Source organism: Alteromonas sp. S005 (assembly GCF_036864475.1).
Lineage (GTDB): Bacteria > Pseudomonadota > Gammaproteobacteria > Enterobacterales > Alteromonadaceae > Alteromonas.
Genome location: NZ_JAZETN010000013.1, coordinates 57672 through 115342, shown reverse-complemented (window position 1 = coordinate 115342; position 57671 = coordinate 57672). Strand labels below are relative to the sequence as shown.

Genomic DNA, 57671 nt, shown 5'->3' with positions numbered 1-57671 from the left:
CGAGTTTGCCACAACACAATTAAGAGGATACAAAAAATGAGAAGGACCAAAGCGCTCCTTGCATGTTCAATACTACCACTATTTTTAATCGGTTGCTCTGATGATGACGATGATGAAGTCGTTGAAGTTCCCGCCCCCGTTATCGAGTATTCAAACGTTCGTGTTGTTCACGCGGCATCTGACGCTCCCATGGTCAATGTCACCGCTAATGACGCGATTCTAAATGGTTTGGAAAATGTAGATTATCAGGTCGCTTCATCGCGTTTTGAAGTTGAAACGGGTACGTATGACATTGGGGTAACTGGTATTCTCCCTGGTGAAAACGCTGAAGTACTGCAGGCCGACGTCACGTTAGAAGCAGATGTAAATTACGATATTTTCGCTGTTGGAAATGTTGCTGACGAAACCTTATCGTTACTCACTGTCACCAGCATGGAAACCGCAGTTGAAGCTGGCAATGCCCAGGTACAGATTGTTCATGCAGCATCGATGGCGCCAATGGTTGATATCTATGTTACTGCGCCAGAAGCAGATATCACCGCTGAACAGCCACTCGTCACCGCGGAATTCACTGACGCAACTGATTTAATTCAAGTACCTGCAGGCGATTACCAAATTCGTATTACACCTGCCGGTGAGACAACGGTTGTATACGACTCTGGTACAGTAAACCTAGCAGACGGCGCTGATTTGCTTATTGCCGCTACCAATAATGTGGGTACCGGTGATTCACCAGTAACACTTTTAGCCGCAGACGGTGACAGCAGTTTTAAAATTTGGGATGCAGAAGCGGGGGCCGAAATACGCGTAGTACATGGCATCAGCGACGCACCAGCTGTGGACGTTATTGCTAACAACGAAATTGTGCTGGTAGACGGAATACAGTTCCCGCGCACCACAGACTATTTGTCTGTCGCAGCCGGTGACTATCTCATTGACGTTGTAGCCGATAGCGACAACAGTGTTGTGGCAATTGACGATGCTGAGTTGACGCTAGAAGTAGGTATGTCTTATACCGCTATCGCAAACAATGTGTTAACTGCGCCAGAGCTTGATGTGCTTGTTGATATGCCCCGCTCCGTAGCGACAGAAGCGAAAGTGCGTATTGTACATGCTTCACCTTCAGCGGGTAACGTCGATATTTACGTAACCGCAGATGGCGAAATTGATGCGGTTGACCCGGCATTTGCCGATATTGCATATGAGACTGGCGAGCTTGTTGAAACAGGTTACGTAAGCCTTGCGGAAGGTGACTATGTGGTAACGGTTACACCAACAGGCACCAAAACAGCAGCAATTGAAACGGGCGTACTTTCACTAGAAAACGGTGAGATATACACAGCAATTGCCCTCGATGGCGCGATGGAAGGTGATTTACCTCAATTAGCGTTGCTTGATGGCCTTGCGCCACCTCCACCAGCTTTTAATGCTGATATGACTTACAACGTAAGTTTAAGTGGCTCACAAGAGGTACCCGCTGTTAATACTATGTCTACTGCAACGGCAGTGGTTGAAATTGATGAAGATTTGCCTGCATTTAGCGTAAGTGTAGATGTTTCTGGCCTAAGTGACGTTACTGGTGTACACGTGCATGATGGCGGCATTGGTATGAACGGCCCAGTTGCTTTCCCACTGACTGATGCTGGCAATGGTACCTATGTTTTAGCTGAAACTAACATTTCGCCGAGTAACCTAGATGCACTGACTAGTGGCGAATGGTATCTAAATGTTCACACCACAGCTAACCCTAGTGGTGAGGTCCGTGGCCAAATAGTTCCTGACACAACTGCGGTAGTAACATTCTCACTAAGCGGCAGCCAAGAGGTACCAGCAGTTGACACCATGGCAATGGGGTCTGGCTATGCGCTCTTCGACACCACAAACAACAATGTTTCTCTTGTGGCGGTAACCACTATCGATAACGCGACTATGGCGCACATTCACACTGGATTTGCTGGTGTAAATGGCCCTGTGCTAGAGGCGTTAGTCGAAAGCGAAGAGACAGCTGGCGTTTGGATGACAAATGGTACCGTAACGCTAGATGAAGCCACTGCTACGCAATTACTTTCAGGCGGTCACTATGTCAATGTACACACTGCGGCGTTTGCTGGTGGCGAAATTCGCGGTCAGATCACGCCTGACAACATTGAGGTATACGGCATCATTGCGAATGGCTTACAGGAAGTTCCGGCAGTAACTACAACGGCTTCTGGCGCTGGTGCATTCACGTTAAATACGTCAACAGGTGCATTGACAGGTAGCGTAACCATTACTGGTATGACAGCAACTATGGCGCATATCCACGAAGGTGAAGCGGGCGTAAACGGCGCTGTTATACTGGGTCTCAGCGCAGGCACTGACGGTATGTGGTCTGTACCTGCTAATACGACGTTAACTGCTGAACAAATGGATATTATGGCAGACAGTGGTCTTTACACAAACTTCCACTCAGACGCATTCCCAAGTGGTGAAATTCGTGGCCAAATCACGCTTGGTTTTGACTAACAGATGCCAGTCAAACATATTGCTTTAATTATATTGAACGCAATTAAAACAAAATAAAAAAGGGGCGAAAGCCCCTTTTTTTTGTACTTTAACTCAGCAAAACATCGTCTAAATCGTGTTTAGCGCTGCTTCAAAATCTGCAATCAGATCCTGAGTATCTTCAATACCTACCGAAATACGTAACATGGTATCGGAAATACCCATAAGCTCACGTTCTTCTGCCGAGTTCTCAAAATAGATAGTAGGCGCAACAGGTAATGCAAGGGTGCGATTATCGCCTAAGTGGGTGGCGCAAATTACCAATTCCATTTCGTTTAAAAACGAAACCGGATCAGCACCTTCGACGAGATCAAAGCTTAAAATTGCTCCGTAGCCACCGTTTAGGTATTCACGTGCCATGAAATGCTGAGGATGATCGGCAAGACCTGGATAAAACACTCTAGATACTTTTGGGTGATTGTCTAAAAACGTTGCTAGCTGCATAGCATTGTGTTGACTTCGAGATAGACGCAGATCTAAGGTTTCCATGCCCAATGCAATAGCGGTAGCTGACTGCGGTGCCAATGTAGCACCCAAGTCGCGAAGACCTTTCTTTTTAATTTGGGTAATGCCCCACTGCGCAATATCTGCTACCTGATAGGCTGGCTTGAGGTTATCAAACTTTGTCCAGTCGAAATTGCCAGTATCGACCACTGCTCCGCCTAACACATTACCGTGACCTGCAATGTATTTGGTTAATGAGCAAAACACCAGTGAAGCTTTAACATCTTTAGCGTAGAAAACTGGCGGCGGTGTCATGGTATTATCAACCATAAACAGCATGTGCTTTTCTTCACAGAATTGACCAATGGCGTGAAGATCAGCAACCTGTGTTACAGGGTTTGCCACGGTTTCCGTGTAAACACCTTTTGTGTTCGGCTGATACGCTTCTTGAACTTGCTGAATGTCGGTCACATCAGTGTACGTAACCTGCACACCAAAATCTTTAATGGTTTCGAAAAAGCTTCTTGTGTTGCCGAAAAGGTATTGGCTTACAATTAAATGATCGCCCGACTTTAACAAAGCGAATAAAGAACTGCTTATGGCCGCCATACCCGTTGAGTAGCACAGCGTACCCACTCCGCCTTCTAATTCGTTGAGCATATTTTGCAATGCAGCCACAGAAGGCGAAGAAGAACGAGAATAGACGTGAGCAGCGCGCTTGCCTTGAAACGCATCTATTATGCCTTGCGCATCTTTAAACTCAAAAAGAACCGAATTAGATGTGCTGCTGTGTACACCACCATGTTCCGGGGTGTTTAGCATGCGATCAGAATGTACCTGACGGGTTGTGAATCCCAATTTTGTCACGGGTGAAGCTCCGAAAATAGATGTTTGCGACCTAACCAAATACGCACTGTATTAGTCTATTTAAGACTGATGCGTACATACCACTTAAACAAATGGTTATGGCTTTATAATGCAGTTTTTAGGATATTTTGCGCAAACATTATCATAAAACGTATAAATAGTTTGCATTTGTTCATCTATATTAGTCACTTTCTGAATAATTGGCCCCAGTACAATTCTTTTTCTAGCGTAGTCCAATCCTATGACTTGGATAGGAATTTCAGCTTGTTGTGCTATATGCATAAACCCCATTTTCCATGGGTAAATGGGGCTACGAGTACCTTCTGGCGCTAAAGCAAGAATAAGCTGATCAGCCTCTTTGATTTTATTTGAAATGGAGGTGACCACGCCGTGGGCCTTACTTCTTTCAATGGGAATGCCCCCTAGCCTCCTTACAATGGCACCTAGTGGTGGCTTAAATATGGTGTGTTTGCCAAAAAAGTTAATGTTGAGCTTGAAAGAAAAAACCACGAATAAGCCAATGAAAAAGTCCCAGTTTGATGTATGGGGTGCTACTGCCAATATGGCTTTTTTCTGATTAATCAGTTCACCTTCTACTTGCCAGCCTCTTTTCGTGAGCACCCATGCCGCAAACGACGAGAGCCAATTTGGCCATTTTCGAGGGATACTGCTCCCTACAATGACTTTATTGGCTAGTATAGAATGGTTATGCGGGCGCGAGGGTTTTGTCATTATTATGCTCTGCTTTTTGTTCTATATTGGGTTTTATTTATGGTTTGGTTTAGGACTTTATATACTGGTTAGCTGCATCGGCAGGAATTTATCAATAGGTTGCTTTTAATACTTCATCGGCCTTCGTACTTTCTTTTTCTGTTTTGTCCCCCAATATTGTCTTATGAAGTAACACATTAGACTACGTTTACATTGACTAAGAGTAATCAAAATAAAAATGTAACACAATTGTTAACCGCAGCAATTAAACGATGTGTGGTGAACAAGTTAAGACAAGGACACTAGGTAAGCTATGTGTATTTTATTTATCGCAAACAAGATGCGAGATGACTACCCACTAATAATTGCAGCGAATCGAGACGAGTTCTACGTAAGACCAACCGCACCTTCAACATTTTGGGAAAGCCACCCGCACTTGCTTGCTGGGCAGGATTTAGAAGCTAATGGAACCTGGATGGGTGTTACGCGTAACGGAAAAATTGCAGCGCTTACCAATGTGAGAGACCCACGCAGCATCAGTAAAAATGCAGTATCCCGTGGGGAATTGGTTGCTAATTGGCTTAAACAAGCCCCGACCCCAAAAGGGTATTCCGAACAGTCAGCATATTTAGCTAGGCTTGAAAAAACGCGACACCAGTACAACGGTTATAACTTACTATTTGGGGATGTGAATGCGCTTCACGTTTACAACAACGTAAACAATTCGACCCACTCAATTGATACAGGTGTGTATGGGTTGTCTAACGCTGACATCATTACTCCGTGGCCAAAAGTCACCCAAGGGGTTACCGCGCTCAATGATTATGTGCAGCAACGAAGTACAATCAATGATGACGATTTATTTGATATTTTGCGCCATGAAAATAAAGCAGATGACGCCCTGCTACCCGACACGGGCATAGGTTATGAGTGGGAAAAGGCATTATCTTCTATTTTCATTCAAACTGATAAATACGGAACGCGTACATCTACTTTGCTATTGGTTGATAAAAACAATACGCTCACTTGGAAAGAACGCTGCTTTTCGGACAAAGGGGAAGCAATTGAAACCCGTGCTTTTTCTTTTTCCATTTAGTGTATTTTTGAAATGAAACTTTCGTTTACGCTTTATAAAGCAGATTAATTGAAATATTTTCAACCTTTAGGGGTCGTTTTTTCCACCATCGATGGCATAATGCCTGCCTGCTAATTATTGCACACCAACGTAACGTGAGGACATATCGTGTTTGAAGTATTACCCCATCTCGCCCCTGATCCAATTCTTGGTCTGTCAGCTGCTTTTCGTGAAGACACCAACCCAAATAAAATCGATTTAGGTGTTGGCGTATATAAAGATGAGCAAGGTAATACCCCTATTCTTTCAAGTGTCGCAAAAGCGCAAAAAGTGCTTTTAGACAAAGAGACCAGTAAAACCTACATTACGCCTCAGGGTAACCAAGGTTTTATCGACGGTATGTTGTCTTTGCTTCTAGGTAAGAATAGCCCTGTTCTTTTAGCAGACCGTGTTGCTGCTGTTCAAGCACCAGGTGGATGTGGCGCGCTGCGTATTTTGTCAGAACTACTTGCCCGTTGTAACGACAACGCGAAAGTATGGGTAAGCGACCCAACCTGGGCTAACCACATTCCACTTATCGGCTCTGCGGGCCTAAAAATTGAAACCTACCCGTATTTCGATAAAGCGTCAGCGAGCATTCGTTTCGACGCTATGATGGAAACCCTTCGCAAAACTGAAAAAGGCGATATCGTTCTTCTTCACGGGTGCTGTCATAACCCTACAGGTGCAGACCTTACCAATGCACAATGGGATGAAGTATTAGAAGTAGCTAAAGAGCGTGAATTTTTGCCTTTCATCGACGTGGCTTACCTTGGCTTCGGTGAAGGCTTAGAGGAAGATGCGTACGGCATGCGTTTGTTGGTTGAGAATCTTCCAGAAGTAATTGTAGCGGCGTCTTGCTCTAAAAACTTCGGCCTTTATCGCGAGCGCGTTGGTCTTGCAGCTATCATCACTGAAGATTCAGCAACCCGTAAAATTGCGCAGGGTCAAATTCAGTCAATCGCACGTGGCATCTACTCGATGCCGCCAAGCTACGGTGGTGCACTAGTAGACATCATTCTTTCTGACGAAGCACTTAATAACGAGTGGGTATCTGAAGTGAACGAAATGCGCGACCGCATGAAGTCTCTACGTGCCATGCTTGTTCAAAACCTTCACGATAATGGCTCACCAAAAGACTTCAGCTTCGTGAACGACCAAAAAGGTATGTTCTCATTCTTGTGTATCACACCTGAGCAAGTGCGCGAAGTACGTGAAAAGCACAGTGTCTATTTTGTTGATTCTAGCCGCGTAAACATTGCAGGCATCAACCAAGAAAACGTAGAAACACTAGCAAAAGCATTGGTGTCAGTACTTTAACCGCAACCTGGCGGCTTAAAAAGTTTAAAAGGCAGAGTTGATACTCTGCCTTTTTGTTTTATTTTAAATTATCTACCTTCTCTATTTGTGCGATAAATGCGCCCTTCTCTGCTGTCAGTGGCAGTTTGTCACACTTCCTAACAAATTTACGCCGTGCTTTATGTGCTTTCTCATAGGGTACACGGCATATTGTCGTTACACTGTAACAATGTTGACGTAGACGTTAACTTCGTATTTATTAGTACTGACGTATAACAATTAGATTAACGACAAGAACAAGGATCACCAATGTCTAAAGTAAGTGTATTTTGTATTTCTGCCGCGTTGCTTGGCAGTGCTATGCAGGTAGATGCTAAGGAAGGCATGTTCACGCCAGAACAGCTCCCTTCAATTGCTGGCGATTTAAAAGAAACCGGTTTGGCAATTCCTGCAAGTAGCATTAACGATTTAACCGCGTTTCCAATGGGCGCTATTGTTTCTCTTGGTGGTTGTTCAGCATCTTTTGTATCTGACAAAGGCTTAGCGGTAACCAATCATCACTGCGCACGCGGTTCAGTACAATACAACAGCACACCAGAAAACAACTACTTAAAAGACGGTTTTCTTGCAAAAGAAATTGGTGATGAACTACCCGCGGCACCGGGTACTCGCATGTTTGTTACCGTAGATTTTTCTGACGTAACCGATAAAGTTATTGGCGGTATCGGTGACGATGTTCAAGGGCGTGAGCGCTACGACCTTATCGAGGCCAATCGCAAAGCACTCATTGCAGAATGTGAATCTGAAGCAGGCTTCCGCTGCTCTGTACCTTCATTTTTCCAAGGTCTTGAATATAAACTGATTAAGCAAATGGAAATTCGTGACGTGCGCATAGCCTATGCGCCTGCTGACTCTATCGGGAAATACGGCGGCGACGTAGATAACTGGATGTGGCCTCGTCACACCGGTGACTTCTCTTTCTATCGCGCTTACGTGGGTAAAGACGGTAAACCAGCTGATTACAGTGAAAACAACGTGCCGTTTAAACCTGATCACTTCCTAAAAGTATCTGCTGCGGGTCTTGAAGACGGTGATTTTGTTATGGCAGCGGGATACCCTGGTTCTACAAACCGCTATGCCCGTTTGTCGCAAGTTTCGTACATGTTTGACTGGCTATACCCTACCTATCTTGAACTGGTAGATGAATGGATCAAAACTATTGAAAGCTCGTCTGAAGAAGGCAGCGATGCCCGTATTAAATATGAAGCAACGCTTGCTGGCTTGAACAACTTTCACAAAAATACCTTAGGCCAGCTCTCTGGTGCAAAGCGTGTTGGACTTGTTCCTCGCCGCGCCGAGCGTGAAGAACAGTTAGCAGCATGGCTAGATAAAAACGGCAAAAGTGAATTGAAGCAAGCTTTGGCCGCTCTTGATGCAGTTAGCGCTGAACAAATGCAGATGAACAAGCAAAACTTCTGGTACAACAACCTTAATCGTGCACAGCTTTTATCTTCTGCTCAAACCCTCTATCGCAATGCTATTGAGAGAGAAAAGCCAGATGCCGAGCGTGAGCGTGGATACCAAGAGCGCGACCAAATACGCATTAAAGAAGGCGTAGAACGCATTGAGCGCCGTTTTGATGCGGTAGTAGATCAAGCTGTGTGGCAAAAGATGATCAGCATGTACCTAGAGCAGCCTGAAGAAAACCGAGTTGCAGCTTTCGATAAAGCAGTAGGCATCAATGGTGATACTGACGGAAAAACGCTTCAGAAGAAGTTAAAAGCGTTTTACGACAATACTTCACTTACCAGCACTGAAGAGCGTTTAAAATGGTTAACCGCAAGCCGCGCTGATTTCGAAAACAGCAACGACCCATTCATTAAACTTGCCGTTGCGTTATTTGATACCGAAATGGCGATTGAAGATAAAAGCAAAACACTTAGCGGAAAGGCTGCTGCACTTCGCCCTAAATACATGAGTGCCATTATCGAATGGCAAAAATCTTTGGGTAGCCTTGCTTACCCGGATGCGAACAGTACACTGCGCGTCACTTACGGTAACGTGATGGGCGGTTCGCCAAAAGATGGCCTCATTTACGAACCCTTTACCCGTCTTGAAGGCATTACTGAAAAGGATACCGGCGAAACACCATTTGATTCACCGAAAAAGCAGCTTGAGCTTATTGAAGACAAACAGTACGGTCCGTACAAGCTTGAAGACATCAATAGCGTACCGGTTAACTTCCTTACGGACTTAGACTCAACGGGCGGAAACTCAGGTTCTGCAACGCTTAACGCAAAAGCAGAACTAATCGGTTTGTTATTTGACGGTACATTCGAAAGTGTTAATTCAGATTGGGACTTTGATCCGAAAACAACCCGTACCATTCATGTAGACACGCGCTACATGCTATGGGTAATGCAATACGTTGACGGTGCAACAAACCTTATCGAAGAAATGACCATCGTTAAATAGTCCCCAATAATGGGGGCAGAGTACATTTCTGCCCCCATAAAAAGGCCTAAATGGGTTCAAAGTACTTTTTTTCACCCCTAATGCCTTTCGGTAAAAAGGAGATCGTTATGAGGTTACTAATAAGGCTTGTAAGCTTAGCGGTGGCTGCATACGCATGCTACGCGGGCACTACAACAGGTGAGTGGAAAGCATCTATCGCTATTATTGCTCTGTGTACATTGGTGTTCTTAGTATCGTTTGCCACAAAGACTGGCGGCAGTAAGTCTGGTTCCCACGGAGACAGTAGCGCAGCCATTTACACGCCAACCAGTAGCTCAAGCTCGTCTTGTGGCAGTGATGCCGGCGGCGGTGGCGACTGCTAAAGTTAATGGGGTCAGAGTACTTTTTCCAGTATATAAAGTACTCTGACCCCATACTTTATTTTAGGGCGCGGAGGCCTTGGGTTAATAGGCGGTCTAGCGCATTGGCAAAGTTTTGTTTGTCACGCTGGGAGAACGCCTTTGGGCCGCCCGTGTGTTCGCCACTTGAACGCATGGTGTCCATGAAGTCCCGCATACCCAGTATCTGCTTGATAGACGACTTGTCGTATTCTTCACCACGGTTATTTAACGCAAGCGCGTTCTTTGCCAGTACATCAGCGGCTAATGGAATATCGTTAGTAATAACCAGATCGCCCGCTTCGCACTTCTCTACTATATAGTCGTCAGCAGCATCGAAGCCTGAGGGCACTTGCGTTAAGGTGATGTGTTTGTCTGGTGGAACAGACATAAAATGGTTAGCCACCAAAGACAAAGGCAGCTTTGTACGTCTGGCTGCCTTAAAAAGTATGTCTTTGATCACTGCAGGGCACGCATCGGCGTCAACCCATATATGCATGGTCGTATCTCGTAATTATAACTAATTAGGCTAGCATACCACCATCTACCACTACTGTCGTGCCTGTGGTGTAGCTTGAGGCATCTGACACTAAATACAATACTGTCCCTGCCATTTCATCTGGATCTGCTACGCGGCCCAGCGGAATCACTTTCAGTGCGTGTTTCAAAATTTGCTCGTTGGTCGTTAATGCTGACGCAAATTTAGTGTCGGTCAAACCTGGCAGTAATGCGTTTACGCGAATGTTTAAGCTACCACATTCTTTTGCGAACGATTTAGTCATGCTGATAACTGCCGCTTTAGTAATAGAGTAGATACCTTGCATATCGCCCGGCGTTACGCCATTTACTGAAGCGGTATTGAGTATGACGCCACCGCCCTGCTCTTTCATCATTTTGCCTGCTTCAATTGACATGAAGAAGTAGCCACGAATGTTCACGTCTACAGTTTTGTTATAAGCGCCTAAGTCAGTATCCAAAATATGACCAAAATAAGGGTTCGCTGCCGCGTTATTTACAAGAATATCCAGCTTACCGAAATCACGTTTGATGACATTAAAGGCTTCTGTAATTTGCTCCATTTCGCCTACGTGACAGGCCAACGCCGTTGCTTTACCGCCCGCGTCGCGAATTGAAGAGGCAACCGCTTCACAGCCGTCAATTTTGCGGCTCGATACAATAACGTGGGCGCCGTACTGGGCAAGCAGACGGGCAATAGATTCGCCGATACCGCGGCTAGCACCTGTAACCAGTGCTACTTTTCCTGTTAAATCAAATAGGTTGTTCATTAAACATTCCTTCTCTTGCTGTTTATACGCAAGCTACGTATCTCAGTGTCCTATCTACGATAGCTGCATTTGTCTTATACTCGTCTTTTAAAGGGTATAAAAATGCGCTCCCTTAAAAGCTCATCGTTTTAACGTCAACACTTTTGTTGTTTATGCCAACATGCCGCCGTCTAACACTACAGACTGCCCCGTCATAAATGACGATTCATCACTACAAAGCCATGCAATAGCATTTGCAATTTCTTCAGGCTTACCCAAGCGTTTCATTGGGTTGGCTGCAATTAATCCTTTCTGACCGCGTTCATCTAGTTTAGATAACACACCTTGAACCATAGGCGTATCAACAAAACTCGGACATACGGCATTGATACGAATGTTCGCTCGCGCGTATTCCACCGCCGCCGACTTAGTCAGCCCTATTACCCCGTGTTTTGACGCACTATAAGCACTTATCATTGGCGCTGAACGTAATCCTGCTACAGACGCTATATTGATGATGTGACCACCACCTGTCGTGGTCATGTGCTTCAGCGCGTTTTTCATGCAGTACCATACGCCAGCTAAGTTGACCTGAATATTTTTCATGAACATAGCGTCGTCGACTTCGGTAAGTGGCGCAGGGAAATGATCAATGCCCGCGTTGTTTATGATCACATCTATCTTTTCAACATGAGAAAGCGCTGTTTCAAACATTGTTTTGACTTGAGTAGGTTCGGTAACATCAACAGTCACTGCATAGGCTTTGCCGCCAGCAGCAATGATCTCTTCAGCCAATGCATTTGCGTTATCTTGATTTAAATCGGCAATACCAACGACTGCTCCACGCTCAGCTAAAACGCGGGCCGATGCGGCACCAATACCTGATCCGCCACCAGTAATAAGAATATGTTTACCTTCAACATTTGCAGCTACATTCATTAGCTGTACTCCAGTTCAATTTATGCGCGCTGCTTGGTCTTCTGCAATGCCTTTCGCGCACAAATTAGTGTTATATATTTAGAAATAGCTTGCCTTTACATTGTTGCAAGATGCTTCACGTGACGTCAGTACTTCTATGTCGCGACTGACTAGCGGTAGTTCCCAATTTAAGAAATACTCTGCTGCAGCAAGTTTTCCTTCGTAGAAGTCAACATCCTGTTCGCCAGCACCATTACTTAATGCTTGTTCGGCAACGTTAGCTTGGCGCAGCCAAACCCAACTCACTACACAGCTTGAAAATATGTTTAAGAAACAACTTGCATTGGTTAGCAACACAGACTGTTTATCAGAACGAAGGTCTGCAGCAGCTTGTTGTATAAGTGCGCCAAGCTGGTCCAAATAAGGTTTTAGTTTTGCCGCCAGCGCCTGTGCTCTTGGCGTTTCTGCGCGCTTCATGTCGCTTGTTACTCGTGCGAGTAAAACTTGCAAACCTTTGCCGTCGTGCTGCCACAACTTTCTTCCAAGCAGGTCTAACGCCTGAATGCCGTTAGTACCCTCGTGAATTGGGTTTAGACGGTTATCGCGCCAGCATTGTTCAACTGGATATTCGCGGGTGTAGCCCGCACCGCCTAAAATTTGAATTGCTAAATCGTTCGCTTTCGGGCCAAACTCAGAGGGCCACGCCTTAAATACGGGGGTTAATAGATCAAGAAGCTGAGAAAGCTCGGTACGCTTTTCACTGTCTGCTTCGGTTTCCATCTCATCGATGAGCATGCTGCCGTACAAGCAAAGAGACATACCGCCTTCACAATATGCTTTCTGCGCTAGCAGCATACGGCGAACATCACCATGATTGATAATTGGCGTTGGGTCGTCTTCTGGAGCAAGATTTGGCGCGGCGCGGCCTTGGGTACGATCTTTTGCGTACTCTAACGAATATCGATAGCCGCGATACCCTATCATTGCCGCACCATAGCCAACACCAATACGCGCTTCGTTCATCATCATGAACATGTAGCGCAAACCTTGATGAGGTTCACCAATTAGGTAGCCGTGGCAATCGCCATTTTCACCAAAGGTCAATGCAGTTGAAGTGGTACCTCGATAGCCCATTTTATGAATTAGGCCAGCAAGAGTAATATCGTTGCGTACATCTGGGTTTCCTTCTGCATCCAGACGGTATTTAGGTACAGCAAATAGTGAAATGCCTTTCACACCGGCCGGACCACCAGGAATTTTTGCAAGTACCAAATGAACAATATTATCGGATAGCTCATGCTCACCACCTGAGATATAAATTTTGCTACCCTTAACGCGATACGTACCATCGTCTTGCAGCTTCGCAGAGGTGCGAATATCAGCAAGGGATGAACCCGCATGAGGCTCGGTAAGCGCCATCGTTCCGGTAAAGTCGCCCGCTAGCATTTTAGGTAAAAATGCGCTTTTGATATCGTCTGAGGCAAAGTGCTTGATTACGTTGGCAGCCGCCGCTGTTAAAAACGGATAAGCGGTAGACGATGGGTTTGCTGCTAAGAAATACCCAGCGCAGGCATTCATCACGGTTACTGGGAGCTGCATACCGCCATCTTCAAAATCGAAGTGACCCGCAATAAATCCGGATTCCCTGTACGTATCGAAGGCGACTTTCACTTCGTCGATCATTGATACTTTTGTTCCATCAAAGGTAGGCTCATTTTTGTCCGCTACTGCGTTATGAGGAAGAAACAATTCTTCTGCCATTTTTTCTGCCATGTCTATGACGGCGTTAAAGGTTTCAACATTGTGTTCTTCAAAGCGTGTCTTTTCGCACAGTGCTGCTGTATTCAATACCTCGTACAGCTGAAACTGCATTTCGCGACGTGGAATGAGTTGGTCGGCCATAGTGTCCTGTCCTCTACGAATATTTGTTAATGCATTGTGTCATATTCGTTACCATGCCATTATTGTCATTTATGACACAATAATGGCTAATACCGCCAACAATCATTATCTTTTATGTCTCCTTATAAATTTAATTACTTTTATGAATAGCGCGAAATTGACTGTTACTGTTCTTGGTTTCGATCAAGCCCTGGCATCTGCCATTACAGGTGCACTTGATGTGTTCGCTTTTGCCGGTATTAGTTGGCAGCGAATTCATAATCTGCCCACCACCCCCCAATTTAAAGTTCAACTTGCTAGTCATCATGGGCAATCTATTCTCTGCTCTAATCAGGTTGTGCTCCAGCCGAATATTGCTATTGAAGATGTATCTCACACCGATATTTTGCTTATTCCAACTATCGGTGGCGATATTGATGAGGTACTGAATGATACACAGCCGCTACTGGTTCATATCAAGCGCCTTCAAAAAATGGGAGCGGATATAGCAGCTAACTGCACGGGTAATTTTTTATTAGCGCAGACAGGTTTACTCAATAATAAAACCGCAACGACTCACTGGGGTTATGCTGAAAAATTCGAGGCCATGTTTCCAAATGTAAACCTGCAGCCAGAGAAAATGGTGACAGAGGACGACACTGTTTATTGCGCGGGCGGCGGTATGGCATGGATTGACCTGTCGATACTTTTGATAGAGCGCTACTGTGGTCACCAAATTGCCAGCAATACTGCAAAGTCTCATGTGTTAGATGTGTCGAGAACGAGCCAAACAGTGTATGCAAGCAGTCGTCAACGGCGCTTTCACACCGACAAAGATATCAAAGCGGTCCAGTCGTTTTTGGAAAAGAATTTACAGCGCAAGTGCAAGCTAAGTGAATTAGCACATCACCACAATATGACTGAACGCACGCTTATTCGCCGCTTTAAGAACGCGTGCGACACCACGCCCGGCCAATACTTACAGTCACTGCGAATTGAACACGCAAGGAAACTCCTCGAAACGTCCAGTATGGCCCTTGAGAGTGTGATTAGTGCGGTAGGATACGAAGACCTGAGTTCTTTCACTCGCCTTTTTAAAAAAACGACAGGATTATCACCTTCTCAGTATCGCGCAAAGTTCAAACGAAGTTAGCGAGATTTTATACGCTTATATACAACTTGCACCATAAAGTTATCTTCAACAGCATTGGCATGCTCCATACCTGAGCAGAGGTGCTCTTTGAACACATGCACTTGATCTTATATGGTGCACTTTCAGGGGAGATATGCGTTCTTTTGCACAAATTTGAAGTTTTTGTGTCAAAGTTTGTGTAAAATACAACGCCAAGCATGAATCGTTAATTTTTATGCTAAAAACACTACAAAAGTATAATTTTACAAACATCTTGGTGGAAACATGAGAACACACAAAATCGCCACGCTAGCGTTAGCCGTTAGTGCTGCGTTTAGCTCTTCAGTTCTTGCTCAAGAGGCCGCATCGACAGAAAAAAAAGAAGCCTCACTTGAACAGATTACCGTTACGGCGCAAAAACGCACTCAGTCAATTCAGGAAGTACCTATTTCTGTTGCGACACTAAGCGGTGAAAAATTCGAAAGCCTATTTTCTGGCGGTGAAGATATCCTTGCTCTAGCTGTTCGCGTACCGGGTCTTTATGCAGAATCTTCAAACGGTCGTGTTGCGCCGCGTTTTTATATTCGTGGCCTAGGTAACACCGACTTCGACCTTGCTGCATCACAACCTGTTTCTATTATCATGGACGAAGTGGTAATGGAAAACGTGGTACTTAAAAGCTTCCCCCTTTTCGACGTTCAGCAAGTAGAAGTACTTCGTGGCCCACAAGGTACACTATTTGGTCGTAACACCACTGCTGGTATCATCAAATTTGATACCGTTAAGCCAACACAAGATGTTGAGGGTTATGCCAAAGCTGGTTTCGGTTCTTACGGTACAATGAACTTTGAAGGCGCTATTAGCGGCGGTCTTACTGACGAGCTTTCTGCGCGTTTATCATTACTATCGCAAGAACGTGATGATTACATCGATAATGCTTTCACGGGCGAAAACGACGCGATCGGTGGCTACGACGAAAAAGCCTATCGTCTACAGCTTCTTTGGGAACCGTCAGCTGACTTCTCTGCACTACTAAACGTACATGGCCGAGAGCTTGAAGGTACTGCATCTATTTTCCGCGCTAATGTTTTCGACAAAGGCAGCAATGAACTTAACGCAAACTACGATCGTGAAACCGTATTTTACGATGGCGATCTAGAGGGCGACGGTATTGATAACAACCCACAAGAGTACGACGGTTTTGGTGCTTCACTAAAACTAGAATACGATATGGATAAGGTTACATTCACGTCAATCTCAGCTATTGAAACTGCTGATGGCTCAAGCCTAGGTGACGTTGATGGTGGCTTTAATCGAGCCGACGGCACATCAGGCCCTGGATTCATTCCTTTTTCAGCGGTTACGCAAGATAACCTTGATGACTTAGAGCAATATACCCAAGAGTTTAGATTCTCCAGCAACACTCGCGACGCTTTAAACTGGCAATTAGGTGCGTTCTACTACGATGCATCGTTCAATGTTACCAGCATTGACGGCTTTTTTGGTGCAACCACGGTATTTCATGAAAACCAAACATGGGCACTATTTGGCCAAACTTCTTATCAAGTAAATGATAAGCTAAATGTGACGGGCGGTATTCGCTACACGCACGACTCTAAGAGTCTAGTAGTTGGCGATCAAAACGTTGACGGCTTCGCGTTGGTAATTGGCGCTGCTGAAGTACAAGACTATGAAGACATCGATGTAGACGATGGTCAAACAAGCTTTGAACTTAGCGCAAACTATCGCGTAACTGATGATGTGTCTGTTTTTGCTCGCTATGCCAACGGTTTCCGTGCTCAAACAATTCAAGGTCGTGACGTTGCATTTGAAGGCGCGCCTTCCGTTGCCGACGCTGAAACCATCAACTCATTTGAACTTGGTATCAAGTCTGACTTATTCGACGACACGCTTCGTCTAAACGCTGCCGCGTTCTACTATACCGTTGATGACATGCAGTTCTCGGCCATTGGTGGTGGCAACAACTTCACTGCGCTTGTAAACGCAGACAAAGGTGAAGCGTATGGTCTTGAAGTAGATGCGCAGTGGCTAGCTACTGATGAACTTACGTTTACAGCGGGTTACAGCTATAACCACACTGAGATTAAAGATGATTCATTGACTGTTTCTCCGTGTGGTACAAGCGCTGCTGATGGTTTTACCGGTAACTGTACTGTAACTGACCCTCGTCCAGACGGGTTTGTTGCTTCTATCGACGGCAACCCATTCCCACAGGCGCCAGAGTCTATCTTCAACTTCACAGCACGCTACACCATCCCTATGGGTGATGACGGTGAATTCTTTGTATTTACTGATTGGGCGTTCCAGGGTGAAACCAACATCTTCCTTTACGAAGCAGTTGAGTTCACTACTGACGACAACTTTGAAGGCGGTCTACGCATCGGTTACGAAAACTTCGCGCACAACTACACTGTAGCGTTATTTGGTCGTAACATTACTGACGAAGACAACGTTAAAGGTGCCATCGACTTCAACAACCTTACAGGTATCGTGAATGAGCCGCGCGTTTGGGGTGTTGAGTTCAAGTACACTTACTATTAATCAAAGATAAGTAGCTACTTTCATTTATTGTAGCTATTTAGATTGTCAGAGCGGTGACGTTGAAAAACGGCACCGCTTTTTTATTTCTTTTAGGCCGCCATGTGAACGTCTGAGGTTGGCACCTGCACCAGCTGCTGTAACTTTCTGCACACCTGTACCCAGCGGGCGACTTTTTGATAGTAGACCTGTTCTATTAATTGCCCTTTTTCATCAAACAAAAAGCTCGCTAACTTTCCTTTATTACCCGGCATATAAAAATGGTGCACGGTAAATTGCTTTGATAAAGGGGCGTGCGCCACTTTTTGATACATACAAAAAGGCAGTGCGTTTGCACGCTCATCGCCACCGATGAGACGAGTGCGGCGTTGAAACGTATCTGAACCTAAATCAGCCATAATACCGTGTTTTGAAATAAGTTGATCAACCGCTTTAATGCCTGTTTGCATAATATTCTCCTAAAAGCTGTGCAAAGTAGCCCAACCACATGAGACTTAAAATAAACCATACTGATATTTATACAGTATATGGTCATTTGTTTAAAATGCAAACAAAAAAGCCGCTTTTTATAGCGGCTTGTTTTTATTAAAGACAATGGAAAGCTAATTAAGCGCGGACTCTAAAAAGGCCCACTGGTCTGCATACCCCTCAATTCGCATCCACGTAGGCGTGCCAGCGCCGTGACCCGCGCGGGTTTCTACACGAAGCAGCACTGGGTTATCACACCCTTGATCTGCCTGTAACTGCGCAGCGAACTTATAGCTATGCCACGGTACAACGCGGTCATCGTGATCGCCTGTTGTTACTAATGTAGCCGGATAACAAGTGCCAGGTTTAGTGTTGTGAAGTGGCGAATAAGCATAAAGCGCATCAAACTCGTCTTTGTTTTCACTTAAACCATAATCGGAAGACCAAGCGCGGGCATTAGCACTCGGCGTGTGGTAGCGAAGCATGTCTAACACGCCCACTGCGGGTAGTGCTGCAGAGAAAAGATCAGGTCGCTGGGTAAGTGTTGCACCCACAAGTAAGCCGCCATTTGAGCCACCTTGTATACCCATTTTGTTTGGATTGGTATACCCACTTTCCACTAAGTACTCGCCGGCCGCAATAAAGTCATCAAAAACGTTTCGCTTGTTAAGCTTAGTGCCAGCCTTATGCCACTGCTGCCCATATTCGCCACCACCTCGTAAGTTTGCGATAGCCAACACGTTGCCCTGCTCTACCCATACCATGCGCGACACTGAATATCGTGGTAGTAATGAGATATTAAAGCCGCCATAACCGTACAATAGGGTTTTATTGTTTCCGTCTAACTTTAAGCCTTTCTTGTGCACAATAAACATGGGAACTTTGGTGCCATCTTTACTGTTGTAAAACACCTGTTTGGTTTCATAGTTATCGTAGTTAATTCCCGTATCGATAGTTTTAAATAGTGATGACTCACCACTTTCAACATTGTAGGCATACACCTGACCTGGGTTAGTAAACCCAGTAAGCTTGTAAAAGGTCGTATCTGCATTTTTACCGCCGTAGAAACCGCTCACGCTACCGATATCAGAAAACGCTATTTCATCGATTTTTTTGCCGCTTAAATCAAAGACACTTACTTGCCCTTTTACGTCTTTGAGATACTGAGCAAAAAGCTTTTCACCCAAAAGTGAAACGCTAGACAAGGTAGCAGCAGTACTTTCAACTACGGTTTCCGTTGCTTTAACAACACCATCGAAATTGATTTTAACGACCTTACCAGTTGGCGCGCCTGCAGTAGATTTAAAAAATAACGCATCTTTGTGTTCGCCAATTAAATCGTAACGCCCATCCCATTTATCGAAAACGGGAACAAGATGACTGTTTTCTTTTGTAAGAGATTTAGCATAAACCCCATTAGCCTGATACCCCTCAAATACGGATATAAGCAACGTGTTTCCATCTTGCACTACTGATGGATATGGGTTCCAAGTGGGTTTATTATCAAATGCAAAGACCTTTTTATCTGCACCTTGCTCTGTACCTATAGCGTGAAAATAGATAGATACGGTTTGGCTATCATCATATTTATCCGCCTCATCTTTTGGGTAACGAGAATAGAAAAAACCACTTTCATCCGGAAGCCAAGCAATATTTGAGAACTTAATGCCTTCAATGGTATCGGTTAAGTCTTCTTTACTGCTGGTGTTACGAACGTGGATAGTTTTCCAGTCGGTTCCGCCATCAGACAGCATGTAGGCAAGATAAGACGCTTTAGGGCTGAGCTCAGTCGACGCCATTGACACGGTGCCGTCATCACTCAAGGTATTCGGATCGATAAGTACTTCAGGTTCACCGTTTACGCCATCGGCCATATAAAGTACGTACTGATTTTGCAAGCCGTCGTTATAAGAATAAAACAACTTGCCGTTCACCATGTAGGGTGTCGAATACTTTTCATAATCCCACAAAGCGGTCAAGCGCTCTTTATAAAGCTCTCTCGAGGGTAAATTTGCTAGATAAGGGCGAGCCAACGTATTTTGCGAATCGACCCAAGCTCTAACTTCTTCGCTCTTTTCGTCTTCTAACCAACGATATGGATCGCTTACCATAGTGCCGTGATAGTTATCTTGCTGCGCAACGGTTTTGGTTGCTGGATAGCTAGATACCTTAGGCATAGTAACGCTTTGGGTTTCACTTCCAACCAAATTAGTATCAGCGGTATGTGAACTTGTGCAAGCAAAAGTTAAGCATGCTGACGCTGCTACTACAGCTGCATAAATCAGATTTTTTTTCATTTTTTCATTCCTTAAAAGAAAATGCCGGTTTTACCCGGCATTGTCTATTTAGCTTTCTGTCGTAACTTGTTGGTGTCTTCTTCCTCTAAACACATTTTTAAGGTCGTTGAGAATTAAGTACAGTGCAGGAACAAGCAGCAAAGTGATTACAGTGGCAAACAAAATACCGAAGGCCAAGGAAACCGCCATTGGTATAACAACTTGAGCCTGCAAGCTGCGCTCAAACACTATTGGCATAAGCCCCATGAAAGTTGTTAATGAAGTCAGGATAATAGCTCTAAAACGCTGTGTTCCAGCGCTAATAGCTGCATCCATAAGTGACATGCCTTCTTTACGCGCACGATTCACAAAGTCCACCATGATCAAGCTGTCGTTCACCACAACACCTGACAATGCGATAATGCCGCAGACCGATAGTACGCTCACTGCCATCCCCAGTACCAAATGACCTACTATTGCGCCCACAATACCAAAAGGAATTACTGACATGATAATGAAGGGTTGGCTGTAAGATTTAAGCGGTATCGCAAGTAAGGCATAAATAGCAAATAACGCAAACAACAGCCCCTGCATCAGACTAACCATAGCATCAGCCTGCTCCTTTGAATTCCCTTGTAGCTGAAATTCAACACTGGGATAGCGGGCTAGTAGGTCTGGCATTAATTTTTCAATGACATCATTAGTCACTTCTGAAGGGTCAAGTAACGCTTTATCAACTACACCCGTTACGGTGACTGAACGTTTACCATCTACACGAATAATTGAATCGAACCCTTGCCCTACAGTGAATGTCGCAACTTGTTCAAAAGGGATTTCTTGGCCATTCGGCGCACGAATACGCATGTTTTCAAGATGCTCTATGGAACTGCGTTCCGCTTTCGGGTAGCGCACCATAACTTTTATTTCTTCATCATCACGCTGAATACGCTGCACTTCTGCACCGTAAAAACCAAAGCGAACTTGCTGACCTAAATCGCGAAGTGAAATGCCCAACGCATCGGCCTGAGGTTTCAGCGCCAACTGAATTTCTTCGCTACCGCCTGAGAAGGTATCGTTGATATCGGTAACGCCTTCGTATTTATCTAAGACCTCTTTTATATCGTCACTTATAGCTCGCAATGCCTTAATATCGCTAGAGCTGAATTCAAAGCTTAAGTCAGCACCGCCGCCAGGACCACCCGGTGAGCTAATATTAAATGACTTCACTCCCGGAATTTCAGGGACCTCTTGACGCCACATATCCTGAATTTCAAAGTCAGTAAGGGTGCGGGTTTCACCTTTTGTAAGCTCAGCAAAGATTTCACCACCTAAGTTACCATTGTCAAAGGCTATTGCGTGCTTAATTACGTTTTCGCCCGTCTCTTCTGCAACTTTGTCATCCATACGGTGCATAGCTTCGCGAAGTGTAGTTAGTACTTTGTCTCGCTGTTCTAGTGACGAGCCGGGCTCTAACTCAAAGCTGGCCATCATAAAGTCACTAGGAATATTCGGGAAGAATACAAAACGCACGATGCCGCCACCAAACAGCCCAACTGTAAGAATAAGCATCGCCAAAAACACAGCCACTGTTGTATAGCGATTGCGTATTGCTTTTGCCAAAAACGGCGCGTACTTATTATTAATAAATGTCTTTATGCCTTCACTGAAGAAGTCGCGGAACTTTTGGAACGCGTTAGCTTTTTCCGGATCATAAGGCTTGAGCTTCATGTGCACTAAGTGCGCCGGCAGGATTAACTTCGATTCAATAAGCGAGAAAATAAGACAAACAATCACCACCATGCCGATGGTTTTCCAAATAATGCCGAACGGACCGGATACCATAAGCATGGGTGAAAACGCAGCGATAGTGGTTAAAACACCAAAAGTTGCAGGCATAGCAACTTTTTTAACGCCCGCAATAACGTTATCAGCACTGTGCCCTTTTTTATCTATTTCAGAGTAAGCCGATTCACCCATGATAATTGCGTCATCTACCACAATCCCCAATACAAGAATAAAGGCAAAAAGACTAAGCATGTTAATCGACACGCCAACCATATCTAACGGCATGACAAGCAGGGTGCCAAGAAAGCAGACTGGCAAGCCAACGATAACCCAAAACGCGAGCTTAATTTTCAAAAATAACGAGAGCACTAAAAATACAAGTAGTGCACCAAAGAACATGTTTTCAAGCATCATGTTAAGTCGGTCAGCCAGATAGAACGAGCTATCGCCCCACGTATCCGCAGTAATATGCGCGGGAAACTCCGATTTTTGACTATCAACGTAATTGTTAACCTGCTCAGAAATTTCTAAGGCGTTTTGATCGCCCACAGCCTGCACACGCAAGCTAACCGCGGGTTTATCATCAAACAATGCATATTGATTGTTTTCAATAAAGCCATCGTTGATATAGGCAACATCACCCAAAGTAACGCGAGTACCGTTAGCGTTTGTGACTAGTACGATTTGAGAGAAGTCCCAACCGGTATAGGCCTGCCCTTTTGTTCTTAGCAGTATGTCGCCGTTTTCCGTGCGAATTGAACCACCTGGTAAGTCTACACTGGTTTGGCTCAAACGAGCGACCACATCAGCAAACGTAAGGTTATACTTTTGCAAATCGACTTCAGATAGTTCTACAGAAATTTCATAATCTCTTGAGCCTACAACCTGAACACTTGATATACCTGGCAGGTTAGCAATGTCATCCCTTAAGTCTTTAGCAAACTCTTTCAACTCTCTTTCAGAAGCATCCCCATAAACTGATAGCCATATCACGTCCTGTTGGATTTTTTGGCGATAAATAACTGGCTTTTCAGTATCCGCTGGGAAACTTGGAATGGCATCAACTTGAACCTTTACTTCATCAAGTAGAGACTGAACATCATAGTCTTCTTCTACCTGTATACTTACTGTCCCCATGCCTTCTACGGCGGTAGAGTTAAGCTGCTTTATTCCCTCCAAGTCCTTTATAGACTCTTCAATTTTAAGCAGCACCCCTTCTTCAACTTCTTGAGGGGCTGCGCCCAAGTAAGGTACACGAACGCTAATGACGTCAATTTCAAAGCTCGGAAATACTTGTTTTTGAATACTGGAAGCACTGAACAAGCCGCCCACAATAAGCAAAATCATCAGCAGGTTCGCCGCCACATTATTACGCGCAAACCAAGCAATTAAACCTTTGTTGGTATCGATGCGACTCATTAGTTGTCACCTTCCGACGATTCGCTTTCCACACTATCAGTACTATCAGAAGAGTCCGCTTCTGCAGTATCAGCAAGTACGGGCTCGTCACCCGGCAGGCGCACTTTCATGCCGTCGTATGGATTTGGAACCGCACTGGTTACCACCAAACTTCCTTCCGCAATACCTGAGCGAATAAAGACATCTTTCGCTGTGGTGCGAGCTACTTCGACGGGCTTAATTTCAATTTCGCGATTATCGTTCACAGTAAGCACGGTATTGTCTAAACGCAAAATGCTGCGAGGTAACACGACAAGCTCTTCGTTTTGACGTGAGGTAATTTCTGCTTCAACGAACTGTCCAAAACGCAAAGGTGACTGGTGTGAAGTTTGCAAATTGTAAGGGTCTTGCACCTCAACAATGGCATACACCACTCTGCTTCCTGTATCCAAAATACCTTCTGAACGAACCAGTTGACCTTCCCAAACGCGTTTAACACCACCAACAGTCGCAGTTAATGAAACAGGGGCCCCTTCGCTAGACTGCCCAGCAATATTAATAAACATTAAGTCGCTGTCGGTAATAGGTAACCTAACTTCCGCGGTATCAGTAGAGTAAATAGTGCCAAGTACGGAGCCCATGGCGACAAACTGTCCGAGATCTATATTACGCTCAACCACGATACCGTTGTAAGGAGCGGTAATTTGGGTTCTAGCCAAGTTACGCTTAGCGCGCTCCAACTTAGCTTCTGCCGCTTTCACGTTTGCCTGTTCTTTTGCCAATTGAGGCTTTCTTAAGCCTAACTCAGGCGGCGCTACGTTTCTGACTGAGCGCCATTCTTGTTCGGCTACTTTTCCGCGAGCTATTTCTTCTTGAAGGGCTGCTTTAGCTTGGGCCAATTCAGCTTCGGCTAGCTTAAGATCTGTGCGATAATCATCTTGTTCTAACGTGGCAAGTACACCGCCTTTTTTAAAAGTTCCACCAGCAACAAAAACTTTCGACAAGCTTATAACTTGACCACTGACCTGTGCACTCAATGAAGTTTTATTCTGCGGAACTACGTTACCCTGGGACTTGACAACAAAGTTTACTGCTTCTGAATAAACTTCTTTTGCGTCAACGAGAAAAGCGGGAATTTCTACGGGCACTTGCTCTGGAGGCTTACGTGATTTGATCATAACCGTCGCGGCGATAAACGCGATCAGCACTATGAATAATGGAATACCACTTTTCATTAACATGGAGTTTTTCATTTACTATCCCTGAGAAAGAAGGCACCTGTGCTAGTGACATTTAGGCTATAGACTACCACTCTATTCACTTATCACCTGATAACCCGCTAGATTCTATTATTATTGTTTCAACACTAGTGTACTGATTTTTGGTTATTATGCTCAATTAAGATTGTTAAATTTTGTGTCTAATTGTTGTTTTTATACACATTCAAAAATCAGCACACCTAATATAAAAAATTATCAAAAGAATACAAAGTAAGATTGATAATTATCAGGTTTTCGTTGATTATTTGAGCACTCATTGGTTATGAGTTAACCGACGGCTGTTGTTCAAGCTAACTTTCTAATGAGAAATAGCCTCGGGAATGATTTCGCTACGTTGAAGGGAAACACATTATGAGTCTTAAGAAACAATACCTTAAATCAAAACCTTTGTGCAAAGTGACATTTCGACTGAATGCGGAAGCAGCGAAAGATGCGAAAGAAGCTGCACTATGTGGAGATTTCACTGATTGGAAAACGCAGCCACTGACGATGAAAAAGCTTAAAAGCGGCGATTTCACATTAACAGTGGATTTGGAAAAAGATCACGAATATCAGTTTCGCTACCTTATCGATGGTGAAAAATGGGAAAACGACTGGGCAGCCGACGCTTATACCCCCTCTCCTGTTAGCCTAGAAGATAATTCAGTTGTGCGTGTTTGAGTGGTAAATCAGCTTCAAAACGAATCTTGATTCGCAATAGATACATATAACAATACCCCTACAAAAAAGGCTGCATAAATGCAGCCTTTGTCTTATTTAGCCTAAGAGCGCGAATTAAAGCGTTCCTTCCAACTCTGGAAGTACCTCAAACAAGTCGCCTACCAAGCCGTAGTCAGCAACCTGGAAGATTGGCGCTTCTTCGTCTTTGTTGATAGCAACAATAACTTTTGAATCTTTCATACCTGCAAGGTGCTGAATAGCGCCCGAGATACCTACCGCAATGTAAAGTTGAGGTGCAACAATTTTACCTGTTTGGCCAACCTGCATATCATTTGGAACAAATCCGGCGTCTACTGCAGCACGCGATGCTCCAATCGCGGCACCAAGTTTGTCGGCAATACCTTCAAGCAGCTTGAAGTTATCACCGTTTTGCATACCGCGACCACCAGAAATAACCACTTCCGCTGCCGTTAGTTCAGGGCGCTCAGACTCGGTAAGCTCTGCGGAAACGAAGTCAGACTTATCGCTACTTTTTACAACATCAAGTGCTGCCACTTCTGCGCTACCACCTGTTGTCGCTGCATCGAACGATGCGGCACGAACTGTGATCACCTTCTTCGCATCAGATGATTGAACAGTAGCAATAGCGTTGCCTGCATAAATTGGACGAACAAAGGTATCTTCGCTCTCTACACCAATAATGTCTGAAATTTGCGCTACGTCTAGCAGTGCAGCTACGCGAGGCATAAAGTTTTTGCCTGTTGTAGTTGCGGCAGCAACAACGTGGCTGTAGTCGCCTGCAAGCTCTATCACTAGGTCAGCCGTATTTTCTGCAAGCTGGTTTTTATAAGCAGCATTATCAGCAACAAGTACTTTTGCAACGCCGTCAATTTGCGCTGCAGCTTCAGCAACCGCTTGGCAACCTTCACCTGCCACTAAAACATGAATATCGCCACCCATTTTTTGTGCGGCGTTAACAAGCTTGTGCGTTTCTGTTTTTAAGCTTGCGTTGTCGTGTTCTGCATATACAAGTACGCTCATGAGATCACCTTTGCTTCATTTTTTAACTTGTCTACCAACTCAGCAACGTCTGCCACTTTGATGCCGCCCTCACGCTGAGGCGGAGGCGTAACTTTCAATACCTTAACGTTAGATTCAAGCGCAACACCGAAATCTGCCGCAGCTTTAACATCAAGAGGCTTACGCTTTGCTTTCATAATGTTTGGAAGCGATGCATAACGCGGTTCGTTCAAACGTAGATCTGTCGTTACAACAGCAGGAAGCGACAGCGCTACGGTTTGAAGACCACCGTCGATTTCACGTGTTACGTTTACTTTTTCACCATCTACAACCACTTCTGAAGCGAAGGTACCTTGAGGCATACCCGTTAGCGCTGCCAGCATTTGGCCAGTTTGGTTGTTGTCAGAGTCAATGCTCTGCTTACCAAGAATAACAAGTTGAGGCTGTTCTTCTTCAACCACTTTCGCCAAAAGCTTTGCTACTTGAAGTGAGTCAAGATTTTGGTCGGTATCAATTTGAATACCACGATCAGCACCTAGGGCAAGTGCTGTGCGTATTTGTTCTTGACAGCTTTTATCACCTATTGAAACAACAACGATTTCCGTTGCCACGCCTTTTTCTTTTAATCGAACGGCTTCTTCAACAGCAATTTCACAAAAAGGGTTAATGGCCATTTTCGCGTTTGTAAGATCTACACCTGATTCATCAGCCTTCACTCTTACCTTAACGTTGTAGTCGATCGCGCGTTTGACCGGTACGAGTATTTTCATATTTACCTCAATTGTTGAGTTCGTCAGTGCTAATTACGTTTCATTAATAATTAACTATTAATAATTAAAAACGTATTACTTCACCACGCTTTTTGAAACTTTAACAATGCTTATACGTTAAAAAAGAAACTGTGGAACGTACGTTTTTTAAAGGCTAGCCTTAAAACGACGTTAACACCACGTTTACGAGCAGGTATAATGGGCTGCCAGTTAACGTTAACGTAAACTGCTTTGCAATGTACTTACTGTTGACGTAAACGTCAACCTGCTTTACCTTGCAAAACGACAATTAATTTACATGTTTTTGACACAAAGCATTATTTGTTTCATCAATAGTGCACTATAAAAATACAAACATAAGGAGCCTCCCGTGGAACGAGAATCGATGGAGTTTGACGTAGTCATCGTCGGTGCCGGCCCAGCTGGATTATCAACTGCTTGTAAGCTGATGCAGCTTGCGAATGAAAAAGACCAAGAACTTATGGTTTGTGTGGTCGAAAAGGGCTCCGAAGTAGGTGCACATATCCTCTCAGGCGCGGTATTCGAGCCCCGTTCGCTCAACGAACTATTTCCCGATTGGAAAGAAAAAGGTGCGCCACTTAATACGCAGGTAACTGAAGACCACATCTATTTGCTTAACGATGAAACGTCAGCGAAAAAGTTACCAAACGCCATTACGCCCAAAACTATGCACAATGATGGTAACTATATCGTGTCTATGGGCAATGTTAGCCGTTGGCTTGCAGAACAGGCCGAGCAGCTAGGCGTTGAAGTGTTCCCTGGCTTTGCAGCTTCTGAAGTTATTTATAATGAAGACGGTAGTGTTGGCGGCGTGCTTACTGGCGACATGGGTGTTGGTGAAGACGGTGAACCCAAAGACGGTTACATGCCGGGCATGGAATTACGTGCTAAATACACCGTGTTTGCAGAAGGCTGTCGTGGTCATTTAGGCAAAGAGCTCATTTCTCACTTCAATTTAGATGAAGACAGCTCTCCTCAGCATTATGCTATCGGCTTTAAAGAGATTTGGGATATAGACCCAGCGAAGCACCAGCCGGGTTTAGTTGTACACAGTGCAGGATGGCCACTTGATGACGCCACGGGCGGTAGCTATTTATATCACGCCGAAGATAATCAGGTGTTTGTAGGCTTAATTGTCGACCTTAACTACGACAATCCTTATTTGAGCCCGTTTGACGAATTTCAACGCTTGAAACATCACCCTGTTTTTAAACAGTATCTTGAAGGCGGTAAACGTGTATCTTATGGTGCACGTGCAATTGCTAAAGGTGGGTTTAATTCTTTACCTAAAATGACTTTCCCAGGTGGCTTACTAGTAGGTTGTGAAGCAGGTACCCTAAACTTTGCCAAAATTAAAGGTAACCACACAGCCATGAAGTCAGGCATGCTTGCGGCTGAAAGTATATTTGAGGCCCTATCTGAAAACGCAGAAGCGCCAGTAAAAGAGCTAACGAGCTATACAGATAAATTTAAATCGTCTTGGTTGTATGACGAGCTATTCCGTTCTCGTAACTTCGGCCCTGCTATTCATAAACTTGGCAATTTCTGGGGCGGTGCATTTAATACGTTAGAGCAAAATATCTTTAACGGTAATTTATTCTTTACCATGAAAGACGAACACAAAGATTACGCACAGCTTAAGGAAGCGAAAGACGCGAAAGAAATTTCTTATCCAAAGCCGGACGGTGTGCTTAGTTTTGATAAGTTGTCTTCCGTGTTTTTATCTAATACAAACCATGAAGAAGACCAGCCGTGTCATTTAAAATTAAAAGACCCGTCTATTCCTTTACAGATTAACCTACCAAAATTCGCAGAACCCGCACAGCGCTATTGCCCTGCTGGCGTTTATGAGGTTATTGAAGAAGAAGGTGAAAAACGCTTTCAAATTAATGCGCAAAACTGTGTGCATTGTAAAACATGCGATATCAAAGATCCTAGCCAGAATATTAAGTGGGTTGTACCTGAAGGTGCTGGCGGCCCGAATTATCCAAATATGTAATTAAATGCAATATTTGGTTATTTAACTGATATTTTTTAAAAGCGAGCTTAGCTCGCTTTTTTTTTGTGCTACTTTTAATTATTATCTTAAAGAAATTTAGTACAACGTATTAAGGTTAATTAATGAGCGACTTTTTAGATATTTTAACCCATGGAAGACGTTTACAAGGTGCTGTTAAGGAATTAAGCATAGAAGAACTTGAACAAGTTCAGGAAAAACTTAGCGGTATAATAGAAAAAAGAAAAGAAAAATTACTAGAACAAGAAAAACTAGAAAAAGAAAAGTTAGAAAAACTTGCTGCTATTAAAAAGCAAATGGAAGAAGCAGGTCTAAACGTAGAAGATTTACAAGCGTTAGATACCAGCACAAACAAAAACGTAGGTAAGAAGCGTCCTATCAAATATAAACTTGTGGATGACAATGGCGAAGAGCACTTGTGGACAGGCATTGGCCGTATGCCTCGCGTTTATAAAGATGCACTAGATAGCGGCAAATCTCTTAACGATTACGCTATTAATTAATATTATTTTTCAACTTGCCAATAAGGTCTGTTTTTACAGGCCTTATTTTGTTTTTAAGACTCAAGCTATGTCTAGCAGACAATTATTTATAGGTAAATAAGTCGTGAAGTTAAATTATAAACTTTCAAAGCGAGATTCGTCATCACCATGGTTAATTTTAATCCATGGACTTTTTGGCAACGCGGATAATTTAGCCGTTGTAAAGCGGCACTTTGAATCAGCTTATAATATTGTAAGCGTAGATCTCCCAGATCACGGTGAGTCACCGTGGACTGATAGTTTTTCTATGTCAGATGCCGCGGACGCAATTTACGACATTATGCAATCTTTAAATATTGAAAAAAGCGCTGTATTGGGTCATTCCCTTGGCGGAAAGGTTGCAATGAAACTCGCCTTAAATCACAACGAAAATATCACACAATTAATCGTAGCTGATATTGCCCCTGTGAGTTATGAGCACAGCCACCAAACGGTATTTGATGGGTTGAATTCTGTTTCTTTGGATACCATTGAGAGTAGGAAGGACGCCGAGAAGCAAATGACTGCTCACGTTAAAGAAATGGGCGTTAGACAGTTTCTTTTAAAAAGCCTGTATCAAGACGAAAACGGAGCATGGAAGTGGCGCTTCAACGTGAGCGGGCTAATGAAAAGTTACTCGCACATTATTGATTGGGAACAAACAAATCAAACGTTCGATGGCGTAACCTTATTTATTAAGGGCAGCGAGTCCGACTACATTACATCGGCCTATCGAGATGCGATAGCTCGCTACTTTCCGAATGCGAAGGCGCATGTTATTGAAGGTACGGGACACTGGCTACACGCGGAAAAGCCAGCGATATTTAATGGTATTGTAGAGAGAACGCTTAACAAATCGTCATAAAGTGGAACATTTCTCGTCCATTAGGATGAGAATGACTATTATTACATATTTTTGAACGTTTTAGGCTCTTACAGGCGTACATACTGTGGTATAGTTGCGCCAGATTTTTTTAAGTAACAACACTATGCTTGCAGAAAATTACGAACTCATTGAGTCCATTATGCTGTACGGCGGCTTGTCTATTCTTTTTGGGTTGATGGGTTTTGCTGTACACGATGTACTGCGTAAGAACGATGTACCACTTATTGGACGAGTGGTCACCTATGGCGTGCTAGGTTTAGGTGCGTTAGGATTTCTTGCGAAAGGCATTATTGAATGGTTTTGGCTAAGCACAGGCGTTTAATTAGTAACGATTAATAGAGGTTAGATATGGCAAGCGTTGGCCTATTTTTCGGAAGTGACACGGGTAACACCGAACATGTTGCGAAAATGATCCAGAAGGAATTGGGTAAACAGCTAATTGATGTAAAAGATATTGCCAAGAGCAGTAAGGAAGACATCGCCGAGTTTGATTTGCTTATCTTCGGTATCCCTACGTGGTACTACGGCGAAGCACAGTGTGACTGGGATGACTTCTTTCCTGAACTTGAGCAAATTGACTTTAACGACAAGCTAGTTGCTATTTTTGGCTGTGGTGACCAGGAGGATTATGCAGAATACTTCCTAGACGCTATGGGCATGGTACGAGACATTGTGGAAGCCAAAGGTGCTATCCTTGTGGGTCAATGGTCTACTGAAGGCTACGACTTTGAAGCATCTAAAGGCATGGCGGACGATAATCACTTTGTTGGTCTTGGTATCGATGAAGACCGTCAGCCAGAATTAACAGACTCTCGTGTTAAAGCATGGTGCAAGCAGATTCATGACGAGCTTTGCTTGGCAGAGCTCGCCTAGACACTGCCTAGGTCGCTATCAACAAGTAGCTATCAAATGAAGAAAACCGCTCCAATGGAGCGGTTTTTTATTGTACCAAAGCACCCTTTCAATTTTCGTTTAATTCTTAAGCGCCATTAGATGAGCTAAAGCCGAAATCGCTCTACCGCCTTCCTTAAGCTTTCTGTCTGCGCATCTAGCATCATGGTTGATTCGTTCGACTGTCTAGTGCTCTGTGCACTTGAATCAGCAAGGGCTACAATGCGGTTTAAGCTTGTTGCTACGTCACCAAGTAACACATCTTGTTGCTCTGTATCTTCAACAATATGTTCGTTAATGTCACTCAACCGTTCAATGATTTCTCTGATACTTTCAACTTGCTGAGAAACCTGCTGGGTTATATCTACACCTTCTTGCGCTTGCTCACGACCTGCATTAATGGCTTTCACAGCTTGCGCTGCATCTTTTTGCAAGTTACCAATCATTTGCTCGATTTCTTCTGTAGAGTCGTGCGTTCGATTTGCTAGTGTTCGCACTTCATCTGCAACAACTGCAAAGCCCCTGCCCTGTTCACCAGCTCTCGCAGCCTCAATAGCGGCGTTTAGCGCCAACAAATTAGTTTGCTCTGCTATGGTTTTGATTACGTCCAAAATACTGCCGATGTTTCTAGAGTTATCATCTAAACGTCCAATAACCTGAGCTGAAGACTCTGCCTGCCTTGCTTGGTTGCTAACTTGCTCACTACTTTTTTGAACCAGTTGACCAATGTCAGTACTTTGTCTGGTAATAGTACGTAATGCATCCATCGCTTCATTAATTTGCTCAAGGTTGCTACGGCTTTTGTCTTGAACATTCTTTGTATTAGTGGAGGTAACCGTAACTTGCTCTCGCTGTTTATCCACTTCAGACAAACTTTTGTTACCAAGCTCAACACTTTTTTTGGTGATTTCAATTAACCGTTTTTCCTGCTCTAGGATATTACCCACCAGTTCTCTAAGGCTGTCCGTTAAGCTGTTAACTTTTGCTGAAAGAGCAGAAAACTCATCGTTGCCCTCTTCAGGTAATTTAGTACTCAAATCCCCTTGGCTTAACTGGCTTAACCCTTTGTTTATATGCGCTAGCGGCTTTGAAATACTGCGCGTTACAATCACCGCTAGAAAGATAGCAGCGGTAAGCCCTATCGCAGCAACTATAATATTGCGAACCAAGTTTTCTTGCACCGACTCAAGTATCGCATTCTGGCCTTCAAGGGACTGATTTTGAACGGTATCAAACAACTTATTTATATCGGCAATGGCGGTGTCTAATGCCTGATTTGCCCGTTTTTGTGCTTGCACCGCATTTTCGACTTCAGCGAGTTTCTGTCGCTGTAACGCGATCAGACCATTTGAACCATTTACTGCTTCCAGCAATAAGTCGTATTGCTCGTTAAACGCCTCGATAGTACCGCCATCATCTACACCTGTAGCCAAACGGTTCACATAATCCTTATCTACCTGCAGATTACTTAACTGATATTCGAGATCTTCAATAATATTGGCGCTTTGCGTGGCGTCGCTAGATTCGGCCAACTCGATAAATGAGTCGTTCATTGTCAGTAGCTTATTATCAATGGCTGTACCTGCGCCAATAAGCGTATCAAGACTCGGATCACTGCTATCGAGATAAGAAAGGTCTAGCATCAATGCACTAGCCTCGTCTGCTGTCATAAGTACTTTTTCAAGTTGCGTAGCAAGCGCGCTCTCTATATTCATTCTCTTGTTAATCGCAATGTACATTTCATTGCTTTCACTCACGTAGCTCGAACTTACTTCAACAGCATTCTTAGCTATTGCGTTTTTCGGCATGAGAGACTTTAATCGCGACAAATCGTTAGAAAAGGTCGATGACAATGTATCGAATGTTTGCTTGTTGCTTTCTAGTTCGTCTCGACTTCCTACGTGGTAACCATTGGCCGTAATCACCGATAAAGACAGTATTTCGGTTTTAACTTTTACCATACTGGTCTGTACTGGCATTTTTTGCTCTACAACATCTTGTGCAGAGTCCTTAATACCGCTTAAACCAAAATAAGAAAGGATACTTGTGAGTAATAGTAAGCAGCCAAATAAGCCGAAGCCTAAAGTGATTTTATTTATTATTGTCAACCGCATGGGTACTTCCACTTAAATACATGCTAAAAACTACGAAAAGAATTAAACTCTTTAAGTTTAGTTTAACAGGATGTTAATTCAATACATCAAAAGTTTTATTTATTTTACTTATTTGTTCGATAAATCGAGTACTTACATTCTGGTCAGGCCACATGATGTAAGGCCCCTACTTAAGTACAATATTTTTTGCAATTAGCGTCTTGGGCAAATTTTCAACGAGAAGACAAAGATTCCACGGTTTTGCTTTTAAATTGTTTCAACTTACCTATAATAACCACCAAACACTTATTCACTCGTTCTTAGTAGGCTGTAATGGATCAAAATAAAGAATTGAAAAAAGCAGGGCTTAAAGTCACTCTGCCTCGCCTTAAAATTTTACAAATTCTGCAAGAGCCAGAAAACCAACACATCAGCGCTGAAGACGTATATAAGATCCTAATTGAACAAGGTGAAGAAATTGGCCTTGCTACAGTTTACCGAGTGTTAAACCAATTCGATGATGCAGGTATTTTGAACCGCCACCACTTTGAAGGTGGGAAGTCGGTATTTGAAATTAGCCATAAAGATCATCACGACCACCTTGTGTGTCTGAAGTGTGGCAAAGTGATCGAGTTTGAAGATGAGATTATCGAAGAACGTCAAGAGATGATTGCTAAGCAGCATAAAATGAAGCTTACTCACCACAGCCTTTACCTGTATGGCGAATGTACTGACGGTAATTGCGACAACGCTCCTGATTAAAAAGCAATTTTTGTTTAGTAAAAGGCCCGCTTCGTTAAGCGGGCCTTTTCAGTTTATTACGCTTGAAACTTATAGGCATGGTAGGCACTGATTGCCTTTTCCCATATATCGCCTACTTCTCCAGAGCCTATCTTCTTGCCCTCTACTTCAACTACTGGGGCAACTTCTTTGCTTGACGACGTTAACCAAACCTCATCGGCAGCTAGCAAATCATCTTTACTAAACCAGGTTTCTGTCACCACCAACCCAGCTTGTTTGAATGCCTCTATAGCAATGGCGCGAGTAATACCGGGGAGCAATTCATGGTTCAGGGGCGGCGTAGATATACACCCGTCTTTCACCATAAATACGTTGCACGAACTTGCCTCAGTTATCATGCCTTCACTGTTGTACAAAATAGTTTCGTTAACACCAGCATCGACACCTGCTTGATAGTGCATAACGTTACCTAACAAGGAAGTAGATTTAATATGGCAGCGCTGCCATCTTTTATCCTGTTGAAGCGCAACTTTGAAAGGCTTAGCATCAGTTTTAGCAGTAGGCTGAGGTGGCGCTATTTCAAAAGCAAAGCCAAATACTGTAGGCGCAATATTCTTGGGGTATGCATGAAAACGTTTTGTATCGGTGCCTCGACTCACATGGAAATAAACGCCTATATTTCCACTTTCAATAAACACTTTGTTTTTCTCAATTAAGCTGGACAAAATGGTTTGCCACTCATCGCCTGAATACGGATTGGTGATTTCTATAGCATCAAGTCCTTGCGACATCCGTGAGGTGTGGCCTTTAAACCCTACTGCCTTACCAGAATAGGTAGGGATAACTTCATAAATACCGTCACCAAAAAGAAAACCTCTATCCATTGGAGAAATCTTAGCCTCAGAAAGAGGCATATACTCACCGTTTAAAAACGCAATCGTCACAATATTTCTCCTTGTAATCGGCGACGTCTACTTGTCATTAATAGCCAGTCTGCCCTTGCTTCTTCTTCGTTTTGAAATACGAAATTCACTTTTTCACCTGGCACGGCTTGGGCCAAGCGACTTATATCACAGGGGCTTACACAGCCAAGTTTAGGGTAGCCCCCCAATGTTTGCCTGTCACGCATCATCACAATTGGCTGCCCGTCACCAGGCACCTGAATTGCACCTAAATGTATTGCCTCAGAACGCATGTTTTCTATTTCGGCGGAAACTGATTCGCCGGTAAGCCTAAACCCCATTCGGTCTATAGACGATGAAACCGTATAGCTGCTTGTTTCAAACGTGCGTAAAGCAACAGCGCTAAAACTCGAAAACTGATACCCGGGAATAACCCGAATAGACTCTAAAAAACCATAGTTGTCTATGTGCTGCCGCGAGAGAGTGCGCATTCTAGCGGTGCTTTTAATTCTGCTGTTAGCTGAAATGTCGATGCAATCGCCGTCTTTTAACGCGCATCCCTTACCATCCAACCCACCAAGTTGTTCGCGTACTACCGTACATGCACTCCCTACCGCTTTTGGCACGTGCCAATTTCCACCTATTGCCAAATAGGCTTTGCTACCAAGTAGAGCGCTGCCAAACGTAATAGTTGCGCCTGCCGGTACATGTTGGCTCTGGTATGTTGCTTTAGCGTTTCCATCTACATCGAGTGTGGCCTCCCTTCCGGTAACAGCAATTATACAATCTTCATTTACCTGCAATTGCATTTCGCCAATGGCTTCAATGCAAGGCGTGCCATCTAAATTGAAGGCAAGAAAATTGGCCCAATCATAGGCGTTACTATCCATGGGGCCTGATTCACAAAAACCATCCCGTTGTCGCCCTACCCGTCCGCTATCAATGATAAGGCTAAACAGTCCTTTGTTGAGTACTTCAATTCTCATCGTTCAACCTGCAATCCTGCTTTGTATTCTTGTTCAGTAACCGAAACAAACTTAACCACATCCCCTGCTTTTAATCGCGATTCACTTTGTTCGTCGCTGTGAATGAGCATATCAAATGCCGTGAGCCCCAATAGGTTCCAGCCTCCGGGTGATTCACTGGGGTAAACAGCGGTTTGCCTATCAGCAATTGCGACCGCTCCTTTTGGAACCCGTTTACGCGGTGTACCTAGCCGCGCACAGCTGAGCGCTTCTGGAATATCGCCCATATAGGCGAAACCCGGAGAAAACCCTACTGCGAAAACTTTATACGTTGTACTGGTGTGTAATTCGATAACTTCTTCAATAGACAATGAGGTTTTCTTGCTCACTACACTTAAATCACTGGCATTAGGCGCGCCGTACCACACAGGAATTTCAATCACGGCACTACTTTCATTCTCTTTTGCCTGCAAAGAGAATGATTGCAGGCTCATCTCTTCAGCGCTTAGATTACTTAAGGCACGGTATACACCGTGGCTATCAATTAATGCCATATCAAAAATAATCAATAGGCTGTCATAGGAAGGCACGCACTCGCGCAGCCAACGCCATGAATTGCTTTTCTTTTTGCTATCTATCGCTGCCAGCATGCAATGACAGGCATTATTCGCGTCATCCAAATTTGCGCCTTCAAAATACAAGATGATGGCGTCTGCGCTTGCTGTAACTATTCGTTTAATACGACCGAAAGCTTGCATCTACTGTCCTTGTTATTTAAACGGCTGTCAGTGCTTGGTTCTGAGTACCTGGTTTTAGATATACCACTCTCAGCACAACAATGGGTAACAGCCTCTTGTATTGTTCTTGTAAAATGTGTTTTTTATGAGGCAGGTTTATAGAAATGTTCTGATTTTCTTTGCAATATTCACCGCCCCTTTAGTATCACCATGTACACACAGAGAATCCGCTTCTACTGCTAGTTTTGCTCCCGAGGCTGTCGTTACTGTTCCCGATGATATAAGTTGTTTAGCTTGAAGCAATGCGTCGCTCTCGCTTAACACGGCACCTTCGATCAAGCGAGATTGTAGCAAACCTTCATCGGTATAACGCCTGTCTGAAAACGCCTCAAAAAACAACGGCAGCCCCCACTCTTTCGCAGCGTCTTTAAGCGCTCCATTGTGCGAAGTAGCCTGAACCATTAACGCAAGGGGCGAATCTGAAGACTGCATATTTATTTCCGCTATGCTTTGCATGACTGTGCCCATGACAGCTGTATCTTTCATCATGTCATTGTAAAGCGCACCATGAGGTTTCACATAGCTCACTTTAGCTTCGCAAATTTTTGCCATTCCACTTAACGCGCTTACTTGATATTGAATCATAGCGCTAAGTTCATCAGCGGCAATCGCCATACTTCTGCGGCCAAATCCCTGTAAGTCTGGATAGGCGGGATGGGCACCTATGGCCACATCATGTTGTTTGGCCAACAAAATAGCCTGCTTCATCACTAACGGGTCACCCGCATGAAAACCGCACGCAATGTTTGCCTGATCAATTTCTGCCATGATGGCCGATTCCACCGGCATTGACCACGCGCCGAAACTTTCACCTAAATCGCAATTTAACTTCATAATGGTTTAGCTCTTACCCTCATTCCAGTATCATGTTACCTGTTCTTTTTAAAAAGTCAGTGCTGATGATAAATATTGGAAAAATTAATACATTACGCGTGGTAGCCCAATACCCTTTTGGCTACGCTTTAGCGCCACTTGTCGAAATCAACGACGAAAACGACAGCGTAATAGAAATAGATGATGCTGAAGAGCTGCAAACTGTTACCCTCGCGATTGACGAAGTAGAGACTTCACTTACCGAAGGCCAACAGGTAAACGTATTTGTAGCCACAGATCAGCGCGGCGATCTCTATGCCACCATGAAGAAACCTCTGATTCAAGTTGGTGAAACTAAGGTACTTAAAGCAGTTTCTGCTACAAATTTTGGTGCATTCTTCGACTGGGGCTTAGACAACGATCTGTTAATGCCCAACGATTACCAAGCCCAACCTGTTAACCCAGGTATGTACTATGTTGTTCACACCTTTTTTGATGATAAAACCCAGCGTATTTTAGGTGCTACTAAGCTTCACTATTTTCTAAAGGAAACTAGTGCCTACCTTAATGAAGGCGATACGGTGGAATGCTTAGTTTATGCCAAAACTGATTTAGGTTTTAAGGTGGTTATCAATGAAAAAAGCTTAGGGCTAATTTTCCACAGCGATGCCTTCAAGCCGCTTAAAGTCGGGCAGGCAACTGAGGGTGTAATCAAAACAATTCGTGACGATGGAAAAGTTGACGTAGCCCTTCAGCGCGTAGACAAAGGTGGCCGTGATGCACTTCAACAAGCCATTTTGGATGACTTAGACGCTCATGGTGGGATTTCAACGCTAACAGATAAGAGTGCGCCAGAAGCCATTTACTCTCATTTTAACGTAAGTAAAGCAGCGTATAAAAAAGCGTTAGGGGCGTTATATAAGCAAAAGAAAATCACGCTTAGCCCTGATGCAATTCGCCTTAACAAATAAACGCACATGTCACAGCTGCATTGAAGCGCTAAATTAACCTGCCTTGCAGCTTCCTTTATTATTCTTACGACATTAGGACAAACAATGAAAGCACGTGTTTCTTGGGATCAAGATTTAACTTTTACAGGTACAACAGACAGCGGCTATAAAACAGTGATGGACGGCAGCGGTAAAGCTGTATCTCCAATGGAATCAGTGTTGCTAGCGGTGGGTGCGTGTTCAAGCGTTGACGTGGTAGACATTCTTAAAAAAGGTCGCTTTAACATTGAAGCTTGCAATTGTGAATTGGAAGCTGAGCGTGCTGAAGAGCCGCCTCGTGTATTTACTAAAATTCACGCCCATTACACGGTGTCAGGTGACGGGATTAGCGAAAAAGCTCTTGCCCGTGCGGTGCAGCTTTCTGCAGAAAAATACTGTTCCGTCATGCTAATGCTAACGGGTAATGTTGAAATCACCACAAGCTATACTTTGGTTTAATAGACTATTGTAGAACTCACCGCTTATTAGCAATTCTCGCTAAGCATTAGTAGAAAAGGCCAACCACTTGGGTTGGCTTTTTCGTTGAAACTGCTTTTTACACTCGTAAATTATTGAAATAATTAGCAATTAACATTAGTTAACATCTTTGGCATATTAGCTGCTGTATGTGGTCATTATTATATAACGACAATTACGTTAGGGTTATTGACCATGGAAACTACAACGCACAGCAACACCTCTTTTGCACCAATACGTTCTTTATTACCGTTTTCGCCAACATCACTCAAATTACTTGTTGGAAGCGGTATTGTTGCCCTCACTCTCTCGATAACAGCATGTTCTAATGCTGATGCCATTAACGACCAAGCCAATACCACTGAAGTTGAAGAAACCGTTTTTGCTATTCCTGTTGAAACTCAAACCATTGTTACCGGCGACATTACGTCCACTTACGATACAACCGCTATTTTAGAAGCCCGTGAAGAAGCTTTTGTGGTTGCGCGAGCATCTGGAATTATCGAAGAAATCTTCGTAGAAGAAGGAGATTATGTTGAAAAAGGCCAGGTCCTGGCACAGCTAGATAAGCGCCGTTACGAGCTGAACTTATCAAAAGCACAGGCTGATTTAGCTGGTATTGAAAGCGAACTAGAAAAGGTCAACAAAGTCTATTCTAAAAAGCTTATCAGCGATGACACTTACGACAAGCTCACTTCGCAATTTGAATCAGCAAAAGCATCTGTACGCTTGGCTGAACTTGATTTGAAAGAAGCAACGATCACGGCACCAATTGATGGATACATTGCAGAAAGGAATGCCAAAGTTGGTAACCTTACTGAATCTTTCCAGCGGGAAAGGATGTTTCATATCGTTCAACAGCGCAATCTTCAAGGCATTGTGTACCTGCCTGAAAATGAGCTACCTAACGTAGTGATTGGACAAGGTGCAATGCTTACCGTGGCGGCTTTAGGCGACAGAAGTATCACCGCGAGCGTTGAACGTATAAGCCCGGTCATTGATGCGACCACCGGCACGTTTAAAGTAACTTTAAAAGTACCAAACGAAGGCAACCAGCTTAAAGCCGGCATGTTTACCGATGTATCTCTTGAATATGCCACCCACGCCAACGCCACCCTTTTACCCCGCAGAGCCTTAGTTACTATTGACAATAGCCATAGCGTATTCGTTGTCGATAACGGCAAAGTTAAAAAAGTGAACATTTCTACTGGCTTTGAAAACAACGAAGTCATCGAAGTTACCAATGGTTTAAATGGTAATGAAGAAGTGGTTACCGCAGGCCACCAAAACTTGAAAGACAGCGCCCCTGTTGAAGTAGTTAACAGCTAATTCGGCCTAACAAGGAACTCACACAATGCGTATTGTAGATATTGCTGTAAAGCGCCCTGTTGCCGTTAGTATGTTCACTTTTGCGGTATTGCTTTTTGGTATGGTGTCGTTAGGCAGACTGTCGGTTAACCTACTGCCTGACCTATCTTACCCTACTCTCACCATTCGCACCGGCTACGATGGTGCAGCGCCAGGCGAAGTAGAACAACTGGTTTCAAAACCCATTGAAGAGGCCATCGGCGTAGTAAAAGGTGTACGTAAAGTCACGTCCACATCGCGTGCAGGCCAGTCTGACGTAGTGCTTTCATTTGCATGGGGTACTGACATGGATTTCGCGAGCTTAGAAGTGCGCGAGAAACTTGATGTATTACAGCTTCCCCTTGATATAGAAAAGCCAAGGCTCCTTCGTTTTAACCCAAGTTTAGACCCGGTAATTAAACTGGGGCTGACGGCACAAAGCGATACGTCAAGTTTAAGCGTAGCGCAAATGAAGCGATTACGATTATATGCCGAACAGCAAGTAAAACGCGCGCTAGAGTCAGTAGAGGGTGTGGCAGCCGTGCGCGTTGGCGGTGGTTTAGAAAACGAGATTCACATTCTTATCGACCAGCAGAAAGCCAGTCAGCTGTCTATTCCTATTACCCGCATTGTTGACCGGGTCAGTGCCGAAAACATTAACGCGGCGGGCGGTCGAATTGATAACGCAGCCCAGGCGTTTTTGGTCAGAACCTTAAATCAGTTTGAAACGCTAAGCGATATAGAAAACCTCTTCATTGGGCGTTTTGAAGGCAGAAACATTCAACTTAAAGACGTGGCAACGGTTGAAAGTGCTTATAAAGATCGTGATGTGGTAACGCGCTTTAACGGCAATGAAGGCATTGAAATTGCCATTTATAAAGAAGGCGATGCTAACGCCGTTAACGTTGCGCAAAAAGTGGCTAGCCGGTTAAATGAGGTCAACACCAACCTGCCTTCTAACTACACGCTTAGCGAAATTTATGACCAAAGTGTGTTCATCAAGCAAGCTATAGATAACGTAAAATCAGCGGCAGTGATGGGCGGTATTTTAGCCATGTTGGTGCTGTACCTTTTTCTTAAAGACTTCTGGGCTACCGTTATAATCTCGGTTTCTATTCCGGTATCAGTAATTGCCACCTTTAATCTAATGTATGCCAACGACATAAGCTTAAACATGATGAGCTTAGGTGGTATCGCGCTGGCTGTTGGATTATTAGTAGATAACAGCATTGTTGTGCTTGAAAATATCGATCGTCATAAGAAGTTAAAAATGGCTGGAAGTGATAACGCTACAGCTAATGAAAAAACGACGGCAGAAGCCACAGACACTGATGCATCTGCCGCCAGCGAAGGAACAAAAGAAGTCTCTGGCGCAATTGTGGCTTCGACACTGACCACTATGGCCGTGTTTGTGCCGCTGATATTTGTAGAAGGTATTGCAGGTCAGCTGTTTAAAGACCAAGCGTTGACTGTGTCGTTCGCTTTAGCTGCATCGCTTGTTGTTGCACTCACACTTATCCCTGCAATGGCACATAAGAAGAAAAAGCAACAGCTAGATCACGAAGAGGTGTTCACTACACCAGCGCCTACCCCCCCTACGTCAACGTTTGGCAAAGTTATGTATTACGTTACCCTGCCAATTCGTTGGGTATTCAGACTTATCTTTGTATTTTTACCTGCAGCCTTGGTCACCTTGGTGATAGGTGCATGGCATATCGTCAGCAAGTTATTAAGCGTTGCCTTTAAACCACTTATCTGGGTATTTAACAAAGGGTTTGACCTTCTCGCTTCTGCTTATGAAAAACTGCTGCGCGTAAGTCTTAAAGCCAAAGCGCTGGTGTTAGCTACTGCCTTTATTCTTGCTGCTGGCGCGATAATGCTGGTACCAAAACTAGGTATGGAACTTATTCCTACCCTGTCACAAGGAGAATTTTCGGTAGAAGTGACCCTTCCTGCGGGTTCGCCACTAGCGCGTACCGACGCTATTATCAGCGAGCTTGCTGCGGTTGCAGTGAATAACAATGATGGCGGCGAAACCAAGGTGCTTCGCACGTATGCCATGTCTGGTACGGGCAGTCTTATAAGCGCCGCGCCTAATCAGGGTGGTGATCATTGGGGCCGCTTAAACATTGTTATGCAGCCTACGGCGACGGCTGGCGATATGGGCGATGTGAAGCGTGCGCTTCGTGATCATTTAGCGTTTAAACCTCAGGTTCAGGCAACGTTTTCAGAGCCAGAGCTATTTAGCTTTGCATCGCCTATTCAAATTGAAATTGCGGGTTACGACCTAAATCAGTTACAACAGTATGGCGACGCTATTGCGACCAAACTAGCCAGTTTTAATAATTTTGCAGACGTAACGACCAGCATTCGTGACGGAAACCCAGAGCTTAAAATAGCCTTCCATCACGCAAAACTTGCTCGCCTTGAGCTTGATGCATCAACCGTTTCTCAGCTTATTGCGGCCAAAGTAGGTGGCCGTGTCGCCACACAGTATAGTGTTGAAGACAGAAAGGTGGATGTGCTGGTAAGAACCCAAGAAAACCAGCGAGATGACATCGCCAGCGTACGTGCCATTGTTGTTAACCCAGGCTCTGCACAACCTATTCCATTAAGTGCCGTTGCAGACGTATATATAAGTGTAGGTCCTAGCGAGATCACCCGCGTTGGACAGCAGCGTGTAGCATTGGTATCGGCAAACTTAGCCAAAGGTAAGCTTGATGAAGCAGTTGCCGTTGCTAATAAAGTCATTGATGAAACCCAGCTTCCTTTGTCATTAAGTGCAACAGTAACCGGGCAAAGTGAAGACATGCAAAGCAGCTTCCGTTCCCTACAGTTTGCCCTGGCACTTGCCGTGTTTATGGTGTATTTGGTTATGGCGTCACAGTTTGAGTCGTTGTTGCACCCACTGCTTATTTTGTTCGCCGTGCCGCTAGCCGGTGCAGGTTCTGTGTACGGGTTGTGGCTTACCAATACGCCGCTTAACGTGGTGGTATTTATCGGTTTGATTATGCTGTGCGGCATCGTAGTGAACAACGCTATTGTATTAGTTGACCGTATAAATCAGTTACGCCGTCAAGGAGTAGATAAAGACACCGCTATTTTAGATGCTGCAAAGACTCGCCTGCGCCCTATTGTGATGACTACACTCACTACGGTGTTGGGGTTATTGCCTATGGCGTTTGGTTTTGGTAAAGGTGCTGAAATTCGCACGCCAATGGCCATCACCGTTATTTACGGCCTTCTGTTTGCAAGCTTGCTTACCCTCATTTTACTGCCAGTGCTTTACAGCCTGTTCGACGTGAAGAAAAACGTTGCGCAGAAAACGTCTGTTAATACTAATGCGGGCTTTGGTGACGAAGCAGCAATGTCGAAAGGAGGTGTACTATGAGTACACCTTTTAACAACGCTAATAACAGTTCTGAAACCCATACTGACAAGCGCCAAACACGTGAACCGAGTCAATGCGAGACAGACATAGCTTCACAGCCGCACCTTTCAAAAATTGCAGGTATAGGCGCTGGGCTTGCACGCTTTGCGCTAAACAAGCCCGTTACCATTGGAATGCTGTTTTTGTCTATGTTGCTTTTCGGCATTGTATCTGGACGCCTGTTACCCCTTGAAAAGTTCCCTGGGATTGATATTCCAGAAATGGTAGTGCAGATCCCCTACCCTGATGCAACGCCAGTTGAGATTGAAACGATGATAACCCGTCCGGTTGAAGAGGCCGTTGCTACCATGTCGGGGATAAAGCGCTTAAGGGCCCGCTCGTACGACAATATGGCTGAGGTCATTGTGGAGTTCGACTGGGATGAAAACCTTAAAGCTAAAAGCATTGAGGCGCGGGAAAAGATTGATGCTATTCGCCATGAACTTCCTGACGATGTAGAGCGGATCATGGTGTATAAGTTCAACACAAACGATATGCCTATATTCCAGCTGCGCGTATCGAGCGACCGCGATTTATCGAATGCTTACGACTTGCTTGAGCGTAACCTTAAGCGTCCGCTAGAGCGTGTTCCGGGTGTATCAAAAGTTGAGCTATACGGCACCGTGAAGCGCCAAATCACTATTCGTTTAGATCCTAAGAAAATGGCGGCCTACCAAATAGACGGTACACGCTTAGAGCAACAGCTTCAAAACGCCAACTTCTCGCTCACCGCGGGCTACATGTACAATAACGGTGAAAAAATTCTGGTTAACCCAACTGGCGAATTTACCGATGTAAACGATTTTAAAAACATGTGGGTTACCCGCAGCGTTCGCTTGTCTGATATTGCCAGCGTGACTTATGAGCTTCCTCAACGCAACGAAGGACGCCATTTAGATCGCACCTTTGCGGTAGGCTTTAACGTATTTCGCGAATCGGGCAGCAATCTTGTAGAAGTTTCCGACGCGGTAATGAAGGTTATCGAAAAAGCCAAGGAAGACCCTGAGTTTACAGGCATTAGTTTATTTGTGATGGACGACACCGCGAAAAGCGTGACTTCGTCGCTGAGCGATTTGCTAAACGCAGGTCTTTTAGGTGCGTTGCTTTCAGTTATTGTGCTGTACTTATTTTTGCGCCAGCTTACCACCACCTTAATCGTCGTGCTTTCTGTACCGTTTTCTATCTGTATTGCCTTAGGCGTAATGTATCTATTGGGTTATACCCTCAACATTCTATCCCTTATGGGCCTGATGTTGGCGGTAGGCATGCTGGTAGACAACGCAGTTGTTATCACTGAAAGCGTATTTCAAGAACGCCAACAAGAGGGAGATATTAAGCGGGCCACCCAAATTGGTGTAAATAAAGTCAGCCTTGCCGTTATTGCCGGAACTGCTACTACGGCAATTGTGTTTTTACCCAATATTATTGGGGTAAAAATAGACGTGACTATTTTCTTAGAGCACGTTGCTGTGGCTATCTGTATATCTCTTTTCGCATCGCTTTTCATAGCTAAAACTCTTATCCCACTACTGACAACAAAGGTAAAAATTCCCGTAGTAAAAGCGCCTAAAACGCCAACATATATCAAAGGCTATGGCCGCGCACTTAACTGGATGTTGAAGCACCAAGGCGCAACCTGTGTAATTGCTCTATTGCTACTTGCATCGACAATTGTACCCATGCAGGTAGTTACGTCTGACGATGAGGGTAATAACAACCAGGAACGTATTTGGCTTAACTATCACGTAACGCAGAATTTTACGCTTGAAGAAGTGGAAAAAACCGTAGATAGAATGGAAGCTTACCTTTATGAAAACCAAGAACGTTTTCATATTAAACAGGTTTATACTTATTTTACTGCCGGCCATGCAGTAAGCGGTATTACGCTTAATGACGAACTGCCCGTAAGTGTAGGAAAGATTAAGGAGGATATTCGTGAAAACATGCCTTCATTTGTGCGTGCTCGCCCCTCCTTCCAATGGGATAGCGGCAACGGCGGTGGCGTAAGAGTTACGCTGTTGGGTGAATCGTCCGAAACCTTGCTAAACATTTCAGAGCAAATAGTTCCTATTCTTTCTGCTGTAGAAGGGCTGGAGGATGTAAAAGCCGACACGGGGTCTACCCGCGATGAGGTTCAAATACGCATAGACAGAGAGAAAGCAAACCGCTTTGGCATACAAGTAAACGATGTGGCTAAACTTATCTCTACGGCACTACGAGGCAGTAATTTACGTACATTCCGCTATGGTGACGCCGGAGAAGTCGCAGTGCAGCTTAAGTTTGGCAGCGATATTCAAGCTTCGCTAAGCGAACTTAAGAACATCAATATTGGGTTTACGCAGGGTCAATCGGTAACGCTGAACATGATTGCAGATTTCTCTGTGGTGCCACAGCTTTCGCAAATTAACCGCAACTATCGTCAAACGGCGCTAGCTATTGGTGCAAATCTAGCGGGTGAAACCACCACCGAACAAGCTCGTGAACGCATAGAACAAGCATTAGCTAATATCGAATTGCCGACAGGCTACAAGTGGACGCTTGACGGCAGCTTCTCTCGCCAGAATGAAGCCAATGCCGTAATGCAAATGAATATGCTGCTGGCACTTTGCATGATATACGTTGTAATGGCTGCATTGTTTGAATCGCTGATACTTCCAACGTCTGTGATCACTTCGCTGTTATTTTCGTTCACCGGTGTGTTTTGGGCATTTATGGTGACAGGTACATCTATGTCTATCATGGGGATGATTGGCATGCTGATCCTGATGGGTATTGTGGTTAACAATGGCATCGTATTGGTGGACAGAATTAATCAGCTCATTAATGAAGGTCTGTCGCTGTATGACGCAGTGATTGAAGGATGTATGACACGCATTAGGCCTATTCTGATGACAGTAGCCACAACGGTTTTAGGGCTTATTCCACTTGCGATGGGGAGTACTCGAATAGGCGGCGACGGTCCTCCCTACTCACCGATGGCGATAGCGATCATTGGTGGGCTGGTGTTCTCAACGCTAACCAGTTTATTCTTAGTTCCTCTTGCCTATGTGTTATTGCTAAAGCTTAGGTTTAAAACGCAGCGTTTGTTTAAAAACAGTAGAGCGCGTGTAGCCACATATATTAAAATCGCCAATTAAGGCGCATATTAAAGCAAAAATAAGACAAAGAGCGGGTCTAGTTTTCACCATTTACGTCAACGTGATTGACGATGAGTGCAAGCTAGCCCGCTTTTTCTGGACTAATGGTAACCGCAGTCAATGCCTTAGCTACGCGACGTTAGGTATTCATGTACCGCATCAGCGTGACGCTCTTCAGAAAACTTAATTAGGCTACTTCCATTACATGTTAGGCCTTCCTCGGACGTTACCATGCGCAATACTTCACGCTGGCTAGCGCCAATACGACCTACGTTACGTGAAAGGCTTGAACGAAGTACTCTTACGTCATCGTTGATAATCGCTTTACAAAAGCCTGCAAACTGGGTTTCGCCTACGAAGCGAATGTCTTTGGACTCTGCGGCTGCATTTGCATTGATGCTAAAAGCGACAGTCGCAGTAGCTGCAAAAACTTTAAGTAGGTTAGATAGTTTCATTTTAAAATCCTCAATGTGTGGTTAAGGGTGCTGTGCAAGTTTGTGGCAAACTCTCAAGTTAAGTTGAGCAGAGTTGAATGAATCAACAATTTGCTCAACGCCCTTTATTTATGCATCAAGAATAAAATTTTTTCTGTTGAATGATTGTGTAACCTGGGTAAATGCTTAGTAAATCAAGTTGTTACACTGTTGTTACCATGCTAACCCATTGAATTATTTGGCATAACATAAATTGCATATTACTAATATATCTAGCCACTATGTTTATAGGAAGAAAGAAGTATAAGACTTAAGTATAAAAAAGCCCCTTTCGGGGCTTTAAAACTGTAATTTTAACAAAACAAATGGCAAATAAGCGTATTTATTGCGCTGAAAAATACATTTTTTCGTAATTTAATTACAGAAAACGAAGTGAATTATTCATATTTACGTTCGCGCTTAGTCTCAATTGCATCAATATAAGCGTGCCACGATGCATAGCCGATAATCGGCATGAGCACGATAAAACCCACGAAACCGGTCACATAGCCAATTGCTACTGTGGTAAAAATAATCGCTCCCCAAATGAGCATGGGTACCTTATTCAACCACACTGCATTCACACTGGTAAGCACTGCAGTTGCAAGATCTACCTTACGCTCCATTAAAATAGGTTGAGTAAACGCCGTAATAAATAGCATTGCCAGTGTAAAACCCGCACCGACGATTGTGCCCAGCGCTAGAAACGGTAGTAAGCTTTCCAAGTCGTTCTCTATATATGGTGGATAAAGTGCATGGATTAGCGATGCCACACGCAGCCAAAATATCATCATCACCATAAGCAAAATAGCAAAGCCCCATTCGTTAAACGCATTTCTGCGCATTGCGCGCAGCGAATGGCGCAATGTGGGCTTATGGCCTTTCTCCATTTCCCAGCTTACATCATAAAGACCAGCAGCCAGAAACGGCCCTATCAACATAAAGCAAACAATGGCGGGTAAAATAACTAAGTGCCAACCTGTCATTTCAACCAAGTACATAATGAACCACGGAATAACCGCGAAAAGAACGCCATAAAACAATGTGAGTCCCGGCGCGCGCATAGCGTCTCGTAATGCCAATGACAACCACTTTATTGGATCGCCAACGTCTAACTCTTTACATGGAATAACACGCGCTATACCGCTTTGCGTGATCGCATTCTCTGGTGTTTCTTTGAAATGGTGCGACATATTCTTATCACCTCTGCTTGTTAGCCTGTTTGTTACTAACGCGTTTTTTATACACGCCTTACTACTACGATAGGCGCTGAATGAAAAGTTCACAAGCTATTAACATAAATTTTATACTTAAGTGACAAGCGGATCATTCATCTCGTTATGTGGTCAATAAATAGCCACTTGGTGAAAAAAGTCGTACTTAAAGGGGAAATACTGCAAAAAGGCCATCGCATATGGCTTTGTATTGCGATAACCTCAGGGTATGTAAATCAACCAGATAGACCATGAAAACTGTATCTCGCTCACATAAATTAGATAACGTTTGTTACGACATTAGAGGCCCAATCGCTGCGCAAGCACGCAAAATGGAAGACGAAGGACACCGCATATTAAAGCTGAATATCGGTAACCCTGCCCCATTTGGATTTGAAGCCCCTGACGATATTGTAAAAGACGTTATTCATAACCTGCCTACGTCTCAAGGATATTCAGACTCGACAGGAATTTATGCCGCCCGCGTGGCCGTGATGCAGTACTACCAACAGCGCAACATTAAAGACATCCGTGTAGACGATGTTTATATTGGTAATGGCGTATCTGAGTTAATCATGATGGCGATGCAGGCGCTACTTAATCATGGCGATGAAGTGCTAATTCCAAGCCCTGACTACCCGCTTTGGACGGCCGCAGTTAGCCTATCGTCAGGTTCGCCTGTACATTACCGTTGCGATGAGCAAGCAGGCTGGTTCCCAGACATTGACGATATAAAAAGTAAAATCACCAGCAAAACTCGCGCGATTGTACTGATTAATCCCAATAACCCTACAGGTGCTGTGTACGACAAAGCCCTTCTACAAGACGTAGTTGAAGTAGCCCGCGAGCATGGCTTAGTCGTATTTAGCGACGAGATTTACGACAAAATTTTATACGATGAAGCCCAGCACACCAGTATTGCGTCACTCGCTGATGACGTATTTTTTGTTACCTTCGGCGGGTTAAGCAAAAACTATCGCGTGGCGGGCTTTCGCTCTGGCTGGCTTGTTGTTAGCGGCAATAAACGCTTGGCGTCGGACTATATTGATGGGCTCAATATTCTATCTTCCATGCGTATGTGCGCTAACGTACCTTGTCAAAGCGCTATTCAAACAGCGTTAGGCGGCTATCAAAGCATTGACGACTTGGTGAAAGAAAACGGGCGCCTTCGCATTCAGCGCGACGTGACTACAGATATGCTAAACGGCATTGACGGTATTTCGTGCGTTAAACCTAAAGGTGCCATGTATTGTTTCGCCAAAGTGGATGAGAAGAAATTCAACATTCAAAACGACGAACAAATGGTGCTGGATTTATTAAGCTCTGAAAAAATTCTGCTGGTACACGGTCGCGCGTTTAACCTGACGGAAGGTACTTACTTTCGATTAGTATTTTTACCGCACAGCGATGTATTGGTGCCTGCACTGCATCGTATTGGCAACTTCTTTAGAACGTATAAACAGGGGGCGTAACGTGTCTGACAAAAGTCACTTTTTTGCGCACCTGGCGCGCCTAAAGCTTATTAATCGCTGGCCGCTGATGCACAATGTGCGCACAGAAAATGTGCAGGAGCACAGTTTGCAGGTGGCCATGGTTGCCCATGCGCTTGCCTTAATAAAAAATAAGTTTTTTGGCGGCGCACTAAACCCTGATCGTATTGCTACCATGGCAATATTTCACGATGTGTCCGAGGTGCTCACCGGAGACCTGCCTACTCCAGTAAAATACTTCAACCCTGCGATTAAAGAAGAATACAAAAAGATCGAAAAAATTGCAGAGAACAAGCTCATTGAAATGGCGCCAGAGGCATTTCGAGAAGACTATGCGGCACTGATTGATCATCACTACCACAGCGAAGAAGAAGCTTTTATTGTGAAAGCAGCAGACGTGCTTTGCGCTTACCTAAAAACGCTTGAAGAATTAGCTGCTGGTAACCAAGAGTTCAAGCTGGCTAAGAAACGATTAGATAAAACCCTTAAAGAGTATCATTCTGAAGAGGTGGACTACTTCTTAACGCGTTACGTACCAAGCTTTTCTTTAAGTCTTGATGAAATTACGCAAGACGATATGTGAGCAAGGCGATAAACAGCGCTTAAATCACTATACTGACGAATAGAAGTAGCACACACAGCAAGGCAGCGAGGTTTTTTTGGCAACAAGCGATTGGGAATTAGCATTACACGAGCGTCGTTTACCCCGTAGCGAAACAAGAGACGGCGATCATCGCAATCCGTATCAACGTGATAAAGCGCGTGTTCTTCACAGCGCTGCCTTTCGCAGATTGCAGGCAAAAACCCAAGTGCTCGGTGTGGGGCTGAGCGACTTCTATCGCACTCGACTAACCCACTCTCTAGAAGCCGCCCAAATTGGCACCGGTATTACTGCTCAGCTTTGGGTGAAATTTCCAGATATTGCGACGACGTTAGCGCTTGATCCTACGTTAATCGAAACCCTTTGCTTGGCTCACGATATTGGTCATCCCCCATTCGGCCATGGTGGTGAAATTGCCCTTAATTACATGATGCACCAATACGGCGGGTTTGAAGGAAACGGACAAACCTTTAGGATCATCACTCAGCTAGAGCCCTATACCGCCGAACACGGCATGAATTTATGTAGAAGAAGCGTGTTAGGCTTGGTTAAATATCCAAACTTTATCGATGCCCTTCATTGTAAAGAAGCTACGCCCGAGCGCCCTGTTTCACTTCGTCAGGTAAAGGCCCACGACTGGCATCCGCCAAAAGGTCTGTTTCGCTGCGATGAGCCCCTATTCGACTGGCTACTTGCGCCATTTAGCAATGAAGATAAAGATGCGTATATGCAGTTTACTGCAAAACCGAATGCGCACAGCAAAACGCAGTTTAAATCGTTCGACTGCTCAATTATGGAGCTGTCTGACGATATCGCCTATGGCATTCACGACTTAGAAGATGCCATTGTAATGGATATGGTCGACAAGCATCACTTTGTCGAAGATGTAACCACGCCGCTTAAAGCGCTAGATGTACCTTGGCTGTCAAATAATATAGAAGAGTTAACCAACAAACTATTTAGCGCAGCACATCACGAAAGAAAAAATGCCATAGGTGCGCTGGTTAATAGCTTTATCACGGCTATTGAAATAAAAGGCGTGGAGGGGTTCGCTCACCCGTTACTTGCGTTCAACGCCGTGATGCCTGAGCAATTTGCACAAGCCCTAGAGCTTTTCAAACGCTTTGTATTTAACAAAGTAATACGCCGCCCCGATGTACAGCTATTAGAATACAAGGGACAGCTGGTAGTTATGGAACTTTTTGAAGCCTTTGCATCAGATCCCGACCGCTTACTTCCCGAAAACACCCAAGTTCGCTGGCGTAAGGCCTGTGAGAGCGGCAATGGTATGCGCGTTCTCGCCGACTATATATCGGGTATGACCGATGAATTCGCATCTCGCCTATACAGTAATATCTTTTCACCTAAACAAGGCGGTATTCAAGATAGTCTGCATATGTAGATTGTTTTGTTTTTCCAAATTAATTGAAATGAAAAGACCGTACTCTCGGTCTTTTTTATTATGTTGAACTTACTCGTTACATTAACGTAGCTAAATGTATCGGTTGAAGTAACGACCAGTTCTCGTAGTCTTATCATAACTTAGGTGACGTAATGCCAAAACCATTTAAACCCTCAGTAAAATTAACTGATAACGACGTAACCAATGAAGACGTTTACAAGAGTCGTCGTTCATTGCTCAAATCTATGGGCTTTGTAGGTGCGTCTACGTTACTTGCAAAGTCGGCAGGTGCTGCCGGTTGGTTTTGGGAAGATGAGGAAGAAAAGACAGCGTTTAAAGGAAAGGCGCTTGAGTTTAGTCAGCCCTCTAAGTTCCAAATAACGGAAACCCGAACGCCTGAAGATAAAGTGACCAGCTACAACAACTTCTATGAGTTTGGCACATCTAAAGATGCACCTGCTAAAAATGCGACTGAATTTCAAACTAATCCATGGACGTTAAAAGTTGACGGGATGGTTAAAAACCCCATTGAGCTTGATCACGATGCCTTAACAAAGCGTTTTCCCCTTGAAGAACGCATTTACCGCTTGCGCTGTGTTGAAGCATGGTCGATGGTGGTGCCTTGGATTGGGTTTGAGTTGGGGGCTTTGTTAAAACAAGCCGAACCATTAATGTCAGCCAAATATGTGGCATTTGAAACTTTATATGACCCTGAGCAAATGCCCGGTCAACGAAGCCGCTTTACCGGTGGTGGTATTGATTACCCTTACGTAGAGGGTTTGCGTCTTGACGAAGCCATGCACCCGTTAACGCTCATGTCGGTTGGTCTTTACGGGAAGACCTTGCCACCTCAAAACGGCGCGCCTATCAGGCTTGTTGTACCGTGGAAGTATGGTTTTAAGAGCATTAAGTCTATTGTGAGAATTCGCCTTACCGACAAGAAGCCGCCTACCACATGGAATCGACTGGCCGCCAACGAGTATGGCTTTTACGCCAACGTGAATCCAAACGTGTCGCACCCAAGGTGGAGCCAGGCCAGCGAGCGTAGAATAACCACAGGTGGGCTACTCGCCAGAAATCGCATCGACACCCAAATGTTCAACGGTTACAGCGAAGTCGCGCCGCTATACAAAGATATGAACTTATCCCGTTATTACTAGTTGTGACTTTATGAGGCCACAACCAAATAGCTAGTCATTCATATCAATATCACTTAACTAGAGTTTTTAAACATTATTATTAAGTTGTTCATTTAATGCCGTTAAGAAAAAAACCATTTCGACTCTCTGTATGGCAGCGCCGCAGCCTAAAAGGTCTTATTCACCTTTTAGCATTGGGCTATATCACCTGGTTGTTTTTTGCAGGGGTAACCGATCAGCTTGGTCCAGACCCTGTAAATACCCTTATTAATGAGACTGGAACTTGGGCAATTCACTTTCTTTTACTCACGCTTACTCTTAGCCCACTTGCTAAATGGCTACCAAGCCCAGAACCGATGCAATTCAGACGTATGATTGGCGTATACACCTTTGTGTACGCCTTTGCACATCTGCTCACTTACATTGTGTTTGAACTCCAGCTTGATATGGCACTAGTGGCTAGCGAGATAGTAAGCAGGCCCTACATAATTGTTGGCATGGCAGCGTTACTTCTTCTTTTTGCTCTCACTGCCACGTCGTTTAAGCGCATCCAGCGCAATATGGGAAGAAAGTGGCAGAAGCTTCATAACAGCGTTTACCTGATCCTGCCCCTTGCACTACTCCATTTCAGTTGGTCGCAGAAGACGTTTTGGCAAGAGCCCGTTTGGTACTGGATGATTGGACTACTATTAATAAGCCCAAGAATGAAGCAATGGTATGTGACGCATCACAAGAAAAGCCAAAAGAAGTCGAGAGACAAAAACGCAGTGGCGTGAGAAAACTAAAGTCGAAAACCTTTTAGACAAGCACGTAAAGCAGCGCAGCATAACGCGCTGTTTTGCTAAGCGTTACCGCGAGAATAAAAAACCAAAACGGGCTTCTAAGTACACCTGCTACTAAAGTAATAGGGTCGCCAATAATAGGTACCCAGCATAAAAACAAGCTCCACTTCCCCCACTTTGTAAAGGTGTAGCTTGCACGGTTAAACGCTGCTTCGCTCACTTTTAACTTATCGGTCGCAATTTCTTTTCCGAACTTGAAGCCCAATGCATAATTAACCACCGAGCCGAGTACATTTCCTAACGAAGCAACAACAAGCAACAACACCCAGCTCAACCCACTACTGTATAAAGCACTAAGCACAATTTCAGAACTAAAAGGCAATATAGTGGCAGCCAAAAATGCCGATAAGAACATCCCCAAGTAGCCTAAATGTATTAATGCGCTCAACGCTCCTCCAGCTATATACAGTAGTTTTCTATGTAAAATTCGCGCGCATCTTACCCTAATCGGAGTATGAATACTTCCTTCAGAATTCGAAAGCACAAAAAAACCACTGTCTTTTATATAGTTACTGACAAAGCACCAATTTGTGTGAAAAAAGTACAACTAAATACTTGCCAAATCCCTCTTTTATGAATACTGTATACACATACACACTGTATAAGTAACCAGTACCAATTAATAACAATATTCCTGAAGTTCGATTTATGAACTTAAGGGCAAATGCATAAAGGGTTTTACTATGAACACATCTTCAGTTTCACGATTCAATGCTTTGCGCGCTTCGGTTTCAAATGTTGTTCAACTACCTTTGCCGATAGAAGGGTTTCCAGGCGAAAAACAAGGTAATGGAAAAGGAAGTAACGACAAAGGTTGGAATTATCTGCTTTCAAATACGGTGTCGTTTTCTAAATCTGTAGATCACGCTATCCGTATTCAAAAACCTGAAAAAGAAAAAATGCCCGAATGGATCAGTAAGCTGATTACGGGTGGCCAGTGTAAAACACTGTATGTGGAAGACATTGATTTAGATCTTCAACCAACCGATAGTGAAATGATCAGAAAGCTGTGTGAGCTTTACTCTGTCAGCTTGGTGAATGTACGTGTTAACAGCATTAATGACGAACAAAACGTAGCATTAGGTCCTTGGTAATACAAAGCCTGTTTATGCTTACATCTTGCGTTTGCCCCATCTTACGTTTGCCTGAGTAGCGATGCGTAATCAAAGCCTAAATATTTATTTTCATACAGCTCTTTGGCGTGGAATCTCTGACATGTACCCTTTGGCATGGACCGCCAAGGAATCTTTGAATATCGGCAACATTTACGTTTAAAAAAGTTGGGGCTCACGCAACTTATACTTATACTGTAGCGCTTTGTTTTACTCTTAAACTGCGAGTTGTCTTATGCGCTGTTACTGTTGCACATCAAAATCCTTCGACGAATGCTGCGAGCCTTTTATTAAGGGTGATAAACACCCTAGTTCTGCAGAGCAACTTATGCGCTCCCGGTTTTCAGCCTACGCTACATTGCATTATCAATATATTCTTGAAACCTACACCAAAGAAAAGCAGCAGGGTCTTTCTGTAGAGGATTTGGCGCAAAGCGCACAAGGTGCGACATGGTTCGCGCTTAAAGTACACCCCACTCTAGCGGCTAGCTCCGTAGATAACTCCGTAGATAGCTTGGTAGGTAACTCGGTCAGTAGTACTGAAGAGAGTTCGATAGACAGTTCTGTACATGCTGACGCTAAAGTCGAAGCGCAAACCAACGCCGAGGCAATCTCTAAGCCTAATTTAAAGCCCATCTCCAAGCCCAATAATGCCATTGTTGAATTCACTGCTTACTATTTTGAAAATAAAAGCATGTATCAGCTTCACGAAACGTCGAATTTTAGTGTTGAAGACGGTAAGTGGCGTTATCACGACGGCGTATTACACGACGACTGCGGCAAAATTAAATACGGGAGAAACCTACCTTGTGTATGCGGTAGCAACAAAAAATTCAAACAGTGCTGCGCGTTAAAGCAGCGTTGAGCCAAACAATATCCGAAATTCCCCCTATATCGTTCGCAAAAATAATATTTTATAGTGACCATAGGTTCCGTTAAGAAGTAATTAACATGTTGAAAGCTACTGTGAGCTTGATTTTAGTAATAGCTGTTGCGTTACTTATTTTTGTAAAAATTCACTCGGCACAAGACATACCCGTGGAGAAACTTAAACCGCACTGGGCGTCTTCAGCATCATCATTTGTAAATATTGATGGATTGACGTTACACATACGTGATGAAGGCCCAAAAAACGACAAAACACCTATAGTTTTAGTCCACGGCACGGGCGCCTCTCTTCACACTTGGGATGGCTGGGTATCAGGCCTAAAAAGCAAGCGTCGCGTTATTCGTTTTGACCTACCAGGTTTTGGTCTAACCGGGCCGGAACCTCAAAACAATTACACAATAGAAAAGTACACTGATTACCTTGTGAAGCTGCTCGATCATCTCGGGATCGCCCACGCTATAGTGGCGGGTAACTCACTGGGTGGCTATGTTGGTTGGGCAACGGCGGTTCGTTATCCGAACAGAATATCTAAATTAGTGCTCGTTGACGCTTCTGGCTATCCGTATAAAGCAGAATCTGTACCTATTGCGTTTAAGCTATCTCAAAACAAGTTTGCAAGCATGTTTTTGAAGGATTTCATACCCAAATTCGTTGTAAGAAGTAGTATTGAAAACGTATACGGAGACCCATCATTAGTCTCTGACGAATTAGTTAATAGATACTACGAGTTAGCGCTTAGAGAGGGTAATCGCGCGGCGATTTCAGAGCGTTTCATTCAAACTCAACCCGGAAAGCTTCGTTATGAACTCAACACATTGTCTGTTCCTACTTTATTAATTTGGGGTGGCAAAGATAAGCTAATACCGCTTGAAATGGGTAAACAGTTTGAGCGCGACATTCCCAATAGCACACTCGTTGTTTTCGACAATTTGGGGCATGTGCCTCACGAAGAAGATCCCGAGGCTACGCTATCTACAGTGCTAGCGTTCCTGTAAAAAAATATCATAGTAGGCGGTATGTCCCTTTAATACATTAAAAGAGCGCCCCCGTGTACGGGGCGTTGTTTCTCTGTTCTGCTATACCTACCAAATTTTAAGTCAGTTTAATTCTTACTCCACCAAAGCATCTTAGAACTTTAGGTAACGCGACAGCTCAGTATATAAACTATGTGTATGGAGAAGAAGCGCAAGAATGTGGCTTATGGAATGACTCAGCGCCAAAACGTTCCCAAGTAACACT

At 44.1% G+C, this 57671-nt stretch carries 47 protein-coding genes; 27 read left to right on the top strand and 20 right to left on the bottom strand.

Features of this window, described 5'->3' with window-relative positions; all coding sequences use genetic code 11:
- Positions 1 to 36 precede the first annotated feature (36 nt).
- The gene (locus V7R55_RS14800) at positions 37 to 2505 is read left to right on the top strand and encodes a CHRD domain-containing protein (protein ID WP_334060068.1); all 2469 of its coding nucleotides are present in this window, start codon (positions 37 to 39) and stop codon (positions 2503 to 2505) included.
- 108 nt (positions 2506 to 2613) lie between these two features.
- Here V7R55_RS14800 and V7R55_RS14795 read toward each other — a convergent pair whose 3' ends face one another.
- Both V7R55_RS14795 and V7R55_RS14790 read right to left on the bottom strand, forming a co-directional pair.
- Positions 2614 to 3855, bottom strand: a complete 1242-nt coding sequence (locus V7R55_RS14795; RefSeq protein ID WP_334060067.1) for a cystathionine gamma-synthase family protein — start codon at positions 3853 to 3855, stop codon at positions 2614 to 2616.
- Between the two features lie 96 nt (positions 3856 to 3951).
- Entirely contained in the window at positions 3952 to 4587 is a 636-nt protein-coding gene (locus V7R55_RS14790; protein WP_334060066.1) for a 1-acyl-sn-glycerol-3-phosphate acyltransferase, read from the bottom strand.
- A 292-nt stretch (positions 4588 to 4879) separates the two neighbouring features.
- On the opposite strand from V7R55_RS14790, the gene V7R55_RS14785 reads away from it, so the two are divergent.
- The 4 genes from V7R55_RS14785 to V7R55_RS14770 all read left to right on the top strand — a co-directional run bounded on the left by V7R55_RS14785 (position 4880) and on the right by V7R55_RS14770 (position 9816).
- Positions 4880 to 5662: an NRDE family protein gene (locus V7R55_RS14785; RefSeq protein ID WP_334060065.1), complete on the top strand. Its 783-nt coding sequence runs from the start codon at positions 4880 to 4882 to the stop codon at positions 5660 to 5662.
- A gap of 147 nt (positions 5663 to 5809) precedes the next feature.
- A complete protein-coding gene (locus V7R55_RS14780; protein ID WP_334060064.1) occupies positions 5810 to 7000 on the top strand; it encodes an amino acid aminotransferase in 1191 nt (396 codons plus the stop codon).
- Positions 7001 to 7288: 288 nt separating this feature from the next.
- Positions 7289 to 9454, top strand: a complete 2166-nt coding sequence (locus V7R55_RS14775) for a S46 family peptidase (protein WP_334060063.1) — start codon at positions 7289 to 7291, stop codon at positions 9452 to 9454.
- Positions 9455 to 9561: 107 nt separating this feature from the next.
- Entirely contained in the window at positions 9562 to 9816 is a 255-nt protein-coding gene (locus V7R55_RS14770; RefSeq protein ID WP_334060062.1) for a hypothetical protein, read from the top strand.
- A 55-nt stretch (positions 9817 to 9871) separates the two neighbouring features.
- Here the strand turns inward: V7R55_RS14770 and V7R55_RS14765 are convergent, their stop codons facing one another.
- The 4 genes from V7R55_RS14765 to V7R55_RS14750 all read right to left on the bottom strand — a co-directional run bounded on the left by V7R55_RS14765 (position 9872) and on the right by V7R55_RS14750 (position 13916).
- Positions 9872 to 10330, bottom strand: coding sequence for a YaiI/YqxD family protein (locus V7R55_RS14765; protein WP_334060061.1), 459 nt, complete (start codon positions 10328 to 10330; stop codon positions 9872 to 9874).
- A gap of 25 nt (positions 10331 to 10355) precedes the next feature.
- Positions 10356 to 11117 carry an SDR family oxidoreductase gene (locus tag V7R55_RS14760; RefSeq protein ID WP_118494390.1) on the bottom strand — a complete coding sequence of 254 codons (762 nt, stop codon included), beginning with the start codon at positions 11115 to 11117 and terminating at the stop codon, positions 10356 to 10358.
- A gap of 150 nt (positions 11118 to 11267) precedes the next feature.
- The gene (locus V7R55_RS14755; RefSeq protein ID WP_334060059.1) at positions 11268 to 12035 is read right to left on the bottom strand and encodes an SDR family NAD(P)-dependent oxidoreductase; all 768 of its coding nucleotides are present in this window, start codon (positions 12033 to 12035) and stop codon (positions 11268 to 11270) included.
- Positions 12036 to 12113: 78 nt separating this feature from the next.
- Positions 12114 to 13916: an acyl-CoA dehydrogenase gene (locus V7R55_RS14750; RefSeq protein ID WP_334060058.1), complete on the bottom strand. Its 1803-nt coding sequence runs from the start codon at positions 13914 to 13916 to the stop codon at positions 12114 to 12116.
- Between the two features lie 142 nt (positions 13917 to 14058).
- Here V7R55_RS14750 and V7R55_RS14745 point away from each other — a divergent pair, with 142 nt between their 5' ends.
- A complete protein-coding gene (locus V7R55_RS14745; protein WP_334060056.1) occupies positions 14059 to 15048 on the top strand; it encodes a GlxA family transcriptional regulator in 990 nt (329 codons plus the stop codon).
- A gap of 264 nt (positions 15049 to 15312) precedes the next feature.
- Positions 15313 to 17589: a TonB-dependent receptor gene (locus V7R55_RS14740; RefSeq protein WP_334060055.1), complete on the top strand. Its 2277-nt coding sequence runs from the start codon at positions 15313 to 15315 to the stop codon at positions 17587 to 17589.
- An 89-nt stretch (positions 17590 to 17678) separates the two neighbouring features.
- Here V7R55_RS14740 and V7R55_RS14735 read toward each other — a convergent pair whose 3' ends face one another.
- The 4 genes from V7R55_RS14735 to V7R55_RS14720 form a co-directional block, all read right to left on the bottom strand.
- Entirely contained in the window at positions 17679 to 18035 is a 357-nt protein-coding gene (locus V7R55_RS14735) for a hypothetical protein (protein WP_334060054.1), read from the bottom strand.
- Between the two features lie 153 nt (positions 18036 to 18188).
- A complete protein-coding gene (locus V7R55_RS14730; RefSeq protein ID WP_334060053.1) occupies positions 18189 to 20351 on the bottom strand; it encodes a prolyl oligopeptidase family serine peptidase in 2163 nt (720 codons plus the stop codon).
- A gap of 48 nt (positions 20352 to 20399) precedes the next feature.
- A complete protein-coding gene (locus V7R55_RS14725; RefSeq protein ID WP_334060052.1) occupies positions 20400 to 23534 on the bottom strand; it encodes an efflux RND transporter permease subunit in 3135 nt (1044 codons plus the stop codon).
- Entirely contained in the window at positions 23534 to 24766 is a 1233-nt protein-coding gene (locus tag V7R55_RS14720; protein ID WP_334060051.1) for an efflux RND transporter periplasmic adaptor subunit, read from the bottom strand. Before V7R55_RS14720 ends, V7R55_RS14725 begins: the two co-directional genes overlap by 1 nt.
- A 378-nt stretch (positions 24767 to 25144) precedes the next feature.
- Between V7R55_RS14720 and V7R55_RS14715 the strand changes: the two genes are divergently transcribed.
- Positions 25145 to 25453, top strand: a complete 309-nt coding sequence (locus tag V7R55_RS14715) for an isoamylase early set domain-containing protein (RefSeq protein WP_334060050.1) — start codon at positions 25145 to 25147, stop codon at positions 25451 to 25453.
- Positions 25454 to 25567: 114 nt separating this feature from the next.
- On the opposite strand, the gene V7R55_RS14710 is transcribed toward V7R55_RS14715, so the two are convergent.
- Positions 25568 to 26494 carry an electron transfer flavoprotein subunit alpha/FixB family protein gene (locus V7R55_RS14710; protein WP_334060049.1) on the bottom strand — a complete coding sequence of 309 codons (927 nt, stop codon included), beginning with the start codon at positions 26492 to 26494 and terminating at the stop codon, positions 25568 to 25570.
- On the bottom strand, positions 26491 to 27243 hold the full coding sequence (locus tag V7R55_RS14705; protein ID WP_039216447.1) for an electron transfer flavoprotein subunit beta/FixA family protein: 753 nt from the start codon (positions 27241 to 27243) through the stop codon (positions 26491 to 26493). Before V7R55_RS14705 ends, V7R55_RS14710 begins: the two co-directional genes overlap by 4 nt.
- Positions 27244 to 27613: 370 nt before the next feature.
- Between V7R55_RS14705 and V7R55_RS14700 the strand changes: the two genes are divergently transcribed.
- The 5 genes from V7R55_RS14700 to fldA all read left to right on the top strand — a co-directional run bounded on the left by V7R55_RS14700 (position 27614) and on the right by fldA (position 31561).
- Entirely contained in the window at positions 27614 to 29263 is a 1650-nt protein-coding gene (locus tag V7R55_RS14700) for an electron transfer flavoprotein-ubiquinone oxidoreductase (protein WP_334060048.1), read from the top strand.
- A gap of 122 nt (positions 29264 to 29385) precedes the next feature.
- A complete protein-coding gene (locus V7R55_RS14695) occupies positions 29386 to 29784 on the top strand; it encodes an H-NS histone family protein (protein ID WP_334060047.1) in 399 nt (132 codons plus the stop codon).
- A gap of 103 nt (positions 29785 to 29887) precedes the next feature.
- A complete protein-coding gene (locus V7R55_RS14690) occupies positions 29888 to 30667 on the top strand; it encodes an alpha/beta fold hydrolase (RefSeq protein ID WP_334060046.1) in 780 nt (259 codons plus the stop codon).
- Between the two features lie 124 nt (positions 30668 to 30791).
- Positions 30792 to 31010, top strand: a complete 219-nt coding sequence (locus tag V7R55_RS14685; protein WP_012519093.1) for a DUF2788 domain-containing protein — start codon at positions 30792 to 30794, stop codon at positions 31008 to 31010.
- Positions 31011 to 31036: 26 nt separating this feature from the next.
- On the top strand, positions 31037 to 31561 hold the full coding sequence (gene fldA, locus V7R55_RS14680; RefSeq protein ID WP_014949739.1) for a flavodoxin FldA: 525 nt from the start codon (positions 31037 to 31039) through the stop codon (positions 31559 to 31561).
- A 125-nt stretch (positions 31562 to 31686) separates the two neighbouring features.
- Here the strand turns inward: fldA and V7R55_RS14675 are convergent, their stop codons facing one another.
- Positions 31687 to 33693: a methyl-accepting chemotaxis protein gene (locus V7R55_RS14675; protein ID WP_334060045.1), complete on the bottom strand. Its 2007-nt coding sequence runs from the start codon at positions 33691 to 33693 to the stop codon at positions 31687 to 31689.
- A gap of 312 nt (positions 33694 to 34005) precedes the next feature.
- On the opposite strand from V7R55_RS14675, the gene fur reads away from it, so the two are divergent.
- Positions 34006 to 34434, top strand: a complete 429-nt coding sequence (fur, locus tag V7R55_RS14670) for a ferric iron uptake transcriptional regulator (RefSeq protein WP_136782749.1) — start codon at positions 34006 to 34008, stop codon at positions 34432 to 34434.
- A gap of 56 nt (positions 34435 to 34490) precedes the next feature.
- Here the strand turns inward: fur and V7R55_RS14665 are convergent, their stop codons facing one another.
- The 4 genes from V7R55_RS14665 to V7R55_RS14650 all read right to left on the bottom strand — a co-directional run bounded on the left by V7R55_RS14665 (position 34491) and on the right by V7R55_RS14650 (position 37911).
- On the bottom strand, positions 34491 to 35357 hold the full coding sequence (locus tag V7R55_RS14665; protein ID WP_334060044.1) for a D-amino acid aminotransferase: 867 nt from the start codon (positions 35355 to 35357) through the stop codon (positions 34491 to 34493).
- Entirely contained in the window at positions 35354 to 36301 is a 948-nt protein-coding gene (locus V7R55_RS14660; protein ID WP_334060043.1) for a biotin-dependent carboxyltransferase family protein, read from the bottom strand. Before V7R55_RS14660 ends, V7R55_RS14665 begins: the two co-directional genes overlap by 4 nt.
- Entirely contained in the window at positions 36298 to 37038 is a 741-nt protein-coding gene (locus tag V7R55_RS14655) for a 5-oxoprolinase subunit B family protein (protein WP_334060042.1), read from the bottom strand. The genes V7R55_RS14660 and V7R55_RS14655 overlap by 4 nt, the downstream gene beginning before the upstream one ends.
- Positions 37039 to 37173: 135 nt before the next feature.
- Positions 37174 to 37911 carry a 5-oxoprolinase subunit PxpA gene (locus tag V7R55_RS14650; protein WP_334060041.1) on the bottom strand — a complete coding sequence of 246 codons (738 nt, stop codon included), beginning with the start codon at positions 37909 to 37911 and terminating at the stop codon, positions 37174 to 37176.
- Positions 37912 to 37976: 65 nt separating this feature from the next.
- Here V7R55_RS14650 and V7R55_RS14645 point away from each other — a divergent pair, with 65 nt between their 5' ends.
- The 5 genes from V7R55_RS14645 to V7R55_RS14625 all read left to right on the top strand — a co-directional run bounded on the left by V7R55_RS14645 (position 37977) and on the right by V7R55_RS14625 (position 47270).
- Positions 37977 to 38861 carry a CvfB family protein gene (locus tag V7R55_RS14645; RefSeq protein WP_334060040.1) on the top strand — a complete coding sequence of 295 codons (885 nt, stop codon included), beginning with the start codon at positions 37977 to 37979 and terminating at the stop codon, positions 38859 to 38861.
- Between the two features lie 84 nt (positions 38862 to 38945).
- The gene (locus V7R55_RS14640; RefSeq protein ID WP_334060039.1) at positions 38946 to 39338 is read left to right on the top strand and encodes an OsmC family protein; all 393 of its coding nucleotides are present in this window, start codon (positions 38946 to 38948) and stop codon (positions 39336 to 39338) included.
- A 213-nt stretch (positions 39339 to 39551) separates the two neighbouring features.
- Positions 39552 to 40685, top strand: a complete 1134-nt coding sequence (locus tag V7R55_RS14635) for an efflux RND transporter periplasmic adaptor subunit (protein WP_334060037.1) — start codon at positions 39552 to 39554, stop codon at positions 40683 to 40685.
- Between the two features lie 25 nt (positions 40686 to 40710).
- Positions 40711 to 44094, top strand: coding sequence for an efflux RND transporter permease subunit (locus V7R55_RS14630; RefSeq protein ID WP_334060036.1), 3384 nt, complete (start codon positions 40711 to 40713; stop codon positions 44092 to 44094).
- Positions 44091 to 47270 (top strand): efflux RND transporter permease subunit, encoded by a 3180-nt coding sequence (locus V7R55_RS14625; protein WP_334060035.1) that lies wholly within the window; start codon positions 44091 to 44093, stop codon positions 47268 to 47270. The genes V7R55_RS14630 and V7R55_RS14625 overlap by 4 nt, the downstream gene beginning before the upstream one ends.
- A gap of 125 nt (positions 47271 to 47395) precedes the next feature.
- Here V7R55_RS14625 and V7R55_RS14620 read toward each other — a convergent pair whose 3' ends face one another.
- Together V7R55_RS14620 and V7R55_RS14615 are read right to left on the bottom strand one after the other, a co-directional pair.
- A complete protein-coding gene (locus tag V7R55_RS14620; RefSeq protein ID WP_014979515.1) occupies positions 47396 to 47725 on the bottom strand; it encodes a DUF3718 domain-containing protein in 330 nt (109 codons plus the stop codon).
- A gap of 416 nt (positions 47726 to 48141) precedes the next feature.
- The gene (locus V7R55_RS14615) at positions 48142 to 48936 is read right to left on the bottom strand and encodes a DUF2189 domain-containing protein (protein ID WP_334060034.1); all 795 of its coding nucleotides are present in this window, start codon (positions 48934 to 48936) and stop codon (positions 48142 to 48144) included.
- Positions 48937 to 49208: 272 nt separating this feature from the next.
- Here V7R55_RS14615 and V7R55_RS14610 point away from each other — a divergent pair, with 272 nt between their 5' ends.
- The 5 genes from V7R55_RS14610 (at position 49209) to V7R55_RS14590 (ending at position 54365) form a co-directional block, all read left to right on the top strand.
- Entirely contained in the window at positions 49209 to 50429 is a 1221-nt protein-coding gene (locus V7R55_RS14610) for a pyridoxal phosphate-dependent aminotransferase (RefSeq protein ID WP_334060033.1), read from the top strand.
- A 1-nt stretch (position 50430) separates the two neighbouring features.
- The gene (gene yfbR, locus V7R55_RS14605) at positions 50431 to 51030 is read left to right on the top strand and encodes a 5'-deoxynucleotidase (RefSeq protein WP_334060032.1); all 600 of its coding nucleotides are present in this window, start codon (positions 50431 to 50433) and stop codon (positions 51028 to 51030) included.
- A 76-nt stretch (positions 51031 to 51106) separates the two neighbouring features.
- A complete protein-coding gene (locus V7R55_RS14600; RefSeq protein ID WP_334060031.1) occupies positions 51107 to 52450 on the top strand; it encodes an anti-phage deoxyguanosine triphosphatase in 1344 nt (447 codons plus the stop codon).
- A gap of 152 nt (positions 52451 to 52602) precedes the next feature.
- Positions 52603 to 53610, top strand: coding sequence for a protein-methionine-sulfoxide reductase catalytic subunit MsrP (gene msrP / locus V7R55_RS14595; protein ID WP_334060030.1), 1008 nt, complete (start codon positions 52603 to 52605; stop codon positions 53608 to 53610).
- Between the two features lie 95 nt (positions 53611 to 53705).
- Complete coding sequence (locus tag V7R55_RS14590; protein WP_334060029.1) at positions 53706 to 54365, top strand: sulfite oxidase heme-binding subunit YedZ; 660 nt, start codon at positions 53706 to 53708, stop codon at positions 54363 to 54365.
- Positions 54366 to 54387: 22 nt separating this feature from the next.
- Here V7R55_RS14590 and V7R55_RS14585 read toward each other — a convergent pair whose 3' ends face one another.
- A complete protein-coding gene (locus tag V7R55_RS14585) occupies positions 54388 to 54786 on the bottom strand; it encodes a YqaA family protein (protein ID WP_014998633.1) in 399 nt (132 codons plus the stop codon).
- Between the two features lie 328 nt (positions 54787 to 55114).
- Here V7R55_RS14585 and V7R55_RS14580 point away from each other — a divergent pair, with 328 nt between their 5' ends.
- The 3 genes from V7R55_RS14580 to V7R55_RS14570 all read left to right on the top strand — a co-directional run bounded on the left by V7R55_RS14580 (position 55115) and on the right by V7R55_RS14570 (position 57427).
- Positions 55115 to 55525, top strand: coding sequence for a deoxyguanosinetriphosphate triphosphohydrolase (locus V7R55_RS14580; RefSeq protein WP_334060028.1), 411 nt, complete (start codon positions 55115 to 55117; stop codon positions 55523 to 55525).
- A 253-nt stretch (positions 55526 to 55778) separates the two neighbouring features.
- On the top strand, positions 55779 to 56408 hold the full coding sequence (locus V7R55_RS14575; protein ID WP_334060027.1) for a YchJ family protein: 630 nt from the start codon (positions 55779 to 55781) through the stop codon (positions 56406 to 56408).
- A gap of 86 nt (positions 56409 to 56494) precedes the next feature.
- Positions 56495 to 57427 (top strand): alpha/beta fold hydrolase, encoded by a 933-nt coding sequence (locus tag V7R55_RS14570; RefSeq protein WP_334060026.1) that lies wholly within the window; start codon positions 56495 to 56497, stop codon positions 57425 to 57427.
- Positions 57428 to 57671: the final 244 nt, after the last annotated feature.

Bases quoted from the DNA above. Each gene is read 5' to 3' on its own strand.
- V7R55_RS14800 (WP_334060068.1), top strand. From the start codon at position 37: ATGAGAAGGACCAAAGCGCTCCTTGCATGTTCAATACTACCACTATTT.
- V7R55_RS14625 (WP_334060035.1), top strand. From the start codon at position 44,091: ATGAGTACACCTTTTAACAACGCTAATAACAGTTCTGAAACCCATACT.
- V7R55_RS14610 (WP_334060033.1), top strand. From the start codon at position 49,209: ATGAAAACTGTATCTCGCTCACATAAATTAGATAACGTTTGTTACGAC.
- V7R55_RS14710 (WP_334060049.1), bottom strand. From the start codon at position 26,494: ATGAGCGTACTTGTATATGCAGAACACGACAACGCAAGCTTAAAAACA.
- V7R55_RS14725 (WP_334060052.1), bottom strand. From the start codon at position 23,534: ATGAGTCGCATCGATACCAACAAAGGTTTAATTGCTTGGTTTGCGCGT.
- msrP (WP_334060030.1), top strand. From the start codon at position 52,603: ATGCCAAAACCATTTAAACCCTCAGTAAAATTAACTGATAACGACGTA.
- V7R55_RS14685 (WP_012519093.1), top strand. From the start codon at position 30,792: ATGCTTGCAGAAAATTACGAACTCATTGAGTCCATTATGCTGTACGGC.
- V7R55_RS14645 (WP_334060040.1), top strand. From the start codon at position 37,977: ATGATAAATATTGGAAAAATTAATACATTACGCGTGGTAGCCCAATAC.
- V7R55_RS14755 (WP_334060059.1), bottom strand. From the start codon at position 12,035: ATGAATGTAGCTGCAAATGTTGAAGGTAAACATATTCTTATTACTGGT.
- V7R55_RS14585 (WP_014998633.1), bottom strand. From the start codon at position 54,786: ATGTTCTTATCGGCATTTTTGGCTGCCACTATATTGCCTTTTAGTTCT.
- V7R55_RS14570 (WP_334060026.1), top strand. From the start codon at position 56,495: ATGTTGAAAGCTACTGTGAGCTTGATTTTAGTAATAGCTGTTGCGTTA.
- V7R55_RS14580 (WP_334060028.1), top strand. From the start codon at position 55,115: ATGAACACATCTTCAGTTTCACGATTCAATGCTTTGCGCGCTTCGGTT.
- V7R55_RS14640 (WP_334060039.1), top strand. From the start codon at position 38,946: ATGAAAGCACGTGTTTCTTGGGATCAAGATTTAACTTTTACAGGTACA.
- V7R55_RS14720 (WP_334060051.1), bottom strand. From the start codon at position 24,766: ATGAAAAACTCCATGTTAATGAAAAGTGGTATTCCATTATTCATAGTG.
- V7R55_RS14630 (WP_334060036.1), top strand. From the start codon at position 40,711: ATGCGTATTGTAGATATTGCTGTAAAGCGCCCTGTTGCCGTTAGTATG.
- V7R55_RS14590 (WP_334060029.1), top strand. From the start codon at position 53,706: ATGCCGTTAAGAAAAAAACCATTTCGACTCTCTGTATGGCAGCGCCGC.
- V7R55_RS14735 (WP_334060054.1), bottom strand. From the start codon at position 18,035: ATGCAAACAGGCATTAAAGCGGTTGATCAACTTATTTCAAAACACGGT.
- V7R55_RS14770 (WP_334060062.1), top strand. From the start codon at position 9,562: ATGAGGTTACTAATAAGGCTTGTAAGCTTAGCGGTGGCTGCATACGCA.
- V7R55_RS14650 (WP_334060041.1), bottom strand. From the start codon at position 37,911: ATGAAGTTAAATTGCGATTTAGGTGAAAGTTTCGGCGCGTGGTCAATG.
- V7R55_RS14695 (WP_334060047.1), top strand. From the start codon at position 29,386: ATGAGCGACTTTTTAGATATTTTAACCCATGGAAGACGTTTACAAGGT.
- V7R55_RS14635 (WP_334060037.1), top strand. From the start codon at position 39,552: ATGGAAACTACAACGCACAGCAACACCTCTTTTGCACCAATACGTTCT.
- fldA (WP_014949739.1), top strand. From the start codon at position 31,037: ATGGCAAGCGTTGGCCTATTTTTCGGAAGTGACACGGGTAACACCGAA.
- V7R55_RS14715 (WP_334060050.1), top strand. From the start codon at position 25,145: ATGAGTCTTAAGAAACAATACCTTAAATCAAAACCTTTGTGCAAAGTG.
- V7R55_RS14660 (WP_334060043.1), bottom strand. From the start codon at position 36,301: ATGAGAATTGAAGTACTCAACAAAGGACTGTTTAGCCTTATCATTGAT.
- V7R55_RS14775 (WP_334060063.1), top strand. From the start codon at position 7,289: ATGTCTAAAGTAAGTGTATTTTGTATTTCTGCCGCGTTGCTTGGCAGT.
- V7R55_RS14785 (WP_334060065.1), top strand. From the start codon at position 4,880: ATGTGTATTTTATTTATCGCAAACAAGATGCGAGATGACTACCCACTA.
- V7R55_RS14675 (WP_334060045.1), bottom strand. From the start codon at position 33,693: ATGCGGTTGACAATAATAAATAAAATCACTTTAGGCTTCGGCTTATTT.
- V7R55_RS14655 (WP_334060042.1), bottom strand. From the start codon at position 37,038: ATGCAAGCTTTCGGTCGTATTAAACGAATAGTTACAGCAAGCGCAGAC.
- V7R55_RS14705 (WP_039216447.1), bottom strand. From the start codon at position 27,243: ATGAAAATACTCGTACCGGTCAAACGCGCGATCGACTACAACGTTAAG.
- V7R55_RS14760 (WP_118494390.1), bottom strand. From the start codon at position 11,117: ATGAACAACCTATTTGATTTAACAGGAAAAGTAGCACTGGTTACAGGT.
- V7R55_RS14575 (WP_334060027.1), top strand. From the start codon at position 55,779: ATGCGCTGTTACTGTTGCACATCAAAATCCTTCGACGAATGCTGCGAG.
- V7R55_RS14765 (WP_334060061.1), bottom strand. From the start codon at position 10,330: ATGCATATATGGGTTGACGCCGATGCGTGCCCTGCAGTGATCAAAGAC.
- V7R55_RS14740 (WP_334060055.1), top strand. From the start codon at position 15,313: ATGAGAACACACAAAATCGCCACGCTAGCGTTAGCCGTTAGTGCTGCG.
- V7R55_RS14745 (WP_334060056.1), top strand. From the start codon at position 14,059: ATGAATAGCGCGAAATTGACTGTTACTGTTCTTGGTTTCGATCAAGCC.
- V7R55_RS14620 (WP_014979515.1), bottom strand. From the start codon at position 47,725: ATGAAACTATCTAACCTACTTAAAGTTTTTGCAGCTACTGCGACTGTC.
- V7R55_RS14750 (WP_334060058.1), bottom strand. From the start codon at position 13,916: ATGGCCGACCAACTCATTCCACGTCGCGAAATGCAGTTTCAGCTGTAC.
- V7R55_RS14730 (WP_334060053.1), bottom strand. From the start codon at position 20,351: ATGAAAAAAAATCTGATTTATGCAGCTGTAGTAGCAGCGTCAGCATGC.
- V7R55_RS14790 (WP_334060066.1), bottom strand. From the start codon at position 4,587: ATGACAAAACCCTCGCGCCCGCATAACCATTCTATACTAGCCAATAAA.
- V7R55_RS14615 (WP_334060034.1), bottom strand. From the start codon at position 48,936: ATGTCGCACCATTTCAAAGAAACACCAGAGAATGCGATCACGCAAAGC.
- fur (WP_136782749.1), top strand. From the start codon at position 34,006: ATGGATCAAAATAAAGAATTGAAAAAAGCAGGGCTTAAAGTCACTCTG.